This is a genomic window from Caldinitratiruptor microaerophilus, assembly GCF_025999835.1.
Classification (GTDB): Bacteria; Bacillota; Sulfobacillia; order Symbiobacteriales; family ZC4RG38; genus Caldinitratiruptor; species Caldinitratiruptor microaerophilus.
Genome location: NZ_AP025628.1, coordinates 2,517,662 through 2,575,332 on the forward strand (window position 1 = coordinate 2,517,662; position 57,671 = coordinate 2,575,332).

The 57,671-nt window shown below is 71.1% G+C and carries 53 protein-coding genes and 1 riboswitch (2 of these 54 running past the window's edge); of the genes, 5 read left to right on the forward strand and 48 right to left on the reverse strand.

Features of this window, described 5'->3' with window-relative positions; genetic code table 11:
* From caldi_RS12240 to caldi_RS12295, 12 genes are all read right to left on the reverse strand, one after another.
* Positions 1-294, reverse strand: partial view of a protein-glutamate methylesterase/protein-glutamine glutaminase gene (locus tag caldi_RS12240; RefSeq protein ID WP_264842037.1) — the beginning only. The gene continues 783 nt to the left of window position 1, outside the view; only the first 294 of its 1,077 coding nucleotides appear in the window; the start codon lies at positions 292-294; its stop codon lies off the left edge, out of view.
* A 2-nt stretch (positions 295-296) separates the two neighbouring features.
* Complete coding sequence (locus caldi_RS12245; protein ID WP_264842038.1) at positions 297-785, reverse strand: chemotaxis protein CheD; 489 nt, start codon at positions 783-785, stop codon at positions 297-299.
* A gap of 2 nt (positions 786-787) precedes the next feature.
* The gene (locus caldi_RS12250; RefSeq protein WP_264842039.1) at positions 788-1,324 is read right to left on the reverse strand and encodes a chemotaxis protein CheW; all 537 of its coding nucleotides are present in this window, start codon (positions 1,322-1,324) and stop codon (positions 788-790) included.
* Positions 1,325-1,342: 18 nt separating this feature from the next.
* On the reverse strand, positions 1,343-3,229 hold the full coding sequence (locus tag caldi_RS12255) for a methyl-accepting chemotaxis protein (protein ID WP_264842040.1): 1,887 nt from the start codon (positions 3,227-3,229) through the stop codon (positions 1,343-1,345).
* 1,321 nt (positions 3,230-4,550) lie between these two features.
* Complete coding sequence (locus tag caldi_RS12260; RefSeq protein WP_264842041.1) at positions 4,551-6,398, reverse strand: methyl-accepting chemotaxis protein; 1,848 nt, start codon at positions 6,396-6,398, stop codon at positions 4,551-4,553.
* A 209-nt stretch (positions 6,399-6,607) separates the two neighbouring features.
* A riboswitch (cyclic di-GMP riboswitch) is annotated at positions 6,608-6,696 on the reverse strand.
* 534 nt (positions 6,697-7,230) lie between these two features.
* Positions 7,231-8,310, reverse strand: a complete 1,080-nt coding sequence (locus caldi_RS12265; RefSeq protein WP_264842042.1) for a dipeptidase — start codon at positions 8,308-8,310, stop codon at positions 7,231-7,233.
* 70 nt (positions 8,311-8,380) lie between these two features.
* A complete protein-coding gene (locus caldi_RS12270; protein WP_264842043.1) occupies positions 8,381-8,593 on the reverse strand; it encodes a cation transporter in 213 nt (70 codons plus the stop codon).
* Positions 8,594-8,793: 200 nt separating this feature from the next.
* Entirely contained in the window at positions 8,794-10,905 is a 2,112-nt protein-coding gene (gene glyS / locus caldi_RS12275) for a glycine--tRNA ligase subunit beta (protein ID WP_264842044.1), read from the reverse strand.
* A complete protein-coding gene (glyQ, locus tag caldi_RS12280; protein ID WP_264842045.1) occupies positions 10,905-11,897 on the reverse strand; it encodes a glycine--tRNA ligase subunit alpha in 993 nt (330 codons plus the stop codon). Before glyQ ends, glyS begins: the two co-directional genes overlap by 1 nt.
* Positions 11,898-12,230: 333 nt before the next feature.
* Positions 12,231-14,312 carry a thioredoxin domain-containing protein gene (locus caldi_RS12285; protein WP_264842046.1) on the reverse strand — a complete coding sequence of 694 codons (2,082 nt, stop codon included), beginning with the start codon at positions 14,310-14,312 and terminating at the stop codon, positions 12,231-12,233.
* 297 nt (positions 14,313-14,609) lie between these two features.
* Entirely contained in the window at positions 14,610-15,890 is a 1,281-nt protein-coding gene (locus tag caldi_RS12290) for a DNA polymerase Y family protein (protein WP_264842047.1), read from the reverse strand.
* Between the two features lie 232 nt (positions 15,891-16,122).
* Positions 16,123-16,398, reverse strand: a complete 276-nt coding sequence (locus caldi_RS12295; RefSeq protein ID WP_264842048.1) for a hypothetical protein — start codon at positions 16,396-16,398, stop codon at positions 16,123-16,125.
* A 152-nt stretch (positions 16,399-16,550) separates the two neighbouring features.
* Between caldi_RS12295 and caldi_RS12300 the strand changes: the two genes are divergently transcribed.
* Positions 16,551-17,114, forward strand: a complete 564-nt coding sequence (locus caldi_RS12300; RefSeq protein ID WP_264842049.1) for a GerMN domain-containing protein — start codon at positions 16,551-16,553, stop codon at positions 17,112-17,114.
* On the opposite strand, the gene recO is transcribed toward caldi_RS12300, so the two are convergent.
* The 22 genes from recO to mtaB all read right to left on the reverse strand — a co-directional run bounded on the left by recO (position 17,111) and on the right by mtaB (position 38,293).
* Entirely contained in the window at positions 17,111-17,863 is a 753-nt protein-coding gene (gene recO, locus caldi_RS12305) for a DNA repair protein RecO (RefSeq protein WP_264842050.1), read from the reverse strand. The two genes, caldi_RS12300 and recO, sit on opposite strands and share 4 nt — an antisense overlap.
* Positions 17,864-17,879: 16 nt before the next feature.
* Positions 17,880-19,253 carry a magnesium transporter gene (gene mgtE / locus caldi_RS12310; protein WP_264842051.1) on the reverse strand — a complete coding sequence of 458 codons (1,374 nt, stop codon included), beginning with the start codon at positions 19,251-19,253 and terminating at the stop codon, positions 17,880-17,882.
* A 368-nt stretch (positions 19,254-19,621) separates the two neighbouring features.
* The gene (gene era, locus caldi_RS12315) at positions 19,622-20,539 is read right to left on the reverse strand and encodes a GTPase Era (protein ID WP_264842052.1); all 918 of its coding nucleotides are present in this window, start codon (positions 20,537-20,539) and stop codon (positions 19,622-19,624) included.
* The gene (locus caldi_RS12320) at positions 20,536-20,949 is read right to left on the reverse strand and encodes a cytidine deaminase (protein WP_264844797.1); all 414 of its coding nucleotides are present in this window, start codon (positions 20,947-20,949) and stop codon (positions 20,536-20,538) included. The genes era and caldi_RS12320 overlap by 4 nt, the downstream gene beginning before the upstream one ends.
* The gene (locus tag caldi_RS12325) at positions 20,949-21,626 is read right to left on the reverse strand and encodes a DUF502 domain-containing protein (protein ID WP_264842053.1); all 678 of its coding nucleotides are present in this window, start codon (positions 21,624-21,626) and stop codon (positions 20,949-20,951) included. The genes caldi_RS12320 and caldi_RS12325 overlap by 1 nt, the downstream gene beginning before the upstream one ends.
* Positions 21,627-21,643: 17 nt before the next feature.
* The gene (locus tag caldi_RS12330; protein WP_264842054.1) at positions 21,644-22,255 is read right to left on the reverse strand and encodes a diacylglycerol kinase family protein; all 612 of its coding nucleotides are present in this window, start codon (positions 22,253-22,255) and stop codon (positions 21,644-21,646) included.
* Between the two features lie 13 nt (positions 22,256-22,268).
* On the reverse strand, positions 22,269-22,736 hold the full coding sequence (gene ybeY / locus caldi_RS12335) for an rRNA maturation RNase YbeY (protein WP_264842055.1): 468 nt from the start codon (positions 22,734-22,736) through the stop codon (positions 22,269-22,271).
* On the reverse strand, positions 22,630-24,912 hold the full coding sequence (locus caldi_RS12340) for an HD family phosphohydrolase (protein WP_264842056.1): 2,283 nt from the start codon (positions 24,910-24,912) through the stop codon (positions 22,630-22,632). The genes ybeY and caldi_RS12340 overlap by 107 nt, the downstream gene beginning before the upstream one ends.
* Before the next feature lie 63 nt (positions 24,913-24,975).
* Entirely contained in the window at positions 24,976-25,986 is a 1,011-nt protein-coding gene (locus caldi_RS12345) for a PhoH family protein (protein WP_264842057.1), read from the reverse strand.
* A gap of 10 nt (positions 25,987-25,996) precedes the next feature.
* Entirely contained in the window at positions 25,997-27,289 is a 1,293-nt protein-coding gene (gene yqfD / locus caldi_RS12350; protein ID WP_264842058.1) for a sporulation protein YqfD, read from the reverse strand.
* A gap of 16 nt (positions 27,290-27,305) precedes the next feature.
* Entirely contained in the window at positions 27,306-27,581 is a 276-nt protein-coding gene (gene yqfC, locus caldi_RS12355) for a sporulation protein YqfC (RefSeq protein ID WP_264842059.1), read from the reverse strand.
* Between the two features lie 156 nt (positions 27,582-27,737).
* The gene (locus caldi_RS12360) at positions 27,738-28,142 is read right to left on the reverse strand and encodes a DUF4870 domain-containing protein (RefSeq protein WP_264842061.1); all 405 of its coding nucleotides are present in this window, start codon (positions 28,140-28,142) and stop codon (positions 27,738-27,740) included.
* Positions 28,132-28,758, reverse strand: a complete 627-nt coding sequence (locus tag caldi_RS12365) for a hypothetical protein (RefSeq protein WP_264842062.1) — start codon at positions 28,756-28,758, stop codon at positions 28,132-28,134. Before caldi_RS12365 ends, caldi_RS12360 begins: the two co-directional genes overlap by 11 nt.
* A gap of 42 nt (positions 28,759-28,800) precedes the next feature.
* Positions 28,801-29,793 (reverse strand): flotillin-like protein FloA, encoded by a 993-nt coding sequence (gene floA, locus caldi_RS12370; RefSeq protein ID WP_406568129.1) that lies wholly within the window; start codon positions 29,791-29,793, stop codon positions 28,801-28,803.
* A 64-nt stretch (positions 29,794-29,857) separates the two neighbouring features.
* A complete protein-coding gene (locus caldi_RS12375; RefSeq protein ID WP_264842063.1) occupies positions 29,858-31,174 on the reverse strand; it encodes an NfeD family protein in 1,317 nt (438 codons plus the stop codon).
* Between the two features lie 24 nt (positions 31,175-31,198).
* Complete coding sequence (locus tag caldi_RS12380; protein ID WP_264842064.1) at positions 31,199-33,391, reverse strand: molybdopterin-containing oxidoreductase family protein; 2,193 nt, start codon at positions 33,389-33,391, stop codon at positions 31,199-31,201.
* 28 nt (positions 33,392-33,419) lie between these two features.
* A complete protein-coding gene (locus tag caldi_RS12385; RefSeq protein ID WP_264842065.1) occupies positions 33,420-34,403 on the reverse strand; it encodes a molybdopterin-binding protein in 984 nt (327 codons plus the stop codon).
* Positions 34,404-34,519: 116 nt separating this feature from the next.
* Positions 34,520-34,972 (reverse strand): GatB/YqeY domain-containing protein, encoded by a 453-nt coding sequence (locus caldi_RS12390; protein ID WP_264842066.1) that lies wholly within the window; start codon positions 34,970-34,972, stop codon positions 34,520-34,522.
* Positions 34,969-35,148: a 30S ribosomal protein S21 gene (gene rpsU / locus caldi_RS12395; protein ID WP_264842067.1), complete on the reverse strand. Its 180-nt coding sequence runs from the start codon at positions 35,146-35,148 to the stop codon at positions 34,969-34,971. Before rpsU ends, caldi_RS12390 begins: the two co-directional genes overlap by 4 nt.
* Before the next feature lie 103 nt (positions 35,149-35,251).
* A complete protein-coding gene (locus caldi_RS12400) occupies positions 35,252-35,602 on the reverse strand; it encodes a histidine triad nucleotide-binding protein (RefSeq protein ID WP_406568086.1) in 351 nt (116 codons plus the stop codon).
* Between the two features lie 150 nt (positions 35,603-35,752).
* A complete protein-coding gene (locus tag caldi_RS12405; protein ID WP_264842068.1) occupies positions 35,753-36,871 on the reverse strand; it encodes a D-alanine--D-alanine ligase family protein in 1,119 nt (372 codons plus the stop codon).
* Positions 36,872-36,940: 69 nt separating this feature from the next.
* Entirely contained in the window at positions 36,941-38,293 is a 1,353-nt protein-coding gene (gene mtaB, locus caldi_RS12410; RefSeq protein WP_264842069.1) for a tRNA (N(6)-L-threonylcarbamoyladenosine(37)-C(2))-methylthiotransferase MtaB, read from the reverse strand.
* Positions 38,294-38,525: 232 nt separating this feature from the next.
* On the opposite strand from mtaB, the gene sdhC reads away from it, so the two are divergent.
* From sdhC to caldi_RS12430, 4 genes are read left to right on the forward strand one after another with little or no spacing between them, the layout of a single operon-like run.
* A complete protein-coding gene (gene sdhC / locus caldi_RS12415; protein ID WP_264842070.1) occupies positions 38,526-38,966 on the forward strand; it encodes a succinate dehydrogenase, cytochrome b556 subunit in 441 nt (146 codons plus the stop codon).
* 19 nt (positions 38,967-38,985) lie between these two features.
* Positions 38,986-39,318 carry a hypothetical protein gene (locus tag caldi_RS12420; protein ID WP_264842071.1) on the forward strand — a complete coding sequence of 111 codons (333 nt, stop codon included), beginning with the start codon at positions 38,986-38,988 and terminating at the stop codon, positions 39,316-39,318.
* A gap of 9 nt (positions 39,319-39,327) precedes the next feature.
* Complete coding sequence (locus caldi_RS12425) at positions 39,328-41,055, forward strand: FAD-binding protein (RefSeq protein WP_264842072.1); 1,728 nt, start codon at positions 39,328-39,330, stop codon at positions 41,053-41,055.
* 1 nt (position 41,056) lies between these two features.
* Positions 41,057-41,776: a succinate dehydrogenase/fumarate reductase iron-sulfur subunit gene (locus tag caldi_RS12430; RefSeq protein WP_264842073.1), complete on the forward strand. Its 720-nt coding sequence runs from the start codon at positions 41,057-41,059 to the stop codon at positions 41,774-41,776.
* Between the two features lie 95 nt (positions 41,777-41,871).
* Here the strand turns inward: caldi_RS12430 and caldi_RS12435 are convergent, their stop codons facing one another.
* The 14 genes from caldi_RS12435 to caldi_RS12500 form a co-directional block, all read right to left on the reverse strand.
* The gene (locus caldi_RS12435) at positions 41,872-42,297 is read right to left on the reverse strand and encodes a DUF4395 domain-containing protein (protein WP_264842074.1); all 426 of its coding nucleotides are present in this window, start codon (positions 42,295-42,297) and stop codon (positions 41,872-41,874) included.
* 49 nt (positions 42,298-42,346) lie between these two features.
* Positions 42,347-43,315 (reverse strand): 50S ribosomal protein L11 methyltransferase, encoded by a 969-nt coding sequence (locus tag caldi_RS12440; RefSeq protein WP_264842075.1) that lies wholly within the window; start codon positions 43,313-43,315, stop codon positions 42,347-42,349.
* A gap of 75 nt (positions 43,316-43,390) precedes the next feature.
* Positions 43,391-44,548: a molecular chaperone DnaJ gene (gene dnaJ / locus caldi_RS12445; protein WP_264842076.1), complete on the reverse strand. Its 1,158-nt coding sequence runs from the start codon at positions 44,546-44,548 to the stop codon at positions 43,391-43,393.
* A gap of 27 nt (positions 44,549-44,575) precedes the next feature.
* Positions 44,576-46,432 (reverse strand): molecular chaperone DnaK, encoded by a 1,857-nt coding sequence (gene dnaK / locus caldi_RS12450; protein ID WP_264842078.1) that lies wholly within the window; start codon positions 46,430-46,432, stop codon positions 44,576-44,578.
* A 40-nt stretch (positions 46,433-46,472) separates the two neighbouring features.
* Positions 46,473-47,141, reverse strand: coding sequence for a nucleotide exchange factor GrpE (grpE, locus tag caldi_RS12455; RefSeq protein ID WP_264842079.1), 669 nt, complete (start codon positions 47,139-47,141; stop codon positions 46,473-46,475).
* Between the two features lie 154 nt (positions 47,142-47,295).
* Complete coding sequence (hrcA, locus tag caldi_RS12460) at positions 47,296-48,327, reverse strand: heat-inducible transcriptional repressor HrcA (RefSeq protein WP_264842080.1); 1,032 nt, start codon at positions 48,325-48,327, stop codon at positions 47,296-47,298.
* A gap of 113 nt (positions 48,328-48,440) precedes the next feature.
* Positions 48,441-49,649: a phenylacetate--CoA ligase family protein gene (locus caldi_RS12465; RefSeq protein ID WP_264842081.1), complete on the reverse strand. Its 1,209-nt coding sequence runs from the start codon at positions 49,647-49,649 to the stop codon at positions 48,441-48,443.
* A complete protein-coding gene (locus tag caldi_RS12470) occupies positions 49,646-50,437 on the reverse strand; it encodes an ABC transporter ATP-binding protein (protein WP_264842082.1) in 792 nt (263 codons plus the stop codon). Before caldi_RS12470 ends, caldi_RS12465 begins: the two co-directional genes overlap by 4 nt.
* 106 nt (positions 50,438-50,543) lie before the next feature.
* Positions 50,544-51,812: an ABC transporter substrate-binding protein gene (locus caldi_RS12475; RefSeq protein ID WP_264842083.1), complete on the reverse strand. Its 1,269-nt coding sequence runs from the start codon at positions 51,810-51,812 to the stop codon at positions 50,544-50,546.
* A gap of 90 nt (positions 51,813-51,902) precedes the next feature.
* Complete coding sequence (locus caldi_RS12480; RefSeq protein WP_264842084.1) at positions 51,903-52,964, reverse strand: branched-chain amino acid ABC transporter permease; 1,062 nt, start codon at positions 52,962-52,964, stop codon at positions 51,903-51,905.
* A gap of 4 nt (positions 52,965-52,968) precedes the next feature.
* A complete protein-coding gene (locus caldi_RS12485; protein ID WP_264842085.1) occupies positions 52,969-53,868 on the reverse strand; it encodes a branched-chain amino acid ABC transporter permease in 900 nt (299 codons plus the stop codon).
* Positions 53,869-55,836: a long-chain fatty acid--CoA ligase gene (locus caldi_RS12490; protein ID WP_264842086.1), complete on the reverse strand. Its 1,968-nt coding sequence runs from the start codon at positions 55,834-55,836 to the stop codon at positions 53,869-53,871.
* A gap of 12 nt (positions 55,837-55,848) precedes the next feature.
* On the reverse strand, positions 55,849-56,640 hold the full coding sequence (locus caldi_RS12495) for an ABC transporter ATP-binding protein (RefSeq protein WP_264842087.1): 792 nt from the start codon (positions 56,638-56,640) through the stop codon (positions 55,849-55,851).
* Positions 56,641-56,653: 13 nt separating this feature from the next.
* Positions 56,654-57,671 carry the 3' portion of a phenylacetate--CoA ligase family protein gene (locus tag caldi_RS12500; RefSeq protein WP_264842088.1) on the reverse strand. It continues 332 nt past the right edge of the window, so the window shows 1,018 of its 1,350 coding nt (coding positions 333-1,350); its start codon lies beyond the right edge, outside the window; it ends in the stop codon at positions 56,654-56,656.

The window sequence follows — 57,671 nt, forward strand, 5'->3', positions numbered from 1 at the left end:
GCAGGCCAGGGTGATGGGGGCGGCCTCCTGGGTACGGGCACTCACCATCACGACCGGCGTCGGGCAGCGAGCCATGATGGTCTTGAGCGTGGTCAGCCCGTCCTGACGGGGCATGTCCACATCCAGGGTGACCACGTCTGGGCGCAGGCCCAGAACCATCTCCACGGCCTCTGCCCCGTCGCGGGCCATTCCCACCACTTCGCAGCCGTGGCGAACCAGTATGTCCCGCAAGATGCGCCGGGAGAAAGCCGAGTCATCCACGATCAGGACCCGAACCCGGCTCGGCCCGGTCACCCTCATGCCCCACCACGGCCCGCAGGGAAGTGGACCGATGTATGGCCAGTGGCCACCTCGATGCGCAAGCGCCTGGGGCTGGACCCCCCCACGTCCTCGGTCACCACCGGGATGCCGAGTGCTTCAAGAACCTCCTTAGCCGCAGCGACATTCCACGATCCGACATCATAGACCGGGTCGGTGACACCCCGGAACATGTTCCCTCCACCGGCCAGATGAGCCACGACGCGCTCGGGCGAGGCTCCCAGCGTTACCATCTCGGCCAAGGCGGCTGGGATCGCGAAATCGGCGCACCGTTCCGGCACCCCGCCAGGAAACCGGCTCTCGCGATCCAGGAGGATGTGGCACAGCCCCGCTACGCGCGCTTCTGGATCGTAGAGGGCCACGGCGACGCACGAGCCCAGACTGCTGGTTTCCAACGCCACTTCCGCATCCCGGCTGGCGCGGAATTGACCCATGCGCACCTCGACGGTGCGTAACCCGCTCGCCACCGTCACGCCTCCTGAACGGCGGCCTCAGCCATCCGACCGATGCCCGCGATCTCTTCTTCAGAGAAGATGCGGTCCAGGTCCAACAGAATGAGCAGTCGCTTGTCCACACGGCCGATCCCCTTGAGAAACCGGGCATCGATGCCCGCCACGATCCGGGGTGGCGGTTCGATCGCGCTGTTGGGCAGCCGCAGCACCTCGGTGATGGAGTCCACGATCAGCCCCAGGGTCATGTCGGCGAGGTTGATCACCACGATACGGCTCGTGGCGTCGTGCTCCCGAGACTCCAGGTGGAACCGGCGGCGTAGGTCCACGACCGGCAGCACCTTGCCCCGCAGATCCATGATGCCCTCGACGAAGGGGGGAGCACCCGGCACGCGGACGATGTTGCCCACGCGGATGATCTCCTGGACCTGCATGATGTCCACGCCATACTCCTCGTTGTCCACCTTGAAGGTCACCAACTGTACCTCGTCGGCAAGCAACTCGCCGTCTTCCTGGTCCACAACGGCCGCCTGAGCCCGGTTCCGGAGATCCGTCATGGTCCGCCAACCCCTTTCTCATCCCTGGTAAAGTTGCTCAGCGGTGTTACTGATCTCTTCCACAGCCCGAGCCAGCTCGGCCATTCCGCGGGCGTTTTCCTCCGCCGCCTTCGAAGCCTCGGACGTGTTCTGGGCGATGTTCTCCGCCGCCTTGGCGATCTGACCCACGGCTGCCAACGCCTCCTGCACGTTGGTCAGCGACGTTTCCGCCTGAGCGGTGATAGCCTGTACGCCCTCGTACACGACCTTCATGTCCCGTTCGATCGTCTGGAGGCTCGTGGTGGTCCGCTTGGCGTCCTCCACCTGGCGCCGGGCGGCAACACCCGCTTCCTCGATGTCGCGCGCCACTACCAGGATCTGGTCTTGAATGTCCCGCACCACTGTCTTGATCTTGTCCGCCGCCTCGGCCGATTCCCGGGCCAGGGAACGCACGTCCCCCGCGACGACGGCGAACCCCTTGCCGTGCTTGCCGGCACGCGCCGCCTCGATGGCGCCGTTGAGCGCCAGCAGGTTCGTCTGGATCGTCACGTTGACGATGGTGTCCACGATCTTGTCGATCTTGCGCGCCCGGTCCTGGAGCGTCTTGATATTGCCGGCCGCCTTGAGGTTTTCTTCAGCGGCTCGATTGATCGCGGCGATGAAGTTGTCCACGTCCACCTTGTTCTTCGCCAGGAGGTCCGACAGCTTGCGCACGTCTTCTTCGGAAGCCCGGGCGTTGTCGAGGATGACCCGGGCGTTCGCTTCGATCTGGCGGGCCCCGGCCAAGGCCTGCTGTGCCGCTGAGGACTGCTGCTGCGCCGCAGAGTTGATCTGCTGAAGGGACGCCATGATCTGCTGTGCGGCGCTGTTGGACTGCTGGATGGTGGCGCTCAGCTCGGCAGCGGCACTGGCCACCTCCTGGCCGGCCTTCCCGCCCTCGCTCGTGTGCTTGAGCTCGTCCGCCATCTGGGCCAGGTCATCGGCTGCCGAACTGATCTCCCCCAGCGCCTTGTTCTGTTCGGCCACCGCCTGCGCTGCCTGCCGGGTGGCGGTGCTGGCCTGTTCGGCGGCACCGCTGATTTGTTGCGCGCCTTGGCGCATCTCAGCAGCCGCCTTGGCCGCCTGCGCCGACTGGTCGTTGACCTGCTGGAAACCGTCCATGACATGGGCCATGCTGTTGGCGATCACGTCGAGGCTTTCGGCGATGGCCTTTCCCTTTTCCACCTCGGCAGCGGCTGCCCGGCCGATCTGGGTGACGTCTTCGGTCACCCGGCGCACGTCTTCCTGGATGGTGGCGATCAGTTCCTTGATCTCCTTGGCCGCCGAGGCCGACGTCTCAGCCAGGGTGCGGACCTCGTCAGCCACCACGGCGAACCCCAAACCGTGCTTGCCCGCGCGCGCCGCCTCGATGGCCGCGTTGAAGGCGAGGAGGTTCGTCTGGTCTGCGATGGCTTCCACCGTCTGCACGATCTGGCCGATCTCCGCGGACTGCCGTTCCAGCTCCGTGATGTTCTCCGCCGACTTCAGGTTGGTCTCCGCTGCGGCGTTGACGCCCTCGATGAGCTTCTGGATGTCGCGAGTCGTGTCTGCCACCACGTCACGTAGCGCTTCCATCCGGCGCAAGGAAGCTTCGGCGGCCCTGCCGGCCTCGACAGCGTTCGTCTCCACCACCTGGGCGTTCTTCAGGCTTTGGTGGGCCGCGCTCGCCGCTTCCTGTGCGGCAGAAGCGATGCCCTGCATGAGAGAGTCCAGGGATTCCGTGGCCGCCTTCGCCTGCTGGACACCGCTGGCCAGCTCGGCGGTGGCCGCCGCCAACCGCTGGGCGGCCGCCGCGCGACGGCGCTGATCGCGTTCCCTGCGCTGGTCCTGGCCCGCAGCCTGTTTGGCGCCTACCCCGTTCACGGTGCGTACTTGAACCGCCATCATCCAGACCTCCCTGGTTCACGATCTATTGATGAACGGTGAAACGGACAGGAAGTTACCCTAATGGTGCGCTTCCGTCAATTCAACGTACGCAACTGCCAACGCATGTACATGTGATTTCATGAGGGTAGAAGCTGATCACCCGGGGACACACCATGCCGGTGGTTGCATCATGCACCGGGAAGTTCTGGCGGGCCACACGAGCAGAACGAGCTCCTGCTGTGTGATCAGACAGGTCCGGCATCCTTATTGTCTTCCCTGATACTTACACAAAAGGTCATTACCATACGGGTGATACGGTCAACACCAGCCCCCACGAGCAATCGCCACAGGAGGAACGCTCAACGCCCTGCAACGATTCGGAATACACTACCCCCAGCGCCCTCCGGGTGATCTCGGGTCCGAAAGCCGACAAGGCGGGTGAGGCGCGCGGACATGTACGCCCGAAGCTTGCAACGCCGGGCTGGGTCTCGCCGGGCAGCAAGACGGACGCAAGAAAATCGAATAGGTGTTTTCCAATAGTTTCTGGTGGCCTTGTGCGATGACCTCGGAGTCAACGCGATCCCGGACCCGAAATCAAGGGCAGACGAAGTGGAGCAGCGGCGGACCACACGTTGGCAGCCAGACATCAGCGACACCCCTGTTGCCCCGCCTCCGGGAACGAGGAGCAAAGGACGAAGGATGTCGCCCCCTTTGAAGTTCCCTCACAAACGCGGATCTTTCTCTATTTCTAAAAGGTCATGGTAACGGGCCGGGAGCGTCCCCATAGCTCCCACATGGTTGTTGCCACCGAAGTTCCGTCCGACCTCCGGCGAGGAACAAGTACGTCGCGGAACGCACAGAAGACAGGACAGCCGTGGCTTCAGACCAGGAACCCCCTCTAGCGGTAATAGACAATACCAATGCCACATGCGTCAACCCATTGATATTATCAATAGGTAAAATCAATGACATCTCGGCTTAGCCATTGGCTATTTCTATTGCGCGCGGGCGTTTGACAAGGCGTCATAAAGACATCAACGCCACCCGCATGACAAGCCCCCAGACCCAGAGAACGAGCCCTGGACCCGGGGGAGGTGTAGAGCAACACGTATCCCGGTATCTTGTCAACGCCGGCCGATCACCCACATCCCGGACACTGGTGATTCCGTCGGAGAACTCGCCCGGCAGCCTCCCCCCGACCGGCCAACAGCGTCGAGAGGCCCATGACACGGCCATGGCGCTCGCGGTCCATCCAGAACACCACGACCTGCTTCGTCACGTCTACGCAACGCCTCCCGTTCCGCACCCGGGACAGCGGTTTCGCCACCCGCCGGACTCCTGCTCACACCTGGAACCGGGCCACCTGCTGCTGCAGCTCCTGCGCGATCTGCGCCAGGCTCTGCGCCGACGACGCCACCTCCTCCGCCGTCGCGTTCAGTTCCTCCACCGCCGACGACACCTCTTCCGCCGCAGCGGCGTTCTCCTGCGAGATCGACGCGATCTCCTCCACCGACTTCGTCACCTGCGCCGCCCCAGCCGCCATCTCCTCCGTCGCCGCCGTGTTCTCCTCCGTCACCGCCGCCACCGCCTCGAACGCCTTCACCACGCGCTGGGTCCCCGTCCGCACCTCGGCGGCTTTCTGCGCGATCGCCTGCACGTCCCGGGTCACGCGCTCGACCGTCTCCAGCAGGGTTTGCAGCGCCCGGCCGGCCTCCGCCGCCCGCTGGCTGCCTCCCTCTGCCTCGGCCGTCGCCGCCTCCATCGCCTTCACGGCCTCCGCCGTGCGGGCCTGGATGTTCTGGATCAGGTCCGCGATCTCTTTGGCCGAGGTCGCCGACCGCTCCGCCAGCCGCCGCACCTCGTCCGCCACCACCGCGAACCCCCGCCCGTGCTCCCCCGCCCGGGCCGCCTCGATGGCCGCATTCAGCGCCAGCAGGTTCGTCTGCTCCGCAATCTCCGAGATCACCCGGGTGATCTCCCCGATCTTGTTCGACAGTTCCTCCAGGTTCCGCATCCGGCTCGCGGACTCGTCGACGGCGCTACGGATCCGCCCGATCCCCTCGACCGTCTGGCCCACCACCCGGGCGCCGTCGCGGGCCACCGTGGCCGCATGAGCCGCCCCTTCGGCCACGCCGGTCGCGTCGGCGGCCATGGTCTCCAGAGCCCGCACCGCCTCTCCCAGCACCTGGGCCGCGTTCTGGACCTCGCCGGCCGTCTGCTGCGCCCCGGAGGCGATCTGCTGGATCGTCTGCTGGAGCTGCTCGACGGTCCGCCGCACCTCGTCCGACGCCCGGGCCTGCTCCGTGGCGCCGCTGGCCACCTGGCCCACCGCCTGCGCCGTACCCTGACTGGACTGAGCCGACTGCTCCGCAGCGGCGGACAGCTCCTCAGACGCGGCCAGGAGGGCCTGAGCCGATCCGGCGACACCCCCGATGAGCTGCCGCAAGCCTTGCACCATCCCGTTGAACGCCTGGGCCATCTCGCCGATCTCGTCCCGGGAACGCACGCGCAGCTGCTCGATGGTGAGATCGCCGTCTGCCATGCGGCGCGCGGCGCCAGCCACCGCGACCACGGGGCGCGAGATCGCCCGGGCCAGGAAGAGGGCCATCCCGGTACCGGCCGCCGCGGCCGCGATGGCCACGATGACGCTGATGCGGATCGACCGGGCTGCGACCGCCTTGGCCGAGGCGCGAACCTCGGCGACCCGGCTCTTGTAGTAGTTGATGAGATCCTCGGTAGCTGCATCGAGTGCGCTGCGCGGCTCACGGAACTCGACGACGACCTGTTGGGCCTCTTCCGCCGTGAAGCTCGTGCGGGCCATCACGCTTTCCGCCATCGCAAGCACGGAAGTGAGGCCCGCTTCGACTTGCCGGACTTTCTCCCTGGCGGTCTCCGACTCGGCAAGGGCCTGGATCTGCTGAAAGGCATCCGTGAGCTTGCCCCTTGCCTCCTCGTAGTCGTTCTTGTACTTCGGGTCCCCGGTGATGGCGTAGGCAGCGATCACGCGGCCGATTTCCGCCTGCCAGGCCTGAATCCGGCGCGTCTGGTTCATGGCCTCGTCAATCCGCTCGGTCAGCTCAGTGAACTCAGCCTCGACGTCCTTGAGGCCCACGTACCCGACGGCGGCCACAACGCCCAGGAGAATGACGATCGCCAGAAAGCCGCTCAGGATCTTGGTCCCGATCTTCACGCTCCAACTCCCCTTCTCCGCGATGGTTCGGGGTCCCGGATCAGGCCAGCCCCCGAGATCGGATTCGCCTTGCCGGCGAGCGCCCCACGCCGCTTCTGACCGCGGCAACGCGATCCTTTCCGTTCCCGGCGATCCGGCCGAACGACGACACGGCAGAAAACAACGAGCCCTCCCGGCGAGGGGAGAGCACCGTTCTAGCCCTCACCTCCCTCGGCAACCCGGCCGGCATGGGGGCGGTCACCCCTTTAGCCCCGTGGCTTTGCGGCCCCGCCTTTCGGCGGGTGTGCCCTGTTCGACGGGTAGAAGCGGGCGGATGCGTCTGTGTTTTGCAGGAGAACCCGGGAGGGCCCTTCTCTGTTCTTGGTCGTGGGGCCAGTGGCTCCTGGGCGATCCCGCCACTTCAAGGATGCATCGATCACTCGCTCCTTTCGGACATCCCGATCCACAGTCAGGCTTTCCCGCCGCCAGCGACGCGCTCCCGCATCTGCCGCATCGGCGGCCCCCAGCAGGTCTCAGGCACCGGCCAGGGACACGGCCTTAGGACACGGCGGCTTCGCCCCGCTGGAGACTGGCCGCGGCCCAGCGACATGCTGGAGCCGAATCCATTCATCAAGTATTAATAGACCATATCAACGATACACCGGACAATCCATCAATTTCATAGATAGAAAACATCAATTTCCTGTTCGCAACACCATTGGTTTTTCCTATTATTCCTCGCTGACGTCTTCGTCCCCCGCGACACGGACCCATGGCTCATGGCCCACCAAGTGACCCCCGTTCCGCCACGGGGGGATGGGCAGCGGCCCCGACCGACCCTGGCAAAGGCCATCTACCCTTGCGCAGTCCGCGGCGAGGTCTTCCCGCCGTGCCGGGAGGATCGCCGGCCCGGGGGGTGGACCCCACCGATGCGCTCGTCTTCCACCGGCGCCGGGTACGGGCCCTGGCCCGCCTGCCACACCTGGCGGAAGACCCGCAGGAAGTTGCCCCCGAGCACGAGGCGCAGGTGCGTCTCCTTCCAGTTCCGGCGCAGGAGCGCCTCCACCAGGGCCGGGAGCCGGCTGACGTCCTCCAGGCCCACCGGCGGCTCCTCGATGCCGTCGTAGTCCGAGCCGAGCCCCACGTGCTCCGGCCCCACCAGCCCGGCCACGTGCTCGATGTGGCCGACGACGTCCTCGACGGTCGCCGGCCCCTCGTCGCGCAGGAACCGGGCGTAGAAGTTGATGCCCATGACGCCGCCCTTCTGCGCCAGCGCCCGGATCTGGCCGTCGGTGAGGTTGCGGCGGTGGCCGCACAGCGCCCTCGCATTCGAGTGCGAGGCCACGACCGGCTGCGACGAGACCTCCAGGACGTCATAGAAGCCCGCTTCCGACAGGTGGCTCACGTCGACCACCATGCCCAGGCGGTTCATCTCCCGCACGACCCGGGCGCCGAGTTCGGACAGTCCGCCGCCGCTGCGGGCGTCGCCCACCCCGTCGGCCAGTTCGTTGCGGTCGTTCCAGGTGAGGCCGATCAGGCGCACGCCCAGGCGGTGCAGGAGCCGCAGCACGCCGATCCGCCCCTGCAGGACCTCGCCCCCCTCGATCCCGACCACGGCCGCCACCTTGCCTGCCGCCAGGGCAGCGTCGAGCTCGTCCGTCGAGGTCACCAGGCGCATGCGCTCCCCGCAGGCGGCCACCTCCCCCAGGAACACGTCGTAGAGCTCCATGAACCGGGCGAGGGCCGCGTGGGGCTTGTACTGGGGCTCGATGAAGTGCGCGAACACCTGCACCCCCACCCCGGCTTCCTCGAGCCGGGGCAGGTCGACGTGTCCACGATCCGCCCGCTCGCCCAGCCGCCGGTTGCCGGCGGCCACGTCCAGGATCGTGTCGGCGTGGGCATCCACGATGGGCCCGAAGGCGGAGTACGCCACCTGTCCATCCTCCTCTGCGCGGGACCGGGGCAGCGCCCCGGCTGCCCCGGCTCTTCCCGGCGCCCGGCTCTCAGGCCTGGGCCCCGACGACCTCGTAACCTTCCTCCGCGATGGCCTTCTTCATTTCCTCGATGCCGGCCTTCGCGGGGTCGTACGACACCACCGCCTTGCCGATCTCCACCGTCGCGCCGTCCACACCGGCGACAGACTTCAGGGCCCGCTTGACCGCCATGACGCAGTGCTGGCAGGTCATGCCCCGGATGGTCAGGGTGACGCTCGCCATGGGCCAACCTCCTCACGCCGTCAGGGGATGGGTACCCCGGATGGGTACTTACGTCCCTTGCCAGCATGCCACTCCACCGGGGCCAAGTCAAGACGGCGCCCTTCGGGGTTACCCCAAGCCGGCAGCCTCAGTCCGACACGCGCCCGGCACCCGGACTCGGACCCAAGGTCAGGGGGCGAGAGCCGGAATCGACAGCCCGCCTACCCCGTCGCCAGCCGGCCCAGAGCTGCCGGCCGGGTGAGAAGCCCGGCGATCTCCCGCAGCAGGGCGAGGCGGTTCGCCCGGATCGCCGGGTCGTCCGCCATGACGAGGACCCGGTCGAGGAAGGCGTCCACCGGCCCCTTGAGCTGGGTGGCGACCCGGTAGAACCCCTCGTAGTCGTGCCGGGCCAGGGCCGCCTCGGCGGCCTCCCTCAGGCCCCCGAAGGCCTCCCACAGGGCCCGCTCCGCCTCCTCCCGGAACAGCTCCGGCCGCACGGGGTCTTCCGGCCGCACGGCGCCTTCCTCGGCGCCCTTGGCTGCCAGGTTCGCCACCCGCTTGAAGGCTCCCGTGACGGCGGCGAAATCCGGCTCTTCCAGGCTCCGGCTGAGGGCGTCCGCGCGCCTCAGGGCGTCCGGGACGTTGCCGTAGCCGGCGTCGAGCACGGCCTGGGCCACGTCGTGCCGGTGCCCGCGCTCGCGCAGGAGGGCCTCCAGGCGGGTCCGGAGGAACTCGAGCAGGTCGCCCCGGGCCCGGGCCCGGGTCGGCCCGTCGAACTGCCCGTACCCGGCGAGGGCGGCGTCCACCGCGCGGACCAGGTCGATCGGCAGCGCCAGCCCGGCCAGGATGGCCACCACCCCCTGTGCCGCCCGGCGCAGGGCGTAGGGGTCCTGCGAGCCGGTGGGCATGAGGCCGAGGCAGAAGAACCCGGCCAGGGTGTCGAGGCGGTCCGCCACCCCCACCACGGCCCCCACGGCGGTGCCGGGCAGCGCGTCGCCGGCGCCGCGGGGCAGGTAGTGCTCGTAGAGCGCGGTCGCCACCGCCGGGTCGAGTGCCTCCAGGCGGGCATACTCCCGGCCCATCACGCCCTGGAGCTCGGGGAACTCGTACACCATGTGGGTGGCCAGGTCACACTTGGCCAGCCGGGCGGCGGTGACGGCCCGCTCCCGGTCGGCGGCGGGCAGGCCGGCTGCATCCGACAGGATCCCCGCAAGGCGGGCAAGGCGTTCGGCCTTGTCGTGGAGGGTCCCGAGGCCCTCCTGGAAGACCATCTTGCGCAGGTCGTCCAGGCGGCTCTCCAGGGTGCGGCGGCGGTCCTCCTCGAAGAAGAAGCGGGCGTCGGCCAGACGGGCCCGGAGCACCTTCTCGTTCCCCGCCCGCACGTTGTCGAGGAACTCCTCGCCGCCGTTCCGGACGGCGATGAAGTGCGGCAGCAGCTCACCCTCCCGCTTCCACACCGGGAAGTACCGCTGGTGGTGGCGCATGACGGTGACCAGTACCTCGGGAGGCAGCGCCAGGTACGCCGGGTCGAAGGAGCCGGCGAAGGCGGTCGGCTGCTCCACCAGCCAGTTCACTTCGTCGAGCAGGTCCGGATCCTCCGGGGTGAAGCCGCCGAGGTCGCGGGCCAGGCTCTGGACCTGATGCCAGATGTGACGCCGGCGGATGACCGGGTCGACCATCACGTACTGCTGCGCGACCTTGGCGAAGTAGTCCTGGACGCTGCCCACCGTGACGGGCTCGGCCTGGCCGAGCGTCCGGTGGCCCCGGGTGGTGGCGACGGACTCCAGCCCGTCCAGGCGCAGGGGCACCCGGGCGTTGCCGAGGAGCGCCAGCACCCAGCGGATCGGCCGGGCGAAGCGGATCGAGCGGTCCCCCCACCGCATCGACCGGGAGAACTCCAGGCTCAGGATGAGCCGCTCCAGAAGCGGCGGGAGCACGACCGCCACCGACTGGCCCTCTTCCCGCCGCACCGCGTACACGTACTCGCCGCCCTTCTCGTCCGGGCGCACCACCAGGTCGGCGACGGCGACGCCCTGGCTGCGGGCGAACCCCTCGGCGGCCTTCGTGGGCCGGCCCTCGGCGTCGAAGGCGGCCCGCGCGGAGGGTCCGCGGACGAGGGTCTGCCGGTCCTCCTGCCGGAGAGCCACGTCCCGGACCAGGAGCACGAGCCGGCGCGGGGTGCCGAACGTGTCGATCGACCCGTGGTGGAGGCGGGCCTCCTCGAGCATGGCCGCGGCCTTCGCGCCGAGCTGCTCCAGCGCCGGCGGGCACTCCCGCGCCGGCAGTTCCTCCACCCCGATCTCCAGGAGCAGGTCCCGGGTCTCCTCCGCCATCACGCCTCACCTCCCCGCCCAAGGGCGGCCGGCACGGCCTGCGGGTCCTGGGCGGTCTGGCCGGGGGCGGTGGCCGGGGACCGCAGGGAGCGCACGAGCTCCGCGCCGTAGCGGCGCTCGGTCACGGGCTTCAGGAGCGGGTGGCCGAGCCGCTCCCGCTGGGCCAGGTACGCCCGGGCGCAGGCGCGCGCGAGCGTCCGCACGCGCCCGATGTACCCCGCCCGCTCGCTCACCGAGATGACCCCGCGGGCCTCGAGCTGGTTGAACGTGTGCGAGCACTTCAGCACGTAGTCGAACGCCGGCAGCACGAGCCCCGCCTCCAGCACCCGCCGGGCCTCGGCCTCGTACCGGGCGAAGAGGTCGAACAGCAGGGCGGGGTCCGACCCCTCGAAGCTGTACGCGGAGTGCTCGAACTCGGCGACCCGGAACACGTCGGCGTAGGTGATGCCGGGGGCGTACAGGACGTCGAAGACGTTGTCCACGCCCTGGATGTACGAGGCCAGGCGCTCCAGCCCGTAGGTGATCTCGACGGACACCGGCCGGCAGTCGAAGCCGCCGAACTGCTGGAAGTAGGTGAACTGGGTGATCTCCATCCCGTCGAGCCACACTTCCCAGCCCAGGCCCCACGCGCCGAGCGTCGGGGCCTCCCAGTTGTCCTCGACGAAGCGGATGTCGTGCTCCTTCGGGTCGATCCCCAGCGCCTTCAGGCTGTCCAGGTACTGCTCCTGGATGTCGTCCGGCGAGGGCTTGATGAGCACCTGGTACTGGTGGTGCTGGTACAGCCGGTTCGGGTTCTCCCCGTAGCGGCCGTCGGCGGGGCGCCGGGACGGCTCGACGTACGCGGCCGCCCAGGGCTCGGGGCCCAGCGCCCGGAAGAAGGTGTGCGGGTTCATGGTGCCGGCACCCTTCTCCACGTCATAGGGCTCGGCGATCAGGCAGCCCCGGTCGGCCCAGAACCGGTGCAGGGCGAGGATGATCTCCTGCAAGGTCACGCGCTGACACCTCCCGTGCCTGGGTGGTCGTCCGTGCAGCCCGGGGACTCGGTCCGCATGCGAAAGGGCCCCCGCCCCCGGCCGATTCGCCCGGGGACGAGGGCCCTGCTGGTGACCCCCGCGGTTCCACCCCGATTGGCGGCGCCTTCCCTCCGTGCGCCGGCGCGCCGCCCACCTCGTTCGCCACTCGGCTCCGCTCCGGAGCGCCTTCCCCGGGCCGCACCTGCCGGGCTTGCACCGCCCCCGGCTCGCTGGGAGGCCCACCTCCCGGGTACTCCTCTCCTTCATCGCCACCTCGTGTCACCGCAAACCTAGCATGCGCCGGAAGGGCTGTCAAGGTCGCGCCAGGAGCCAGCGCTCGGCCTCGGCCCACGCGGTCGCCGGCGGCGAGCACGTGAAGTTGCGGCACACGTAGAGGGTGGCCCGCCCGCCCTTCGCCGACTTGCCCTGGCGCAACGGGCGATCGTCCGGCTCTCCGGGTGCCATGCGCTCGAGCACGAGGTCGGGCAGGTAGAGCTGCCCGATCCGGCGGAGCCACTCGGCGGCGGTCGGGTCGCCCGGCGGGGCGACGACCGTGACCTCGACGGCGCCGCTGAGGAAGAGGTCGAGAGCGGCAAGGAGCGAGGCCATGCCGGCCGGGATCCGTTCCATGGCGACCCGGTGCAGGCGCAGGTTCTGCTCCGCCACCTGCCGGAAGCGCTCGTCACCGGTGTACGGGTAGAGGCGGAGGAGCACGCGGGTCGCCACGCTGGCCGGCGAGGGCGTGGCGCCGTCCGTGAACTCCCGGGGCCGGTCGATGAGGTCGCCGGCACCCGGGCCGGTCAGGAAGAAGCCGGCGCCGGGCTCCCAGAACCGGTCGAGCATGGCGTGCGCCAGCCGGACGGCCGCCTCCAGGTACTCGTGCGCGAAGGTGGCCTGGTAGAGCTCCAGCAGCCCCTCGGCAAGGAAGGCGTGGTCCTCCAGGGTGCCGGGAATGTCGGCCCCGTGGCCGTCCCGGTAGCGGCGCAGGAGCGAGCCGTCGGGCGCCGTGAGGGTGCCGAGCACGAAGTCGGCGGCGCGGCGGGCGGCGCCGGCGTAAGACGGATCGCCCAGGGTGCGGGCCGCCTGCGCCAGCGCCCGGATCATGAGCCCGTTCCACCCGGTGAGGACCTTCTCGTCCCGGTGGGGTGGCACCCGGCGCTCCCGGGCGGCGAGGAGCCTGGCCTTGCCGCTCTCCAGGCGGCCGGTCACCTCCTCCGGGCTCAGCCCCACCTCGGCCGCCAGCGCGCCGGCCCCCTTCGCCACGTGCAGGACCGTACGGCCGTGCTCGAAGTTCCCCCCCGGCGTCACGCCCAGGTGACGGCAGAGGAGCTCGCCGTCGTCCTCCCCCAGCACCGCCTGGATCTCCTCCGGCGTCCAGACGTAGTAGCGGCCCTCCTCGCCCTCCGAGTCGGCGTCCTGGGTGCTGTAGAACCCGCCGCCGGGGTGGGTCATCTCCCGGGCGACGTAGGCCAGCGTCTCCCGGACGACGCGCGCGTGGAGGGGGTCCGCCGTCAGCTGCCACGCCGCCAGGTAGACCGGCACCAGGAGGGCGTTGTCGTAGAGCATCTTCTCGAAGTGGGGCACGGCCCAGCGGGCGTCCACCGAGTACCGGTGGAAGCCCCCGCCCAGCTGGTCGTAGATCCCCCCCTCGGCCATCTTGCGGAGGGTCAGGGTGACCAGATCCAGGTAGCCCTCGCCCCCGGGGCGCTGGCTCATCCGCAGGAGGAGCTCGAGGTTCGGCGTCTGGGGGAACTTCGGCGCGCCGCCAAAGCCGCCGTGGCGGCGGTCGACCTGGGCGGCGATCTCCCGGGCGCCCTTCTCGACCAGCGCGGCCCAGGGCGCGTCCGGAGCCCGGCCGTCCGGCGCCGGCGGGGCGTGCATCGTCCGGAGCGCCTCGGTCCACTCCCGGGCCACCTGCTCGACCTGGTCCCGCTGCTCCCGGTACGCGCGGGCGACCGCCCGGAGGATGCGGGGAAAACCCGGCCGGCCGTAGCGGTCCTCCGGGGGGAAGTACGTTCCGACGTAAAACGGTCTCAGGTCCGGCGTCAAGAATACGGTGAGGGGCCAGCCCCCCTGCCGGGTGACGAGCTGGCACACCGTCTGGTAGAGGTGGTCGAGGTCGGGGCGCTCCTCCCGATCCACCTTGATGTTGACGAAGTGCTCGTTCATGAGGCGGGCGATGTCCTCGTCCTCGAAGCTCTCCCGCTCCATGACGTGGCACCAGTGGCAGGCGCTGTAGCCGATGCTGAGGAGGATCGGCTTGTCCTCCGCCCTGGCCCTGGCCAGGGCCTCCTTTCCCCACGGATACCAGTCCACGGGGTTGTAGGCGTGCTGCTGGAGGTATGGAGAAGCCTCGTGGATGAGGCGGTTGGGCTTGCGGCCGGCAGTGCTCATGGGCATGACCCCCAAGAGGCAGTCGACACCGGATACGCCCGAGTTCGCGAGCTTCCTCTACCCTACCGCCGGCCTGCCCGGGTCATTCCCCCCACGATGCCATCGCACAGCCCTCTGAGGTTCGCCCCACCCGGGCCGCCGGGGCAGAGGGGATGGCCGGCGGTCAACATTCCGGCATCGGAGGTCCGCCGAGTCCCTGGACCGGCCGCATCGGGGACACGCGCCCCGAGGATCGCGTCGCGCTCGCTGTGCCGGCTGGGCGCCGGGCGCAGGGGCGTGACCTTGCGGTCGGGAGAATCAGCCGTCATCGTGCCGGCGCAGCGCATCCTTCTGCAGGCTGGTCCCGTGGGCTCGCTTGTCCAGCAGGCGCCGGCCCCGCCGGCTGAGGAGCTGACCGCCCCGCATGACGGCCTCCTCGCCGAAGCGGTCCCGCAGGGCGTCGGCCGCCAGGTCGGCCCGGCGGCGACGCACGACCCGGTCGGGCTCGTCGAAGAGGGTGAGCTGCCCGTACGCCTCCGCGGCCGGCACCAGCTGCGACACGCCCACCCCCAGCAGGCGGACCGGCCGCCCATCCGGCCAGTGCGCCTCCAGGAGCCGGGCGGCAGCGCCGTAGATCTCCTCGGTCAAGTCGGTGGGGCGCGGCAGCGTGCGGGCCCGCGTGATGGTCCGGAAGCGGCCGTCGCGGATCGTGAGGGTGACCGTGCGCCCCATGAGGCCGGACTTGCGGAGCCGGCGGCCGACCTGGTCCGCCAGGGAGAGCAGCACGGCCTTCTGCTCCACCCAGTCGCCCGCATCGGCGGGGAGGGTCAGCGAGTGACTGATGGACTTGACCTCGTCCCCCGCCTGGGGATCGACCCGTCCCCCGTCCTGCCCCAGGGCGGCCGCGCGCATGTACTCGCCGAAGGCGCCGAAGCGCCGGCGCAGCACCGCCGGGTCTGCCCCGGCCAGGTCGCCGATCGTCCGGATGCCCATCTGCTCCAGCTTGGGCACGGTGCGGGGCCCGACCCCGTACAGCTCTCCCACCGGCAGCGGCCAGACCCGGACCGGCCAGTCCGGAGGGGCGAGCACCGTGAGGCCGTCGGGCTTCTCGAGCTCCGCCGCCATCTTGGCCGTCACCCGGGACCAGGCCACTCCCACGGAGACGAGGATGCCCAGTTCCTTCCGGATGGCGGCCTTCAGGGCCAGCGCCATGCGCACCGGGTCGCCGCCGTGGAAGTGCAGGCAGCCGGTCCAGTCCATCCACCCTTCGTCGATGGAGGCCACCTCCACGACGGGGGTGAACCTGCGCATGATCGCGAACATGCGGCGGGAGTAGTCGGTGTAGAGCCGGTAGTCGGGCGGCACCACGACCACGTCCCGCGGCAGGAGCCGCAAGGCCTGAGCGAGGGGCATGCCCGCCCGGACCTTCCCCCGGGCGAGCCGGCGGGCCTCGTAGCTCGCGGACAGGACGATGCCGTGCCGGGTGTGCGGATCCCCCGCCACCACCACGGGTCGCCCGCGCAGGGAGGGCTCCACCGCCACGGCCACGCTGGCGTAAAAGGCGTTGGCGTCCAGGAGGGCGATGACGGGGTCGCTCATGCGCACTCACCTCCGGCAGTCCGGCAGCGTGGCCGGCCCCGGTGGCAGCATACAGCGTTTTCCCCGGGAAGGGAAGTCCGTCGAAGCTGACGGGTCCACCCGGGTCCGCAACCGCAGTTTCTGCAAATCGCCCGCGTGTGCGCAACCGGAGGCGGTGCATGGCAAGTCACAGGCCCGGCCGAAATAGGGATGTGGCGGAGGAGCCTCACAACAGCAGAGTGCGGCGGGGCTGTCACCCCACCGCTTCGATCTCGTCGACCACCCGGCGCAGCACGTCGAGGTAGCGCCTCCGCCCGAAGAGCCAGCCGCGGTGGTAAGCCGCGACCTTCCGCCACAGGCGGGTGCCGGGCAGCCGCGCGTAGAGGGCGAGCCGGACGATCCGCCCGGACCCCTTGTACAGGGTCGCTGTGTCGAGCCCGTAGCTGACGGGCGCCCGGGCCAGGAAGGCCTCCCAGCGGTAGCTGCCCAGGATCCCCTCCACGTGCCCGGCCCGCCGGGGTGTCGCCACGGGTGCCGCCTTCCACCAGGACACCACGGCCGTCACCTGCCAAGAACCGTCGTTCCTGGTAAGAAGTATGGGCAAAACGATCCGCTCATAACCGTCCGGATAGACAAAAAGCACGCCCGGGCGACGCTCCGGGCAGGGCGGGGGGATCACCCGTGTCCGCAGGGCGGAGCGGTGAGGGGTCTCCGGAGCCACGCGTGCGGGCAGCGCCGGCCGGCGCGCTCCTGCTCCTGGCCCTCGTGCTGGCCGCGGCCCCCGCGGGCGGTTGGTGGCTGGGCGGGCAGGTCCGGCTGGACCCGAAGCCGCTCGTCGCCTACTTCCTGAGCCCGGAGGGCCTGGTCGCCGTACCTCTCCGGGCCCCGACCCCGGCCGACGAGGGCGCCGCAGCGCGACTCGCCTTCCAGGCGCTGTGCAACGGACCTGCCGCTCTGGGCAGGCCCCGGCTCTTCTCCGCCGTTCCCCTCGGCTGCCGGGTCCACCGGGCCTGGCGGGAAGGAGACACCCTCCACGTGGCGTTCTCTCCGGGCTTCGACGTCGTGCCCGGCGTTCCCGCGGCGAACGCGTGGGACGGCCAGATGGAGATGACCGCCGCGCAGTTCCCGGGAATCCGCCACCTGCAGTTCTGGGTGGACGGGCGAAAGCTCGGCGGCACGGGCATGCCGATGCCGGTCGATGGCCGCCCGAACGGGTTGCGACTGGCGCCGGCCGGCCGGCGCTAGGACCGCCAGCCGGGATCGAGGAACGCCCGCGAGCGCAGCCGGCGTTCGAGGCGGAACTCGACGAACTCCTCGATCGCGCGGCGAACCTGCTCCCACAACCCTTCCTGCAGGCGCAGCACGCCGGCGCGGCCGACGCCGGCGCCCTGGAGGAAGCGCATGGCTTCCAGGGCCCCCCGTGCCACCCGGAGGACGGGGCCCGCCCCCGCGGCGCACCGCTCACAGAGGATGCCCCCCTCAGCGGGGCTCAGCCGGACATGGGCCCCGGTCACGGGGCTGCCGCAGGCGACGCACTGCCCGAGCTCCGGCCGGAAGCCGGACAGGGCGAGAAGCTGCAGCTGGAAGGCCGCCAGGGCAGGCCCGGGAACGCTGTCCGGGGAGGCGAGCGTGCGCAGCAGTTCGAGCAGGAGGGAGAACACCGCCTCCGCCGGCTGGCGCTCCAGCACCAGCTCGTCCGCCATCTCGCACGCGTACGTGGCGTGGGCCATGCGCTCCAGGTCCTCGCGCAGCGCCCGGAAGGACTCGAGGATCTGCACCTGCCGCACTCCGTCGAGGGTCCGGCCGCGATAGCACTGCACCTGGCAGTGGGTGAAGAGCTGCATGGCGGGGGTGAACCGGCTCTTGGGCCGGCGGGCCCCGCGGGCGACCACCCGGAGCTTGCCCGCCTCCCGGGTCAGGAGGTGGACCAGGCGGTCGGCCTCGCCGAACGCCTTCACCCGCACCACGATGGCCTCGACGTTGTACTCCGCCATGGCCGCTGCTGCGGGCTCACCCCAGCTGCGTGAGCAGCAGGGCGGCCACCGTGAAGTAGGTGAGCATCGAGGTGAAATCGGTCACCGTGGTGATGAAGGGACCGGAGGCGACGGCGGGGTCGATGCCGAGGCGGTGAATGACGATGGGGAAGAGCCCCCCGAGCATCTTGGCCACGGGCAGGTTCAGGGCGAGGGCCAGCCCCACCACCAGGCCCAGGCGGAGGTCGCCCTTCCACAGGGTCGTGACCCCGAAGAGAACGACCCCCGTGATCAGGCCGGCGAGGAGACCCACCCGGGCTTCTCGCCACACCACGGCCAGGACCTCCCGCTCTGCGATCTCCCCTGTCGCCAGCCCGCGCACCACCACCGCCAGGGCTTGGGTCGCCCCGTTGCCGGCCTCGCCGGCCATGATCGGGATGAACACGGACAGGAGCGCCAGCGTCACGCCGTCGAAGCCGCCCCGGAAGCGGTCGATCACCGAACCGGCCAGGAACTCCATGAAGAGGAGCGCCAGGAGCCAGGGGAGACGAGGCCGGGCCAGGCGCCAGACCCCGCCCCGCAGGTCGCCCCCCTCCTCACCGGGGCTCACGGCGGCCGCCCGCAGCGCGTCCTCGGTGGCCTCCTCCTCCAGGACGTCGATGACGTCGTCCACCGTCACGACCCCCAGGAGGCGCCGCTGGTGGTCGATCACGGGCACGGCCAGGAGGTCGTAGCGGGAGACGATGCGGGCCACCTCCTCCTGGTCCTGATCGTGAAAGACCGAGACCACCTTGGTCCGCATGATGTGCTTGAGGGGTGTCTCGGGCGGCGCCACGATCAGGTCGCGCAGGGAGAGGACGCCGAGCAGGTGCTCGTCGTCGTCCACCACGTAGACGTAGTACACCGTCTCGGCGTCGGGTGCCCGCTGGCGGAGGTGCTCGATGGCCTCCTGGGCGGTCATCCCCTGGTTCACGGCCACGTACTCCGTGGTCATGATGCCGCCGGCGGTGTCCGGTTCGTAGTGCAGGAGCTCCCGGACCTCGGCGGCCTCCTCCGCCTGCAGCTCGCCGAGGATCTGGCCCGCTTGCTCCGGGCTCAGTTCACCGAGGAGGTCGGCCGCGTCGTCGGTGTCCATCGCCTCGACGATGTCTCCGACGCGCTCCTTGCCCAGGAGCCGCACGATCCGGGCCCGTGCTTCCCGATCGAGCTCGCCCAGGACCAGCGCCGACTGCTCGGGCCCCAGCCGCTCGAACACGGCCACGAGCAGGTCGTCGGGAAGCTCCTCGACCATGTCCGCGAGGTCGACGGGGTGCTGCTCGCGCAGGAAGGCGGCCAGCTCCCCGTTCCCCCGCTCCAGGAGCATGCGCAGCTTCTCGGGCCCTTCCAGGACCCGGACGTCGCGGGTGCTCAACAAGATCGCCCCCTCCGCCGGTCCCCGAGACCGTCCCCGGAGCCGGCAGAGGGGGCGCCGCGCGCCAGGCGCGCGCCGTTTACCCTACCTCGGGCGCGGCGACCGGGGGCTCTCCGGGACGCGAGCCTCGGTGTAGTAGGATGTCCGAGCGGCATCGGGGACTCGGTCCGGCGTCCACGGCCACCACCGCCCTTTCACCTCCGGATGCGGTCGGGCCACGCCAGCAGCCGGCGCGTGGCCCGCGCGTGCCGCGCTTATTTTAGCGGACGCGATCGCCACTTGCCACCACCTGATGCCTTCCCGGGCGCGAAAAATTTCCGGCGTCGCTGGGCCGCGGGCCGGTGACCGGAGCCCGGGCCCGCCGGCACCTACCCGTCCAGCCGGTACCCCAGCTCGCGCAGGGCGGATTCCCGGCTTCGCCAGTCCTCCTTGACCTTGACGAAGAGCTCGAGGTAGATGCGCGAACCGAGCAACCGCTCGATCTCCAGCCGGGCCCGCTGGCCGATCTCCCGCACCATCGCCCCGCGGCGGCCTACCAGGATGCCCTTCTGGCTCTCCCGCTCGACCAGGATCACCGCCCGCACGTAGACGACCCCGCTGGGCCGCCGCGTGACTTCCTCCACCACGACGGCGACCGAGTGCGGCACCTCCTCCCGGGTGAGGTGCAGCACCTGCTCGCGGATCAGCTCGGCCATGACGAAACGCTCGGGCTGGTCGGTCACCATGTCGTCGGGGTAGTACTTGGGCCCGGGCGGCAGCAGCCGCTCGAGGATCTCCACCAGCTCGGCCAGGTGCGTGCCCTGCACGGCCGAGGTCGGAACCACGTCGACGTACTCCCCGAGCGCCTTGTACGCGTCCATCGCCGCGTACAGCTCACCCTTGGAGATGCGGTCGATCTTGTTGACCACGAGCACGGTGGGCTTCCCGGCCCGGCCGATCCGCTCGGCGACCTGCGCGTCCGCCGGACCGGCGGGGAGCGAGCCGTCGACGACGTGCATGAGCACGTCGACCTCCGGAAGCGTCGCCTCCGCCACGCGATTCAGGTACTCGCCCAGCTTGTGCAGGGGCTTGTGCAGGCCGGGGGTGTCCAGGAAGACGATCTGGGCCGCCGGCCGGTGCAGCACGCCCAGGATCCGGTTGCGCGTGGTCTGGGGCTTGTCGGACATGATGGCCAGCTTGTGCCCGACCAGGGCGTTGAGCAGGGTCGACTTGCCCACGTTCGGGCGCCCCACGATCCCCACGAAACCGGAGACGAAGGGGCGCTCCTCTCCCCCGGGTCCCGTCACGGGGTCTTCCCTCCCATGTCGCGGGCGGTGAAGAAGCCGGGCAGGAGGTCCCGCACGGTGGTGGCGCGCACGGCCCCGGCGCAGTTCGCCAGGATCACGCGGGCGTCCGGCCCGAACTCTGCCAGCACCTGCCGGCAGGCGCCGCAGGGGCTGACCGGCCCGGGCGTGTCCGCGGCGACCGCGATCGCGGCGATCTCCCGGACCCCCTCGGAGACCGCCCTGAACACGGCGACCCGCTCGGCGCAGCAGGACAGCCCGTACGAGGCGTTTTCCACGTTGCAGCCCGTGAACACGCGGCCGTCGGCCGCCAGCACGGCGGCACCCACCGGGAAGCGGGAGTACGGCACGTAGGCGTGGCGGCGCGCCTCCAGGGCGAGCCGTACCAGTTCGGCATCGGCCGGCAGTTCCATCACAGCGGGCGCCCGCCCGAAGGCACGGGCCGCCCTTCCTCCTCCTGTACACCGGGCATGCGGCGGCTGCGCAGCCGGGCGGCCGCCTCCTCCAGGGCGCGCTCGTGCGCCGGCTCGAGCGGGATCACCCCGCCCGAGACCACGAGCCGCACCGCCACCTCCACCGGGATGTCGGCCATGGCAACCTCGGACTCCGGCAAGATCACGTACCACCCGGAGGTCGGATTGGGGGTCGTCGCCACGAACAGGCTGACCAGCTCGCCCGCGCGCCCGGTCACGAAGGCGATCGTGTACATCCCCGCCCGGGGGTATTCAATCACGGCCACCCCGCGGAACGCTTTCTGGTTGGCGCCGAACAGGGCGTCGGTGATGCTCTTGGCGGTGCCGTAGATCGACTTCACGACGGGCAGCCGGAGCACCGCGGCCTCCGTAGCCCGGATGAGCTGGCGGCCGAAGAACTGGGTCGTCAGGGCGCCGACCAGGAGCACCAGGAGGATTCCCACCAGGGCGCCGATACCGGGGTAGCTGACGTGCCACCGCCAGCCGAGGAGCAGGGCGACCCACGGCCGCATGATGCCGTCGATCAGGCCGAAGAGCCACGTCAGGGCCAGGTAGGTGATGACGAGGGGGGTGACGACCATGAGTCCGGCGACGAAGTAACTGCGCAGGCGCCGCATGAAGTGTCCCATCTCCGTTATCCTTGCCCTTTCCCGGCGAGGAGCCCCACCGCGCCCGTGAGGGCGACCAGGGCGCCCAGGAAGGCTGCCGGGACCGGGTGCGCCGTGGAATAGCCGAGCACTAGGCGGAGGAGCCCCACGGGCCCGACCGGCTCCACGAAGACGAGCCAGCCCGCGGCCAGGGCGTGCACGGTGGCCACCAGCACGACCCCGGCCGCGACGTCCTTCGCGGCGCGGGCCACGGGGTCGGGCTGCTGGCGCGATGCGAGGTCCACGGCCCGCTCCACCGCCGTGTTGGCGAGCTCGGCGGCGAGCACCAGGCTGACGCTGGCCAGGAGATAGGCGAGCCGCCAGCCGCCGGTGGCGGTGACGTGGGCCAGGGCGAGGGCGGCGGTGGCCGCGAAGACATGGAAGCGCAGGTTCGGCTCGGTCCGGTAGGCCAGCCAGACGCCCCGCGCCGCGTTCACCACCCGGACCGGGAACGGACGCCCGGCCCACAGCCGGCGAGGCGGGGCGCCGCCAGGGGGAGAGGAGGGCGCCGCCTCCCGCGCTCCGGGCCGGCGCGCCGGCCTGCCGCCCACCGGAACCAGGTGGGCGCGGCGCCCGTCCGGACCCTTGCGTGTGGGCATCCCCTCCACCCCCTCAACGCCGCAGGCCAACCCGGCTCAGCGCCTCTTCGGTGAGCGCCAGCATCCGTGCCTCGGACTCGGGGTCCTGGTGGTCGTAGCCCAGGAGATGCAGGACCCCGTGGGCAGTCAGGAAACCGACCTCGCGCTCGAGGCTGTGCCCGTACTCGCGGGCCTGGGCCTCGGCGCGTTCGAGGGAGATGACGACGTCCCCGAGGAGCACCGGTCCGCCGGACGGAGGGCTCACCTCCGGTTCGCCGGCGCCCGGCTCCAGCTGCGGGAAGGAGAGGACGTCGGTGGGCCGGTCCACGCCCCGCCAGGTCCGGTTGAGCTCGTGGATGCGGCGGTCGTCCACGAAGGTGACGGAGACCTCCAGCTCACCCTCCGGCTTCTGCCCGGCGACGTCCAGCGTCTCCCGCACCACCCGCTCCACCAGCGTCTTGAGCGCCGGCTTGAGCGCCACCTGCTCCGATTCGCTCTCCACCCAGATCCTCACCTTGGTTCTCCTCTCCCGGTTCGCCCGCGCCTTGAACGCCCATCTCGCCGGCCAGCGCGGGGTACTCCACCCGCGCGTGGTGAACGCCCCCGAGCACCCGGGCGAAGGTCCGGGCCAGGGTGTCCAGGTCCCGCAGGGTCAGGTCGGACCGGTCCAGCTGCCCCTGCTCGAGGCGGTCCCGGATGATCCGCCGGACCTGCGCCTCGATCTGCTCCATGGTCAGCGGCCCACGCTGGCGCAGCGCCCGGACCGACGCCTCGCAGCCGTCGGCGAGCATGCAGATCGCCGTCTCCCGGCTCCGGGGCCGCGGGCCCTCGTAGCGGAAGTCCTCCTCGACGACCTGCTCCCCCACGCCGTTCTGCGCCGCCTTGTGGTAGAAGTACGAGATCAGCATGTCCCCGTGGTGTTCCCGGATGAAGTCGACGATCTCGGGAGGCAACCGGTGCTCCCGCGCCATCTCGACGCCGTCCTTGACGTGGCTGGCGATGATGAGGGCGCTCACGTGGGGCGGCAGGTGGTCGTGGGGGTTCTCCCCGGCGAACTGGTTCTCGGTGAAGAAGTACGGGCGGCGGGCCTTCCCCACGTCATGATAATACGCGCCGACCCGGGCGAGCATGGGATCCGCCCCGATGGCCTCCGCCCCCGCCTCGCACAGGTTGGCGACCAGGATGGTGTGGTGGTAGGTCCCCGGCGCCTCGACGAGGAGCTTCTTGAGGAGCGGGTGGTTCGGGTTGGCGAGCTCCAGGAGCTTGAACGGGGTGAGGATCCCGAAGGCGCCCTCCAGGATGGGCAGCGAGCCGGCCGCCAGCACGGCGGCGAGGAGTCCGCCCACCAGCGCCAAGAAGGCGCGCAGCCAGACCTGCACCTCCAGGATCGAGCTCTCGACCACCAGGTGCAGCGCCAGCACGGCGAGGAGCTGCATCGTGCCGACCAGGAGCCCGCCCAGGATGAGGTCGCTGCGGGTTGCTACCCGCCGGACGGCGTGCACCCCGGTCAGCGCGCCCACCGCGGCGGCGAGGGCCACGGGCGTTTCGGTCTGCGCCACCAGGCCGATCGCCAGGGTCATGAGCGCGGCGCCGACCAGCGACACCCGGGAGTCCAGCAGCACCGTGAGGAGCATGGACCCGGTGGCCAGCGGCATCAGGTACCCGCTCATGTTGCGCACGAGAAGGGAGATAGCCACCGTGACGAGGCCGATCAGGGCGATGAGGACCAGCCGGGACTCCCGCGCGACGATGTCGGGCCGGGCCCGCCAGAGATAGAGCGCCATGAGCGCCACGACGAGCGAGGCGAAGATGGCCACGCCCACGAGCTTGCGCGCGCCCCAGCCCGGCCCCACCAGGCCGGCGTTCTCCAGCATCACGTACTGCTCGTGGGTCACCACGTCCCCCTGGCGCACGATCAGCTGTCCCCGCCGGATCATCACCGGCTGCACGCTGGCACGGGCCCGGGCCCGCGCCTCGGCGGTGGCCGCCTCGTCCTTGACGAGGTTGGGCCGCACCTGGGCCTTCACCAGCTCGCGGGCCAGGAACACGAGGTTACGATCCTGGACGCCCGCCGGCGCCCACTCCCGGTCCGTCTCCCCCTTGATGCGCTCGAGGTCGGCGGGCCGGACGGGCACAGTGAGGATGCGCTCGAGCTCCAGGAGGACCTGATCCTCGACCGCGCGCAGGACCTCGTCGGAGGCCGCCAGGACGGCCCCGAGGACCGTCTCCGGCATGCCCGGCAGGACCTGGGCGAGATCCGCACGGGGGTCCCCGGCCGGAGCGGCCTCGGCCCGCGGCGCGGTCGGAGCCGTGCTGCCCGGGGCCCCGGGGCGCGCCCCCGCGCGGACGCGGCGGATCTCCGCAAAAAGGCCCCGCACGTCCGCACGGGCGCGCTCGACCACGCCGGGGTCGACCACCATGACGTCGCCCACCTGCTCCTCCGCCCGGCGCCTCAGCTCCTCGGTCCGAACGGTGTTCTCCACCTCGTACGGCGCCGGTACGTCCCTGGGAGCGATCTCGCCCTCGACGATGCGAAGGCGCTCCGGAAGCACGTGGGCGGAGAGGATCAGCGTGAGGAGCGCGGTCGACAGGGCGGCCAGCAGCAGGCGGCGCATCCAGCCGAGGCCGAACCACTTGCGAAACGGGTGCCCTAGATCGCTCCAGAACCGCATCGGCATGGGCGACCGTGCCTCCTGGCAGAACCCCCGCCGGCAAGGGCGCCGGCCGCCGGAAGCCGGGCGCTACCGCCGCGCCGTCCGCGGCGCCGGCTGACCCTCGTCCCTCCTGGGCTCCTGCCGCTCGTACCGTTCGTAGGCTGCGATGATGCGCTGAACCAGCTCGTGCCGGACCACGTCCTTCTCGGTCAGGTAGACGAAGGCGATGCCGGGCACGCCGGCGAGCACGTGCCGGACTTCCACGAGACCGCTGCGGGCGCCGGGAGGGAGATCCACCTGGGTGATGTCGCCGGTGACCACCGCCTTCGACCCGAAACCGAGCCGCGTGAGGAACATCTTCATCTGCTCGGGGGTCGTGTTCTGGGCTTCGTCCAGGATGATGAACGAGTCGTCCAGGGTGCGCCCGCGCATGTAGGCCAGGGGTGCGACCTCGATGTGGCCCCGGTCCCGGAGCTTCTCGTACGCTTCCATGCCCAAGATATCAAAGATCGCGTCGTAGAGGGGGCGCAGGTAGGGATTGACCTTCTCCTCCAGCGCCCCGGGGAGAAAGCCGAGCTTCTCGCCGGCCTCCACGGCCGGTCGGGTCAGGATGATCCGGTTGACTTCCCGGGCCTTGTACGCGGCGATCGCCATCGCCATGGCCAGGTACGTCTTGCCGGTGCCCGCGGGGCCGATGCCGAACGTGAGCCCGTGCCGGCGGATGGCCTCGACGTACTCCTTCTGCCCGGCGCTCTTCGGCCGCAGGGGCCGGCCCCGCTGGGTCACCACGATGACGTCCGAGAAGATCTCGGCGAGGGAGAGGTCGGAACCCTCCTTCAGCATCCGGATCGCGTAGCGGATCTCGCGCTCGGACAGGGGGGTCCCCCCCTGGACGATCCGGGCCAGCTCCTCGAGCAGCCCGGCCACGCGGTCGACGGCCTCTCCCGGCCCGGAGAGGTAGACCTCGTTGCCGCGCGCCACCAGCCGCACGGGGAAGCTGGCCTCGATGAGCTTCAGATGGGCGTCGTGACGACCGAAGACGGCCTGGGCCTCCTCGTTCGTCGCGCCCACCACCACCCGCCTCTCGGTGGCGTCCACTCGCGCCCCTTCATCCCCTTCTCGCCTGCTCTCCCCGGAGCCCCGGACCGGGCTGCGCCGGACCAGCCTGCGGGGCGGGGGCCGGCCGGCCGATCTCCTCCCGGGTCTCGATCAGCACCCGGAGCCCCAGGTAATCCGGCGTCCGGACCTTTTCCTGGATCTCCCTCCGCACCACCCGGTCGGTCCCGGGCTGGAGCTGCCAGCGCACCCGTTCCTCCAGGGACCGGATGGCCTCCTCCCGGGCGGCCTCCGGGCTCCTGGGCACCCGCATGAGACGGGTTTCCTCGTAAATCTCAGTCGTAAGTTCGACGGGGGGTCGCCAATTCCTCCACCCGGGCAGGCCCACCGACCGGCGCTGGAGGCGGTAGCGGGCGAAGGGCGGCGCCGGGCTCCCCTTCAGCAGGATTTCCCTCCGGCCCAGGCGCAAAACCACGCGCCCCTGGCGCCGGCCCGTCGCCTCCTCTCGCTCCTCGTACAGGGGCACCTCCACGTATTCCTCGTAGAAGCACCGGCCGAAGACCTGGCCGTCGGCCTGGATGGGCCCTACGGGCCGGTCCGGGACGGGGGGCCAGGGCGCGCCGCCGAACAGCGGCCGCTGCGGGGGAGCCGAGAAGTGGTAGAGGTAGCCCTCGATCAACACCTGGCCCGGGGTGACGACCTCCCCCTCCTGCACCCGCCGCCGGCCCCGGAACACCACTACGGAGTCGACGATGCACGGCTTGCGCGCGACGATGTCGACCTGCCCCCGGGGGGCGGGCGGGCGCACCGTCGTGCGCTCGACCACCTGCACGATGGCCCGGGTGCCGTCGAGTCGCACCGAGACCCAGCCCACCTCCGGCACGAGGCGGGGCAGTTCCCGCTCGACGGCCTCCGGCCGCACCGAGACCCGCCACACGCCGGGGTGCAGCCCGAGCCGCGCCAGGGCGGCCCGCACCGCGCGGGGATCCAGGAGCCGGGTGCCCTCCACCTCGACCGCCCAGACGTGGCCGACGGCCCAGAGGAGCACCAGGGCGGACAGGGCGGCTCCTGCCAGAAGCCCCCGCCGCCGGCGCAGACGCCGCCAGGCGAAGGGCAACCCGCTCCGGCTGCGGATCCGCACCCGGCAGCGCGCCCGGCGCGCCACGGGGCGGACGCAGAGGAAGTCGGGCGCCAGCATCCGCGCGCGCAGCCGGTCGGGCCGGCGGTGCACGTCCCACAGGTCGATGCCCGCGTCGACGGCGAGGTTGACGAACCGTTCGGGCTGCGGCCCCGTCACCTCCACCAGCACCGTCCCGGCCAGGTACCGCCAGATGCCCGGGAGCACGGCCCGCCCTCCCGGGTCACGGCACGAAGCGGAGGGAGGCGATCCTGCCCATCAGGATGATCTCCTCCGGCGTGATGCTGCCGATGCGGAGCTCCTCCCCCTCGACGGCGATCTGCCCCTTGGGGACCCCGATCACGACGCGGCCGGGCGAGTACTCGATGAGCCCGCGGTGGTTCTCGACCGCCATCTGCATGTCGCCGACGAGGATCACCCGGGCCACGTCCAGGACGACGTCCCCCGGCAGGTCGAAGATGCTCGTGATCCGGCTGCGAAGGTCCCTGCGACTTTCCACCGCACCGCCTCCCCGGACCGCCAGAGACCTCATGCTACTCTACGAGCGGCGGCGCCCCCCCATGTCCGGCACCGGACCGCACGCTCGCGCAGGTCTCGGCGGATCTGGGCGGAAAGGTCGGGCGGTTCCGCATCGCCTAAGCCCGGCGCAGAAGCGCTAGGAAACGAGCCGGCCCACCAGCGGGTAGCGGTGCCGGCGCCCGCCCCACGCCCGCACCAGACCCTGCAGGGCGAGGGCGAAGAACACCCACAGCAAAGCGGCGACGGCGGTGCGGCCGGGCGGCCCGTCCGGCTGGAAGAGCCACTTCAGCACGTCCCAGGACCAGCCGGTGGCCACCAGCGCGCCGGGGAGGCCACCCAGGGCCACGTACCCGTACGCGACCTTCACCGCCAGCGCCGTCCCCTGCCAGGCGAGGGCCTGGCGCACGTGCGCGCCGACGAAGCCGGAGCGGCGGGCGTAGAGGAAATGGATCACCCCGGTGGCCACCACGCCCATGAGGCCGAAGAGCACCCCCAGGTGGCCGACGGCCGCCATCACCCGTTCCTCGTAGCTAGGTCCCACGGCCATCGCCTCCTGCGGGACGCCCGGACCGGCGCGGCCCGCCGGGCACCGGCGGGCGCCGGGGCGGTTCGAGGGCCCTCGGCGGCCCGAGCACCTCCCGGAGCAACACGGCCCGGGCGAGGTCCTCGCGCCCGCCGAAGGTCCGCGCGCGGCGCGCCCGCGGCTCGGGCGGGCGGCGGGGCGGCCGCTCCCCAGGCCCGGCCGCCAGGGCGCCGATGGCCTCGGCCTCACGGGCGATTCGCTCGGCCTCCGCCCGAACGTCCCCGGCCTCCGCCTCGATCGCCGTCCCCAGCGCGTCCGCCGGGGCGACTGGTTCGAGGCTCCGGACGCCGCCCTCACCGCCCGGCGTACCCTCACCGGGGGCATCTCTGCGGGCGGCGGGCTCGGGTGCCGGCGGTTGACTCAGGTCCTCCGACTCCCGGAGGAGCTCCTCCAATCCCGGGATCGGGAAGGCGACGGGGCCCCGCGGGGTGCCGGGGACCGCCGGACGCCCGGGCTCGGGGGTACGGGCGGGCGGCCGGTCCCGCGGCGCGCGCGGCCCGGGCCGGGCCCGGCCGAGCAGCGGGAACACCACGAAGATCAGGAACAACAGCAAGGAGAAGAGGTCCAGGTCCAAGCCGCCTTCCCCTCCCCGGCGGGCGATCCCCCGTCCGGTCGCCTAGCGCCCGGACTCCTCCGTTCCCGGGGCGGGCGGCGGGGCGCCCTCCCCCGCGATCGACCGGCGCATGCCGGTGTCGGCCTGAATGTTCTGCATGTACATCCAGTCCATGACGCCGATCTTGCCCTCGCGCAGGGCCTGGGCCAGGGCATGGGGCACCTCGGCCTCCGCCTCCACCACCTTGGCCCGCATCTCCTGCACCCGGGCCTTCATCTCCTGCTCGGCGGCCACGGCCATCGCCCGGCGCTCCTCCGCCTTGGCCTGGGCGATGCGCTTCTCCGCCTCGGCCTGGTCGGCCAGGAGGCGGGCGCCGATGTTGTTGCCGACGTCCACGTCGGCGATGTCGATGGAGACGATCTCGAAGGCCGTGCCGGCGTCGAGCCCCTTGGCCAGCACCGTGCGCGAGATCGAGTCCGGGTTCTCCAGGACCTGCTTGTGGTTGTCCGCCGAGCCGATGGTGGTGACGATGCCCTCGCCCACGCGGGCGATGATGGTGTCCTCGCCGGCACCGCCGACCAGGCGGTCGATGTTCGCGCGCACCGTCACCCGGGCCTTGGCCTTCAGCTCGATGCCGTCCTTGGCCACCCCGGCCACCACCGGGGTCTCGATGACCCGGGGGTTCACGCTCATCTGCACGGCCTGGAGCACGTCACGGCCGGCGAGGTCGATGGCGGCCGCCCGCTCGAAGGAGAGGTCGATCCCCGCCCGGTGGGCGGCGATGAGGGCGTTCACGACCCGGTCGACGTTCCCGCCGGCCAGGTAGTGGGCCTCGAGCTTGTCGCTGCTCACGTCCAGGCCCGCCTTGAACGCCTTGATGAGGGGGTTGATCACCCGGGCGGCGGGCACCCGCCGCAGCCGCATGCCGATGAGCGTCCCCAGCCCCACCCGCACGCCCGCGGCGGCGGCCGCGATCCAGAGGCCCACCGGCACGAAGCTGAAGAAGACGGAGAGCACGAGCACCGCGACGAAGATGAGGAAAAGCGTGAACAGGATCTCCAAGCGAATCCCTCCTACGGCCCCGCCGGCACCGGCGTCCGGCGGGGTCACGCGCTGGATCTCAGGCGCTGCCGGCCGCGCGGACCACCACGCGGGTCCCCTCGACCAGGATCACCTCCACCGTCTGGCCCGGCGGCACGAACTCGCCCTGGGTCACGACGTCGACCCGGCGATCCCCGAAGACCGCCACCCCGGCCGGCCGCAGCGGGGTGACGGCGACCCCCCGGGCGCCGACCAGGGCGGCGAGCTCCACCCGCCCCGGCACGACCCCCTGCTCGCGGCCGAGCCGCTCCTCCAGGGTCAGCCAGCGGATCATCCCGTGCCGGGAGATGTACCGGGCGAGCGCGGCGAGCACGAGGACGGCCCCCACCGCGGTGATCGCCAGGTAGGTGGCGGCAAGCCCCGGGGTCGGCGCCGAGAGGAAGATGCCGGCCCCGACGGCGATCGCGCCGGCGACCCCGAACACCCCGAAGCCCGGCACGAACATCTCGATGACCAGGAGCGCCGCCCCCAGCAGGACCAGGGTGAGCTCCAGCCACCGGGCCGTCCCGATCAGGTAGTGGGAGGCGAAGAACGCCACCAGGCTCACCAGGCCGACGAGCCCCGGCAGGCCGAGCCCGGGTTTGGCCATCTCCAGGGCCAGCCCGCCCACGCCCAGGAGCAGCAGGAGGCTCGCCACCCAGGGCGAGGTGAGGTAGCGGGCCACCCGTTCCCCCCGGCCGGGCTCGTACCACGTCACCTCGGCGCCGCCCAGGCCGGCAGCCCGCAGGGCCGTGCCGAGGTCGGCCGCCTCGCCGTCGGCGATGCCGAGGGACACGGCCTGCCGCCACGTGAGGGTGAGCGGCTTGCCGGTGGTGACGCCGGGGATCGTGACCGACTTGTCCACCATGGCCGCCGCCACCCGGGGGTCGCGGCCCCGGGCCTCGGCGGTGGCCTGGAAGAGCCCCGCGACGTAGGACACGGCCTTGTCCGAGTACGGGATGGGCTCGGCCGCCCCGATGCTCGAACCGGGCCGCATGTACACCCGCTGCGCTGCCAGGGTGACCAGCGCCCCCGCCGACGCGGCCCGGCCCTCCACGAAGGCGACCGTCGCCAGCCGGGTGTTCAGGAGCGCATTCCGGATGCCCTCGGCGGCCTGGACGAGTCCCCCGGGCGTGTCCACCACGATCGCCAGCCCCCGGGCGGCCGGGTCGGCCTCAGCCCGCCGCACCGCCCCCTGCACGATCGCCGCCAGCCCCGGGTCGATCGTCTCCCGGACATGCACGGCGTACACCCGCCCGCCGGGCGGGGCCGGCCCGGACGCCGCGCGGGCGGACGGCGGGCCGGCCAGGACGAGAAGGACGCCCAGGGCGCCGATCGCCCACCGACCCGCACGCATGGACGGCACCTCCCGTGAGTGGACCTAGGGTGCGGCCACGGCCCCGGCAGCGGCCCGGCCAGGCGGCAGGCGGCCCCGGAGGCGCTCCGCCAGTTCCGCGTCCAGGGCGGCGGCCTTCTCCGGGGACACCGGTTCCACCTCCACCAGGTTCGTGTGGAAGGCGGCGCCTCCGGCCATGTCCGCCTCCCGGTCGGTCGTCAGGCTGTTCACATTCTGCCCGCCGGGACTCAGGAGCCCCCACCAGAGCCCGGGGCTGACCGCCACCCCCGGGTCTGACCGGTCGGCGATGCGCGCCTTCAGGTACGCCTCGCCCCGGTCGTTGTGCACCCGTACCCACTCGCCGTCGCCGATTCCCCGCACCCGGGCGTCGGCCGGGTTCAGGTACACGGTGGGGGCGGCCTCCGCCGCCAGCAGCGAGGGCAGGTTCGAGAACGTGCTGTTCAGGAAGTGGTGCGCGCCCGGGGTGATGAGGTGGAGCGGGTATCGCCGGTAGAGGTCCGGCGCGCCCTCCGCGGATTCGGCCGGGGGCACGTACTGCACCACGGGGTCGAGGCCCGCCGCCGCCATGGCCTCCGAGAAGAGCCGGATCTTCCCGTCCGGGAAGCGGGCTCCTTCGGCGAAGGGAACGGGGGTGCGGTCGAGCTTGACCCACCGGTGCTCCCGCAGGTAGCGGAGCGCCGCCTCTGCCTGGGCCCGGCCCTCGAGGTGCGGCGCCACCGTGCGCGCCGCCGCGCTGCCCTCCAGCGCCTGCAGCAGCAGCTCCTCGTCGGAGTCCCGGAAGCAGGGCTCCGTGAACCCCATGGCCGCCGCGAGGCGGCGGAAGAACTCCGTGTTGGGCACGGCCTCCCCGAGCGGCGCGATCGCCGGCTCGTTGAGCATCGCGTAGAGGTGCCAGTACGAGCTGTGCAGGTCCGTGTGCTCCATCTGGGTGGTGGCGGGAAAGATCACGTCGGCGTACCGGCACGTGTCCGTGAAGAGCTGCTCGTGCACCACCGTGAACAGGTCCTCACGCATAAGACCCTGGAGGACCCGGTTCTGGTTCGGCGCCACGGCGGCCGGGTTGGAGTTGTAGACCACGAGCGCCATCACCGGCGGATCGGCGAGGGTGGTGAGGGCCTCCCCGAGCCGGATCATGTTGATCTCTCGCGGCCGGGGGGTGGGCATGAGGTCGGGCCGCTCCAGCCTGGCGGCGTTCCAGCGGTACGAACCGCTGTTGGAGAGCAGGAGGCCGCCGCCCGGGTGGCGCCAGGCGCCGACCAGCGCCGGGAGGAGGGCGAGAGCCCGGATCGCCATGCCGCCGTTCGTGTGCCGGTGCATCCCGTACCCGGCGCGGATCACCGAGGGCTTGCGGGTCGCGTACAGCCGGGCGAGCCGCTCGATGTCGGCCGCCGGGATGCCGGTGACGGCCGCCGCCCGCTCCGGAGGCCACTCCCGGGCCCGCTCCCGGAGCGCCTCGATCCCCACCGTGTGGGCCTCGACGAACTCGCGGTCCTCGAGCCCCTCCGCGAGGATCACGTGCATCATGCCCAGCGCCAGGGCCGCGTCGGTGCCCGGCCGCGGAGAGAGGTGCCAGTCCGCGAGCTTCTCGGTGCCGTTGCGGTAGGGATCGATGTGGACCACGGTGGCCCCCCGCCGGCGCGCCTCCCGCAGGATCGGCGCCTGGTGCACGGCGGAGTGCACCACGTTCACGCCCCACACCAGGATGAGGCGGACGTTCACCATGTCCTCCGGGTCGGGCCCCAGGGTGTCCCCGTAGGTGTAGAGGAGGGCCGCCTTGCCGGCCGAGGAGCAAATGGTGCGCCCCAGGCGGGAGGCGCCGAGCCGGTGGAAGAAGCGGCGGTCCATGCTGCCGTAGTTCAGCACCCCCATGGTGCCGCAGTAGCTGTACGGCAGCACGGCCTCTCCCCCGTACCGGTCGACGATCTCCCGGAGCCGGCCGGCGGTGTAGCGCAGGGCCTCGTCCCAGGAGACACGCACGAACTGCCCCGAACCTTTCGGTCCGACCCGGCGCATCGGGTACAGGACCCGGTCGGGGCTGTGGACCCGCTCGTGGTAGTGCCCCACCTTCACGCAGACGAAGCCGCGGGTCGTCGGGTGGTCGGGGTCGCCGGTGACCCGGACGACGCGGCCGTCCTGCACGTGGACGCGCAGCGCGCACGTATCCCAGCAGTCGTGCGGGCAGACGGCGGATTTCACCTGAGTCCCGCTGTCACCCAACGTCAACAGCCCCCCTGGGGTCAGGCCCCTACCAGCGCTTGCTCAGCAGCCCTCCGTGGCCCATCTCGACGAAGTCCGCCTTGGTGAGCACCTCGCCGGCCATGAGCCGGGGCAGGACGTGGTCGAAGATGGTCACCGCCTCGTGCATCACCGCGCCGGGGAGGCCCATGACCGGCACCGTGCCGATGTACGCCAGCAGGAACATGCTCCCCGGCAGGACCGGGGCACCGTACGTGACCACCCGGGCCCCGGACTGGCGGATCGCGCCCGGAGTGGCGTCGTCGGGGTCCACCGACATGCCGCCGGTCACGCAGATGAGTTCGGCCCCCTGCTCGAGAGCCTCCCGGATCTTGCCCGCGGTCATGGCCGGCTGGTCGTCGCTGAGCGTCTTGTAGATCACCTGACCGCCCAGGGCGGACACCTTGGCCTCGACCACGGGCCCGAAGGCGTCCGCGATCCGCCCCTTGTACACCTCGCTGCCCGTGACCACGATGCCCACCTTGAGCGGCCGGTACGGCAGGACCCGGATCACGGGCCCCTCCCGGCCGATGGCCTCGGCGGCCAGGACCTGCGACTCCTCGATGACCAGGGGGGTCACCCGTGTCCCGGCCACGGTGTCGCCGGCCCGTACGGGCCGCCGGTCGAAGGCCGTGGCCACCTGGACCTCGCCGATGGCGTTGATCCGTCGCAGGCGATCGACGTCCACGCGGAGGAGCCCGTCGTGCTCCGCCTGCAGGTTCATCTTGCCCTCGTCCGGTCCGACGAGGCGGACGCCGGAGCCGGCGAGGGCGCGGGCCACGCGCAGGGCGGCCTCCTCCTCGTGGAGGTGGCCCGGCGGCACCTCAAGGATGTAGATGTGCTCCTTGCCCATGCTGAGCAGCACGGGCACGTCCTCGGGACGGATCACGTGGCCGCGGCGGAACGCGGGGCCCTTCGACTGGCCCGGGACGATGCGGGTGAGGTCGTGGCCGAGCACCAGCCCGACGGCCTCCTCCACGGGGACCTTCCTCAACGTCCTTTACCCCCCTGGGCGTTGTGGGTGCGGACCCTGCGGGCACACCTCCATCATAGCACGCACAGCGGGCCCGGCGGCCCTTAGAGCCGCCGGGCCCGCTATCCAGCCCCGGGTCAACCGCCCAGGAGCTCCCGGACGATCTGGTTCACCTCTCGGCCGTCCGCCCGGCCCCGGACCTGGGGCATGAGCACCTGCATGACCTTGCCCACGTCCTGGGGCCCCCGGGCGCCCGTCTTCTCGATGGCCTCCCGGGCGAGGCCCCGGACTTCGCCGGCTGTCAGCTGCTGGGGGAGGTACTCCTTCAGAACCGCGATCTCGGCCTGGGTCCGGTCCACCAGGTCCTGCCGGCCCCCCCGCTGGAACTCGGCCAGGGCTTCCTGCCGCTGCTTGAGTTCCCGGGCGATGACCGACAGGACTTCGTCGTCGGTGAGCTCGCGCCGCCGCTCGATCTCGGCGTTCTTCACCGCCGCCTGGACCATGCGGATCGTCTCGAGCCGGAGCCGGCCCTCCTCGCGGGCCCGCATGGCCGCCTTCATGTCCTCTGCAAGCCGCTGTTTGAGCGTCACGACGTCCACTTCCGCTTGCGCGCTGACTTCTCCTTCTTCTTGCGCTTCACGCTGGGGGGATCATACGCCTCGCGCCGGCGGATCTCCGCCAGCACCCCGGCCTTCTGAACGGAACGCTTGAAGCGGCGCAGCGCGCTGTCGAGCGACTCACCCTTCCCGACCCGGACCTCGGACATCCGAATTTTCCCTCCCCTCGTCGAAACTGAGGGAAACGTGACTCAACCATTCTACCGTCGGAAGTCACTTATGTCAACGCGAGGGGAGCCGCCGGATCGTGGCTCAGCCCATGGCGCCGAGGCGCCGCCCCCCCATGACGTGGAAGTGCAGGTGGAAGACCACCTGACCGCTGTCCGGGCCCGTGTTGGTGAGGAAGCGGAAGCCGGACTCCGCCACGCCCTCCTGCCGCGCCACCGCCCGCGCGGCGGCGAAGAGGCGTCCGGCCAGCGCCGCGTCCTCGTCCGTCAGGTCCATGAGGCTGGCGACGTGCTTCTTGGGGACCACGAGCACGTGAACCGGCGCCTGCGGGCGGATGTCCCGGAACGCCAGCACGGCGTCGTCCTCGTACACCTTGCTGGCAGGCAGCTCGCCGCGCACGATCTTGCAGAAGACGCAGTCCTCCAACCCGTTCACCTCGGTTTCCTGAGGCGCTGCAGCCCTCGTTCGGGTAGGCTCCCCCGGCGGGGCCGCGGGAACCCGTGTCACAAACCCCGTCAAGCCATTCGCCGGACGGCAGGCGTTCTCCTCCGGCATGAGGACGGACCCGGGGCCCGTGGGGCGCGATCAGCGGGTCACCGCGTTGCGTTGCCGGTCCCGCCAGCGCTCGATGGCCAGTTGGATCAGGCGGTCCACCAGCTCGGGGTACGGGATGCCCGACGCCTCCATGAGCTTGGGGAACATGCTGATGCGGGTGAAGCCGGGGATCGTGTTGACCTCGTTGACGTAGAACCGGCCGCTCCCGCGCTCCAGGAAGAGGTCGACCCGGGCCATCCCCGCCCCGTCGATGCACCGGTAGGCCGCCAGCGCCAGGCGCCGGGCCTCCTCGGCCTGCGCCGGCTCCAGGGGGGCGGGGATGAGGAGCCGCGCCCGGTCCTCGACGTACTTGTCCTCGTAATCGTAGAACTCCCGCCCCGGGACCACCTCGCCCGGAACCGACACCACCGGGTCGTCGTTGCCCAGGACGGCCACCTCGATCTCCCGGGCGTCGACGGCCGCCTCGACGAGGACCTTCCGGTCGAACCGGAAGGCCTCGGCCAGGGCGCCCTCGAGTTCGGACCGGCTCTTCGGCTTGGAGACGCCGACGCTCGAGCCGAGGTTGGCCGGCTTCACGAAGCAGGGGTACCCGAAGGCCGCCTCGGCCTCGGCGGCCACGAGTCCAGGCTCCCGCTCCCACCGCGGGCGCAGGAAGACCCGGTGCGGCACCACCGGCAGGCCGGCCTGCGCGAAGAGCGCCTTGGCCACCGCCTTGTCCATCCCCACGGCCGAAGCGAGCACCCCGCAGCCGACGTAGGGCACGCCCGCCATCTCGAGGAGCCCCTGGATGGTGCCGTCCTCGCCGTAGGTGCCGTGGAGGACGGGGAAGAAGACCGCCGGCGGGTCGCCGGACGGCCGCGCGGCGGAAACCCCCGGCGCCGCGTCGCCCGGGGACGCCAGCGGCACCAGGTCCCGCACGCCCGGGTCGGCCAGGAGGGCGACGGGGATCCCCCCGCCCCGCTCCACGCCCTCGAGGAGGGCCTTCAGCGGGTCGCCGCTCCGGATCCAGCGCCCCTCCCGGGTGATGCCGACGGGGATGACCTCGTAGCGGCTCTTGTCGATGGCCTCCAGGACGTTGCGCGCGGACATGAGCGAGACCTCGTGCTCGCCCGACCGTCCGCCGAAGATGAGGTACACGCGCGTTTTCACGTGGGTCTGCCCGCCCTTCCGGGAAGTTCCCGGTTCCTTATGCGCGCCGCTGCCGGCGTATGCCGCCGGTCAGCGCACAGCGCCCGCCAGACGGCGCGATCCGACGGGAAGACCCGCCATCTCGCCCACCATCCCGTCCTGGGTGAGGCCGGTGAGCCGCACCGGGATGAGGGTGCCCTTCAGCTCGTCGCCGCCAGGGAGGCGCACCCGGATGTAGTTGTCCGTGTACCCTTCCAGCCACCCGTCGTCCGTGGCCGCCTCCTCCTCGGCGAGCACCTCGAGCGTCTGCCCCAGGAACCGGCGGTGGAAGGCCTGCTGCAGTTCCTCCCCGAGGGCGATCATCTCGCGCGTCCGGGCCTCCTTGACCGCCCGGGGAACCGGGTCGGGCATCGCCGCGGCCGGGGTACCCGGACGGGGTGAGAACGGGAACACGTGGATGCGGCTGAATCCCATCTCGCGCACGAAGGCGAGGGACTCCCGGTGCTCCGCCTCCGTCTCGCCGGGGAAGCCCACGATCACGTCGGTGGTGAGCCCCACGTCGGGGATGAGGGAGCGGATGCGCTCGACCCGGGCGCGGTACTCCGCCGCCGTGTAGCGCCGCTTCATGCGGCGGAGGACGGTCTCGCTCCCGCTCTGCAGCGACAGGTGCAGGTGCTGGCACACCTTGGGGTTCGACGCCATGAGCTCAAGGAGCCGGTCCGAGACGTGGCGGGGCTCCAGCGACGAGAGGCGCACCCGGTCGATGCCGGGGATGGCCGCCACCCGCTCGACCACCTCTTCCAGGGTGAACCGGCCCTTCGCGTCCTGGCCGTAGGAACCGAGGTGGATGCCGGTCAGGACGACCTCCCGGTATCCCTTCTCCGCCAGCCGCTCCACCTCTTCGTAGACGCTCTCCGGGTCCCGGCTCCGGGGACGGCCCCGGGCGTACGGGATGATGCAGAACGTGCAGAAGACGTTGCAGCCGTCCTGGATCTTCACGACGGCCCGCGTGCCCTGGCTGAACGAGTCCAGGGGGATGTCGTCGAACTCGCGCGCCAGCCAGACGTCGTTCACGGCGCGGATGGGCTCCGGCCGGCGCATCGCCTCCTCGCAGAGCTCGACGATCCGCCCCCGGTCCCGGTGGCCCACGATGAGGTTCACGCCGGGGATGGCGGCGACCTCATCGGGGTTCGTCTGGGTGTAGCAACCGGTCACCGCGACCACGCTGAAGGGCGCGCGCCGGATGGCGCTGCGGATGAGCTGGCGGCTCTTGGCCGCCCCCCTCCCGGTGACCGTGCAGGTGTTGATGATGTACACGTCCGCCGGCTGGTCGAAGTCGACGACCTCGTACCCGGCGCGCCGGAAGAGCGTGAGCATCTGCTCGCTGTCGTACTGGTTGACCTTGCACCCGAGCGTGGCGCAGGCCACGCGGCGGCGCCCCATCGCGGCATCCACCTCGCTGCTTCCTCTAAATGATACTGGCCCCGGCAGGCCCCTGCAACCGGGCGTCCATGGCCGTCGTGGCACGAAATACCCACCGGGGCGCGGTACGAAGGGGGCAGAACGCAGGCATTTGGGTCGGTTGATAGTCGATGGGAAGACCCACTAGAACCGAAGTGACGGCCCCCGGAACGTCCGGACCGGGAGGACCGGCCGAGGAAGGAGTGGTGTCTCGGTGGCAGCCACAGAGCCCAGGGCCCTCGCGTCGCGGGCGGGCGCGAGGGAGGTCCGGGTGTACGCCGACCTGGCGCCACGGCGCTACCGCGCGGGGATGTGGGCGTTTGCCCTCCACCGGATCAGCGGCCTGGCGATCGCCCTGTTCCTCCTGCTCCACATCTGGGAGATCACCTCGGTCACCCGGGGAGGCGCCCAGGGCTTCGACCAGACCATGGCGCGCCTGGCCGTGCGCCCCTTCGTGATCGGGGAGTTCCTGCTCTTCCTCGCCGTCGTGTTCCACGGGATCAACGGGGTGCGGCTCGTCCTGATGGACATGGGCGCCGGCGTGCGGCGCCAGAAGGCCCTCTTCTGGTGGGTGCTGGGCATCTCGGCGGCCGTCATCGTGTACGGGGCGTTCTTCTTCGCCCGGCGCTTCGCCGCATACCCGTGGTCGCTGTAAGAGGAGGGAACGACGCGCCATGTCGGGCACGTGGGCCTGGCTGCTCCACCGCGTCTCGGCGGTGCTCCTGATCCCGCTCCTGGCCCTTCACTTCGCCATCATGCACTTCGTCGACCCCACGCAGACCATCACCTTCGCCGGCTCGTCGCTCCGGCTGCAGGGGGCGCTCTACCTGGTCGCCGATACCCTCCTGCTGGCCACCGCCCTGTACCACGGGCTGAATGGCGTTCGCAACGTGATCCTGGACTACTGGCCCCGGGCGGCCCGCGGCGCCGCCTGGGTGCTGTGGATTCTGGGCCTGCTGGCGCTCGGCTACGGGACCACGGCCCTCGCCGCGATCGCCCGGGGGTGAGGTGAAAGGATGCTCTCGCACGACATCGTCATCGTCGGCGGCGGACTGGCAGGCCTGCGCGCCGCCATCGCCGCGCACGACGCCGGCATCCGCGACGTGGTCGTCGTCTCGCAGGTGACGCCCGTGCGGGCCCACTCGGTCGCCGCGGCCGGCGGCATCAACGGCGCCCTGGGCAACGCCGAGGGGGGCCGGGACGACTCCTGGGAGCGCCACATGTATGACACCGTGAAGGGCTCGGACTTCCTGGCCGACCAGGACGCCGTCGAGGTCATGGTCAAGGAGGCCGTGCCCGTCATCCTCGAGATGGAGCACTGGGGCTGTCCCTTCTCCCGCAACCCCGACGGGACGATCGCCCAGCGGCCCTTCGGCGGGGCCGGCTTCCCCCGCACCGCCTACGCCGCGGACAAGACCGGCCACGCCCTCATCCACACCATGTTCCAGCAGGCCATCAAGCGCCAGATCAAGATGTACCAGGAGTTCATGGTCCTGCGCCTGGTCGTCGCCGAGGGCGAGGTGCGCGGGATCGTGGCCCTGGACATCCTGCGGGGCGAACTCGTCCCCATCCGGGCCCGGGCGGTGCTCTTCGCGACGGGCGGCGCCGGCAAGATCTACGCCCGGTCGACGAACAACCTCCTCAACACCGGCACCGGCATGGCGATGGCCTACGAGGCGGGCATCCCGCTCAAGGACATGGAGTTCATCCAGTTCCACCCCACCGGCCTCTGGGGCACGAACATCCTCATGACCGAGGGCGCCCGCGGCGAGGGCGGCTACCTCGTCAACAACCAGGGCGAGCGCTTCATGGCCCGCTACGCCCCCAAGGCGATGGAGCTGGCGCCCCGGGACATCGTCGCCCGCTCGATCCAGACCGAGATCAACGAGGGGCGCGGATTCAACGCGGACGGCCCCGGCGGCGGCTACGTGCACCTCGACCTCCGGCACCTCGGCAGGGCCAAGATCATGGAGCGACTGCCCGAGGTGCGGGAGATCTGCCTGAACTTCGCCGGCCTCGACCCGGTGGAGCAGCCGATTCCGGTACAGCCGAGCCAGCACTACACCATGGGCGGGATCGACGTCAACGTGAACGGCGAGAGCCGGGTGCGCGGGTTCTACGCGGCCGGCGAGTGCGCCTGCGTGAGCGTCCACGGCGCCAACCGCCTGGGCGGCAACTCGCTCCTGGACACGATCGTCTTCGGCAAGATCGCCGGAAAGCACATGAGCGAGTTCGTGCAGAGCGGCGGGCGAAGCCGCGACGCGGCCGCCGACGAGGCGGCCCTGCGGGAAGCGGTCCGGGCCGTGGAAGCGCGCATCCGGGCCCTGGAGGACGCCCCCGGTACCGAGAACGGCGGTGACATCCGGCAGGACCTGCGAGAGACCATGTTCCAGAAGGTCGGCATCTTCCGGGACGAGGCGACCCTGGCAGAGGCCATCCGGGACATCCGCCGGCTGAAGGAGCGCTACCGGAACGTCAAGATCCGCCACACCGGCAAGGTGTTCAACCTCGACCTCATCCAGCAGTACGAGCTCGGCGGGATGCTCGAGGTCGCCGAGGTCATCGCCGCCGGCGCGCTGGCCCGCCGGGAGAGCCGCGGCTCGCACTACCGGCTGGACTACCGCGAGCGCGACGACGCGAACTTCCTCAAGCACACCCTGGCCTTCCGGACGCCCGAGGGGCCGCGGCTCGAGTACTCCCCCGTGACGATCACCCGCTTCCAGCCCGAGGCGAGGAGGTACTAGGATGGAAGCGTTCAACCTCAAGATCTTCCGCTACGACCCGGAGAAGGACGCGGGCCCACACTGGGACACCTTCCGAATCCCGTACCGGGAAGGCATGACGGTGCTGGAAGCCCTCTTGCGGGTGGTCGAGCACGACGACCCCAGCCTCGCCATGCGCTACTCGTGCCGCGAGGCCATCTGCGGCTCCTGCGCCATGTACATCAGCGGCTGGTACCGCCTGGCCTGCAAGACCCAGGTGAAGGACGCGCTGGAGGACGGTACGGTCACGGTGTCGCCGCTCCCCCACCTGCGCGTGATCAAGGACCTGGTGGTCGACATGGAGCCGTTCTGGCGGAACTACGAGCGGATCAAGCCGTACCTCATCGAGGACGGCCCGCCGCCGGAAAGGGAGCGCCTGCAGACGCCGGCGGAGCGCGCCCAGTACGCGGAGATGGTCGACTGCATCCTGTGCGGAGCCTGCTACACGTCCTGCCCGTCCGGCGTGAACAACGAGGAGTACCTGGGCCCCCACGCCCTCCTCTGGGCGGCCCGGTTCTACTTCGACTCCCGCGACGCCGGCAAGGACGAGCGCCTGAATCGGGTCGCCAACGAGAACGGCATCTTCCGCTGCCACACGGCGTTCAACTGCGTCGAGACCTGCCCGAAGCACCTCAACCAGACGGAGGCCATCCAGCGCCTGAAGGCCGAGGCGGTGAAGAAGGCGCTGGCCCTCAGGCGGTAGCGCGGCTCTGCGAGTCCCGCGCCGGTACCGCCGGCGGCCCGCCGAAGAGGCGGGCCGCCGCTTGCCATCCGGAGCCGCGGTCGTGACCGCAGGGCTCACGCCTGGGTCGTGCGGCGGTGGCGGAGCATCCGGAGCTGGTAGTAGAGGAAGCAGCCGACGCAGTGCCCGGTGAGCGCCAGCCCCGCCGCCAGGGCGACCGCCAGCGAGAGCACCCACCCGGCGACCGGACTGCCCAGGGCGAAGAACGCCAGCTGGGCCAGGGCCAGGAGGCCGGCGGCGATGCTCTGGTTGAAGCGCAGCAGCTCTGCCGCCTCCGTGGGGGCTCCGGCCAGGCGGCGCACGAGGAGCGGGCGGGCAACGCGGAAGAACAGGTTGGCCTGCGGGCCGAACGCCAGGCCCAGCAGCAGGATGACGAGCACGGCCGACGTGAAGAGGGGCTGGCGGAGGAGGATCCCGATGAGGATGAAGACCACCATCGCAGCCTGGCTGAACCGCACGAGCGGAAGCGGCACCTCACGCATGGGGGCTCACCCGCCTAATCCCTTTATCGAAATCGGATTACCAAGGATTTTACCCCTGCCGCGCCGGCTGCGCAAGTGGCCGCACCCGCACGGCCAGCCAGCCGTCCTGCTCCCGCTCCTCCTCCACCGCCAGGCCCGCCGCGGCCAGGCCGCGCACCGCCTCCTCCCGCCGCTCCCGGACGATCCCGGACGCGACCAGCACCCCGTCCGGCGCCAGGAACCCGGCGATCGCCGGGGCCAGCCCGGCGAGCAGGCCGGCGGTGAGGTTGGCGGCGACCAGGTCCACCGGCCCCCCCTCGCGCCACGTCCGGGCCGGGGCGCTGTCCAGGCTGCCATGGACCACCTGCACGTGCGCCCCGACCCCGTTTCGCGCCACGTTCTCCCGCGCCACCCGGACGGCCACGGGGTCGACGTCCAGCGCCAGGATGTCCGGCACCCCCAGCCGGGCCAAGGCGATGGCGAGGATCCCCGAGCCCGTGCCCAGGTCCACCGCGCGGCGGACCCGTCCGGTCGCCGGCACGACCTCGGCCAGCCAGCGCAGGCACAGCGCGGTGGTGGCGTGCTGGCCGGTCCCGAACGCCATGCCGGGATCCAGGTAGAGGGGCAGGGCGCCGGCCGGCACGTCCACCGGATCCCAGGACGGGACGATGAGGAAGGGGCCGACGGAGAGCGGCCGGAAGTGCGCCTTCCAGGCCTCCGCCCAGTCCTCCTCGGCAACCGGGCGGACCGCCAGGCGCCCGATCCAGCCGGGACCGAGCCGCCGCAGCCGGGACAGGCCACGGGCCAGGCGCCGGCGCTGGCTCGCCTGCTGCGCCAGGGCGGGCAGGTACCCGCGGACGGTCACGAGGCCCGACGGGTCCGGTTCCAGGTCGGTCGCTTCCCACCGCCCTTCTTGCAGGGCCGCCGCCACGTCCCGGGGGTCGTGGATCTCCGCCCCGCCGGTCAGGCGGATGAAGAGGTCGGCCACGGCCTCGGCGGCGGCGGGTTCGCACCGGACGGTGAGCTGCAGGTAGCGCATGGGGAACCTCCGCTGGGGTCATGGGTGCTGCACGTGGCGGAGCGGGCCCGGCCGGAGCCGGGCCCGCTTCGCCACTCACATCCCGAAGGCGTCGCGCATCTTGCCCAGGAAGGTCTTCGAGTCCTCGACCCGCTCGCCCCGGAGCCGGGCCAGCTCCCGCAGGAGCTCTCGCTCGCGCGGACTCAGCCGGGACGGGATCTCGACGCGGATGGTGACGATCTGATCGCCCCGCCCCCGGGCCTTCAGCCTCGGCATCCCCTTGCCCTTGAGGGTGAAGGTAGCGCCAGGCTGGGTGCCCTCCGGCACCCGCAGGGGCACGGGACCGTCCAGCGTGGGGATCTCGATCTCGGCGCCCAGAGCGGCCTGCGTGAAGGAGATCGGTACCTCCAGCAGGATGTCGTCGCCCTCGCGCCGGAACTGCGGGTGCGGGCGCACGTGCACGACGATGTAGAGGTCGCCCGGCGGGCCGCCACGGGCCCCGCCCTCCCCGTACCCGGACATCCGCAGGCGGGTGCCGGTGTCGACGCCGGCCGGCACCTGGACCTGCACGGTCTGGTCGCGCCGCACGCGGCCCCGGCCATGGCATTCCGGGCATGGATCCTGCACGACCCGCCCCTCGCCGTGGCACACGTCGCAGGTGGTGGCGCGGACGAAGCGGCCGAACGCCGTGGTCGTCACGTGCTGTACCTGGCCGGAGCCTCCGCAGCGGGGGCACCGCACCGGCTGGGTGCCGGGGCGGGCGCCGCTGCCGCCGCAGATCGGACAGGTCATCACGCGGGGCACCCGGATCTCCTTCTGGACTCCGGTGGCCGCCTCCTCGAACTCGATCTCCAGGTGGTACTCGAGGTCGCGCCCCCGCTCGGGGCCGTGGCGACGGCGCCCGCCCATGGCCTCGCCGAAGAACATCTCGAAGATGTCCCCGAACGGGCCGAAGTCCCCGGTCCCGAAGCCGCCGAAGTCGAAGGGGCCGCCGGCCCCGGGCCCCGGGCCGGCGCCCGCGCCGGCGAACTGCTCGGCGGCGTGCCCGAACTGGTCGTAGAGCTTGCGCTTTTCCGGGTTGGAGAGAACCTGGTACGCCTCGTTGATCTCCTTGAACTTCTCCGCGGCGGTCGGGTCGTCCTTGTTGGCGTCCGGGTGGTACTGCCGGGCAAGCTTCCGGAACGCCTTGCGGATCTCGTCCTCCGTGGCGTTCCGGCTGACGCCCAGCACCTCGTAGTAGTCCCGCTTGCTCACGCTCACACCGCCTTGTGCACGGGGGCGCTACGGGTTCTCCTCCTTGACCCGGTACTCGGCCTCCACGGTGGGCCCTCCGGCCGCCGCGCCGCCCGCCGCGGCCCCGCCGGGCTGGGCGCTCGCGCCGCCGTTGGAGGTGCCGGTGGTCCCCACCTTCTCGTACAGCGCGGCCGACAACTTGTAGAGTGCCTCGGACAGCTGCTCGTTGGCCTGCTTGATGGCGGCCGTGTCCTCGCCCTTGAGCGCCTCGCGGACGCGCTCGATCGCCTTCTGGACGTTCTCCTTCAGTGAAGCATCCACCTTGTCCCCGGCGTCCTTGAGGAGCTTCTCGGCGTTGTAGACGTTGGCGTCGGCCTGGTTGCGGGTCTCGGCCGCCTCCCGGCGCTTGCGATCTTCGGCCGCGAAGCGTTCGGCGTCCTTGATCGCCTTCTCGATCTCCTCCTTGGACATGCCGACGTTGTTCTGGATGGTCGTCTTGACCTCCTTGCCCGTGCCCAGGTCCTTGGCGCGGACGTGGAGGATGCCGTTCACGTCGATGTCGAAGGTGACCTCGATCTTGGGCACGCCCCGCGGCGCCGGCGGGATGCCGCTCAGCTCCATGTCGCCCAGGAACTTGTTGTCCCGGAACATCTCCCGCTCGCCCTGGGCCACCCGGACCAGCACCGAGGTCTGCCCGTCGGCGGCGGTGGAGAAGATCTGGCTCTTCGTCGTCGGGATCGTCGTGTTGCGCTCGATGATCTTCGTGAAGATGCCGCCCAGCGTCTCGATGCCCAGCGACAGCGGGGTCACGTCCAGGAGCAGGACGTCCTTCACCTCGCCGGTGATCACCGCCGCCTGCACCGCGGCGCCGAGCGCCACGACCTCGTCGGGGTTGATCCCCTTGTACGGCTCCATCCCGAGGTAGCGCCGCACCGCCTCCTGCACGGCGGGGATGCGCGTGGAGCCGCCCACGAGGATGACCTTGTCGATCTTCTTGTAGCCCTTGTTCGCCGCGTCCTCCATCGCCTGGCGAACCGGACCCATCGTGGCCTCGACCAGGTCCCGGGTCAGCTCGTCGAACTTCGCCCGGGTGAGGGTCAGGTCGAGGTGCTTGGGCCCGGAGGCGTCCATGGCAATGAAGGGCAGGTTGATGTTCGTGGTGAGCGTGCTGCTGAGTTCGATCTTCGCCCGCTCCGCGGCCTCGCGCAGGCGCTGGTGGGCCTGCGGGTCCTTGCGCAGGTCGATCCCGTGCTCGCGCTGGAACTGGTCGGCTGCCCAGTCGACGATCCGCTGGTCGAAGTCGTCCCCGCCGAGCCGGTTGTTCCCGGCGGTGGCGATGACCTCGAACGTGCCGCCGCCCAGGGCGAGGATCGAGACGTCGAAGGTGCCGCCGCCAAGGTCGAAGACCATGATGGTCTGGTCGTCTTCCTTGTCCAGGCCGTAGGCCAGGGACGCCGCGGTCGGCTCGTTGATGATGCGCAGCACCTCGAGCCCGGCGATCGTGCCGGCGTCCTTGGTCGCCTGCCGCTGCGCGTCCGTGAAGTAGGCCGGCACCGTGATAACGGCCTGCTTCACCGGCTCCCCCAGGAACGCCTCCGCATCCTGCTTCAGTTTCTGCAGGATCATCGCCGAGATCTCCGGCGGGCTGTACTCCCGGTCGTCGATCCGGACCTTGTAATTCGTCCCCATGTGTCGCTTGATCGAGATGATCGTGCGGTCGGGGTTCGTGATGGCCTGGCGCTTGGCCACCTTCCCCACGAGCCGCTCTCCCGTCTTCGTGAACGCCACGACCGAGGGGGTGAGCCGGTCGCCCTCCGCGTTGGGGATGACCTTGGGCTCACCGCCCTCCATGTATGCCACGACCGAGTTCGTGGTGCCAAGGTCGATGCCGATGACCTTCGCCATCGCTGCGCCTCCCTCGCCGATCTGCCCCGGGTCCGCCTCCCTAGGGCCGGCGTGCCACCTTCACCAGTGCCGGCCGCACGAGCCGCTCGCCCAGACGATAGCCCTTCTGCAGCTCCTCCACCACCGTGGCGACCTCCGACTCGCCCTCGACCTGCAGGACCGCCTCGTGGACGTGCGGGTCGAAGGCCGTTCCTGGCTCGGCCGCCACGGCAACCAGACCCGCCCGCTCGAGGACCTCCCGGAACTGGCGCGCGATCATCTCGACCCCGGCCCGCAGGGACTCGAGGGTCGCGCCCTCGGCATTCGCGGCGGTCAGGGCCCGCTCCAGGTTGTCGAGCACGGGGAGGAGTTCCCGGAGCAAGTTCAGGTTGGCGTACTGTACCGTCTCCTCGCGCTCGCGCTGCGCGCGGCGGCGGTAGTTCTCGTAGTCCGCCTGGACGCGTGCCAGCCGCTCCAGGTACGCGCGGGCCTCTTCCCGGGCGGCCTCGAGCTCGGCCCGGAGGACCTCCGCACCGGGCCCGTCCGCCGCCGGTTCGCCTCCGGGCTCCGCCGGGCCTGCCACCTCCACTGCGCCCGGCGGCGGGGCTTCTCCCGACGCCGGGCCGTCAGCAGGCCCCCCCTCCGCCTGCCCGGCGCCCCGCCCTTCGAGGCGGGCCTCCTCCGCGCCGGGTCGACCGTCCTGTGGCCCGCTGCGCTCCCACTCGGCCATGACTGGCCTCCTCCGCCCCGGTGGAGTCCGACCGAAGAGCGGGCGCGGAGAACCCGCGCCCGTTCGCCGTCGACCCGTTAGCACTCCTACCGGCAGAGTGCTAACGCTCACCCATGAACATAGCACCGGTCCCAGCCAGTGTCAAGCAAAGCGGCTACTGCGGGATGAGGCCCCGGGAGGCCGCTTCGGACAGGTGGCGGGTGAGGTCCTCCACCAGCCCGATCACCCTCCCGTACTCCATCCGCCGGGGACCGATGACCCCGAGCCGGCCCACGACGCGACCCCCGATCCGGTACGTCGCGGAGATCACGCTGCAGTCGTGCAACTCGCGGAGCCGGATCTCCTCGCCGATCTGCACCGACAGGTCGCCGCTCTCGGGACTCCCGAGGACCTCTTGCACCATGTCCGGCTGCTCGAGGAAGCTCAGCAGGGCCCGCGCCTTCTCGACGTTCCGGAACTCGGGCTGCTCGAGCACGTGCGTGGTGCCGCCAAGATACAGCCGCCGGTGTTCACCGGGCTCCATGGACTCCGCGAGGAAGGCGAGGGCCTGCTCGAGCAGCGCCCCGTACCGCCGCAGCTCGCGCTGGAGCTCCTCCAGGGCACCCCGGCCCAGGGAGGACACCCGCCGCCCCCGCAGGTGGTCGCTCAGGAGCTGGGACACCTCCTGGAGCTCCACCAGGGTGACCTCGGGCGGCACGTCGACGATGGACTTCTCGATGAAGCCCGCGTCGGTGATGTAGACGAGAAGGGCCCGTTCCCCGGTGAGCGGGACGAGCCGGATCTCCTGGATCACGGTCTCGCCCACCTGCGGCCCCGCCGCGACCCCGGTCAGCCGGGTCATCTCGGAGAGGAGACGCGCCGCCTCCCGGATCAGGCTGTCCAGCTCCCGGAACTTGCGTTCGAAGGTCCGCCGGATGCGCTCTTCCTCCTCCGCCGACACCTCGCGGACCTCCATCAGGCAGTCGACGTAGTAGCGGTAGCCGCGGTCGGAAGGGACGCGGCCCGCGGACGTGTGCGGCTGCTCCAGGTACCCCAGTTCCTCCAGGTCGGCCATCTCGTTGCGGATGGTGGCCGGGCTCACCCCGAGGCGGTACTTGCGGGCGATGGTGCGCGAGCCGACAGGCTCCGCGGTGGCCACGTAGTCGTCGATGACCGCTTGCAGTACACGGTTCTTGCGCTCGTCCATCGGCACCGGCTACCACCCCCGGCCTGGTTAGCACTCGTTCAACTAGAGTGCTAACCGGCTCAGCATGAACGTAACATCGCCCCGCGAGGGGTGTCAAGCCAGGACCGCCGCCGCTATTCCCAGCGGCGGCGGTCCTCGATGCGCGGGGTTTTGTCGGGCAGCGTGCCGGGCTCGACCAGTTCGACCTCCGCTGTCACCCGGGTGGTCGCCTTGATGGCTTGGGAGAGCGCCGCCGGGTCGACCACGCCAGCCGCCTCCACCCGGACGGTCAGCCGGTCCCGGTGCCCCCCGTCTCGATCCACGACAGCGTGCCACCGGCCTGCGCCGGGGATGCGGGACACGGCTTCCTGGATCTGGTCCGGGTAGACGAACATCCCCCGCACCTTCACGGCCTCCCCGGCCCGGCCGAGCCAGCCCCGGATCCGGGGCTCCGGCCGGCCACAGGGGCAGGGCTCCGGCACGAGCGCCGTGAGGTCCCCCGTACCGAAGCGCAGGAGGGGGTACGTCTCGTCCAGGAGGGTGACCACCAGTTCACCCACCTCGCCGGCGGGGACCGGCCGGCCCTCGGGGTCGCACACCTCGACCATCACGCCGGGGTCGAGGTGCTGGCCCTCCCGCACCTCGCACTCGTAGGCCACGGAGCCCAGGTCGGCCGTGCCGAACCCCTGGAAGACCTCCACGCCGTAGCCCTGCAGGCGGGCCCGAAGGGAAGGCGGTAGCGGCTCCGCCGTCACGTAGGCCTTGCGCAGGGCGGTGCGCAGGCCCAGCGCCTCCGCGCGCTCCAGGAGGGACAGGAGGTAGCTCGGCAGCCCCACGTACCCCGTGGCGCCGGTGTCGGACAGGACCCGGACCTGCAGGTCCTGCTGGCCGACCCCGCCGGGGATCACGACGCACCCGGCCGCCCGCAGCCCCGTGTCCAGCATGAACCCGGCGGGGCTGAGGTGGTAGGAGAAGCAGTTCAGGACCACGTCGCCGGGGGCGAAGCCGGCCGCCCGCAGCGCCCGGGAAAAGCGCCAGAAGTCCTCCCGCGCGCCCTGCGGATCGTACACCGGCCCCGGCGAGACGAAGATGCGGGCCAGGTCAGAGACCGGCACGCCCAGGAGGCCGCCGAAGGGCAGGGAGGCCGCCTGGTGCCGTCCCAGCGCTTCCTTGCGGAGGACCGGCAGGGGAAGGAGGTCCTCCGGTCCCCGCACGTCCTCCGGCCGGATCCCCGCGGCCTCGAGGCGCGCCCGCCAGGCCGGGCTGTGGTCCCACGCGTGCCGCACGACGCGGCGCAGGGCCTCCCCGGCCCCCGCAGCCAGCCAGACGCTGCCCCCCGTCATGCGAGCCACCTCTTCCGGCGCCGGTACGCCTTCACGTCCCGGTAGCTCTTGCGCCCGACCTCGGTCAGCCCCAGGTAGAACTCCTTCACGTCCTCGTTCTCCAGGAGCCGCTCGGTGGGGCCCTCGAGCACGATGCGCCCGTTCTCCATCACATAGCCGTAATGGCTGATGCGGAGGGCCACCCGGGCGTTCTGTTCCACCAGGAGGAAGGTCGTGCCGACTTCCTGGTTGAGCTTTTGCACGATGCCGAAGATCTCCTGCACCAGGAGCGGCGCCAGGCCAAGGGAGGGCTCGTCCAGCAGCACGAGCTTGGGACGAGCCATGAGGGCCCGGCCGATGGCCACCATCTGCTGCTCCCCGCCGGAGAGGTACCCGGCCTTGCGGTGCCGCAGGCTCACGAGCCGGGGGAAATAGTGGTAGACGAGGTCGAGGTCGGCCCGGACGCCCCGGCGGTCGCGACGGGTGTACGAGCCGGCGAGCAGGTTCTCCTCGACGGTGAGGTGCTCGAAGACGTGCCGGCCCTCCATGACCTGGAAGATCCCGCGGCGGACGATGGTCTCCGCATCCAGGCCGTTCAACCGCTCGCCCTCGAACTCGATCACCCCGTCGGTGACCTCGCCGTTTTCCGACTTCAGGAGCCCCGAGATGGCCTTGAGCGTCGTGGTCTTTCCCGCGCCGTTGGCGCCGAGGAGGGCCACGATCTTCCCCTGCGGCACCTGGAGGGACATCCCCTTCAGCACCAGGATGACCTTCTCGTAGACGACCTCCACGTTGTTGAGCCGGAGCAACCCCGATCCCCCCTCCGAAGCGGCAGGGTGAAGCGGCCGCGGCGAGGCGGGCACGGGGGGCCGGCGGGACCCGGGCGCGCCCCGGGGGCGCCGGCCCCCGGCGCCGTCAGTCGAGGCTCATCTCGGCGAGCGGCTCGAACCGGCCGTTCTTGACCTGGTACAGGCGGGTCGTCTTGGCGCCGGCGTGGTCCTTGTCGGTGAAGGTCACGGGGGCTGCCAGACCGCCCAGGTCGTGGTTGCGGAAGCTCTCCAGCGCCGCCTTGATCGACTCGCCCGTGACCTCGCCCTTCACCTGGGCGATCGCGTCGACGATCACCTTGGCCGAGACCCAGCCCTGGACGTACTTCTGGGTCTTCTCCTCGAGCTTCTTGCCCTTGGCGGAGAGGTACTCCTGGATCTCCTTCATCCCCGGGCGGTCGGTCTCGTACGGGAAGGCGAACGGGATCACGCCGATGTAGCCCTCGGCGGCCTCGCCCGCGTTCTTGACGACGCCCTCGTCCGCCGCCCAGTTGAGGCCGATGAACTGGGTCTTGAGCCCCAGCTTCTTGGCCTCCTTGAGGGTCACCACGGTGGCGTTCGTGGTCTCCTGGATGAGGGCGTACTCGGCGCCCTTCTTCTGGAGCTCGAGCATCTGGGTGGCGGCCTCCGTCGCGTTCAGGGCCACCACCACCTCGCCCACCCAGTTGAGGCCGAGCTTCTGGGCATACTCCCTGGCGTCGCCCAGGGGCGACTTGCCGAACGGGGTGTCGTTGTAAACGAATCCGACCTTGGCGCCGGGTTTCTGCTGGGCGATCCACTTCAGGGCCATGCGGGCCTGGTCAGAGTACGTGGCGGCCACGAGGAAGTTGTACGGCGTCTTGGACGGGTCGCGCAGGTTCTCACTGAGCGAGCCGGAGACGTACGGGATCTTGTCCTTGGCGATGAGTTCCTTCATCGCCTCGGTGTCGCCGGTGCCCCAGCCGTAGATCGCGACCACCTTGTCCTGGGTCACCAGCTTCTTGTACAGGTCGACGGCCTGCGGCACCTTGTACGCGTAGTCCTGCCACACCAGGTCGATCTTGCGCCCGTTCACGCCGCCCTTCGTGTTCACGAAGTCGACGTAGTCGCGGACCCCCTCCGAGTACGGGGTGCCGACGTCGCCGGTCCCGCCGGTGAGGTCGAAGATGCCGCCGAGCTTGATCGTCGCGCCGGCAGCGGCGGGGGCTGCCGCCTGCCCTCCGGACGGCTGGGCGGGGGCGGCCTTCTGCTGGGCACCCGACTGCCCCGCCTGCGCCGGGGTCTCCTGCTTGGCGGCCGGCTTCCCGCCGCAGCCAAAGGCGGCGGTGGCCAGCGCCAGGACGGCCAGCAAGCCCAGGACACGCACCTTGCGCACCATCTCTCTTCCTCCCCTTCCCACGGATCTCTGCGCTTCCGAACGTTCCGGCACCAACGGTGACCCGTTCCCGAAGCCGCGCCTCACCCCCTGTCAGTAGCTGAAGGGCCAGAGCCGGAAGTAGTCCTTCACGTTTCGCCAGAGCCTGGCCAGGCCTTCCGGCTCGAGGACCAGGAACAGGATGATCGCCGTCCCGAACACGAACTCGCGCAGGAGCATCAGGCGGTCGCCGACCCCGGGCACGTACTGGGAGGCGAAGGTCGCCAGGCGGGACACGGCGATCGGCAGCACCACCATGAAGGCGGCGCCGTACACGGAACCCATGACGGAGCCCAGGCCGCCGATGATGATCATCGCCAGCAGCTCGATCGACAGGAGGATCGTGAAGTGCTCCGGGTTGATGATGAGGACGTAGGGCCCCCACAAAGCCCCCGCCACGCCGGCATAGAAGGCGGACAGGGCGAAGGCGAGCACCTTGTACCGGAAGAGGTCGACCCCCATGACCTCCGCGGCCAGATCCCGGTCCCGGATCGCCACCAGGGCCCGCCCCACCCGGGTCCGGAAGAGGTTCACCGCGAAGGCGCCGTGCAGCAGCGCGAGGGTGAGGGCGAGGTAGTAGAAGGTCTCCTCGCTGTCCAGCGCGTGGCCCAGGATGGTGGGTCGGGGGACGCTCATGCTGTTGACCCCGCCCGTCACCGACTCCCAGCGGATGAACACGAAGTCCAGCACCACCTGCGCCGCCAGCGAGGCGATCGCCAGGTACAGGCCCTTGAGGCGGGCGGAGGGGAGGCCGAAGATCGCCCCCACCAGGGCGGCGATCAGGCCGCCGGCGGGTGCCGCCACCCAGAAGGGCACGCCGTGCTTCGTCATGAGGTAGCCGCTGGCGAAGGCGCCCACGCCCATGAAGGCGCCGTGGCCAATGGAGATCTGCCCGGCGAACCCCGTCAGGATGTTGAGCCCGATGGCGGCGATGGAGAAGATGGCGACCTGGTTGAGGATGCTGGTGACGTAGGAGCCGAGGAGCGAGGGCAGGAGGTAGAGGACCGCGATCAGGAGCCACAGGCGGGCCTTGGCGATCGGGGTGTGGTGCAGGGCGAGGTCCTCGCGGTACGTGGTCCGGAACACCCCGCACTCCATGGCGAACGGATAGCGCACGGGCTCACACCCTCTCGATGATCTCCTTGCCGAAGAGGCCGTAAGGGCGGATGAGGAGCACGAGGAGGAGGAAGGCGAAGGGGGCGACCTCCTTCACCCCGCCGCCGGGGACGAGCGGGTCGAGGTAGCCGCCGGCCAGGTTCTCCAGGATGCCGATCACGAACCCGCCGGCGATCGCCCCCGGGATGCTGTCCAGGCCGCCGAGGATGGCGACGGGCAGCACCTTGAGCCCGTAACTGGACAGGATCGGCGTGATCCCGTTCATGTTGCCGAGCATGACCCCGCCCAGGCCGGAGACCATCGCCGCCACGCCCCAGGTCACGGCCAGCACCCGCTTCACGCTGATCCCCATGCTGAGGGCCGCCTGCTGGTCGTCGGCGCTCGCCCGCATGGCGATGCCCGTGATGCTGTACCGGAAGAACGCCGTGAGCGCCACGAGGAGGATCACGGCCGCGGCCAGGGTCCAGAGGTGCGCCTCGGACACCAGCACCCGGTAGGGGCCGGCCGCCAGCTGGATGGGCTCCTGGGAGAACACGGGCGGGTAGGAGCGCGGTGCGGTCCCCCAGATCATGTGGATGAGCGACCGGATGATCATCGAGAGCCCGAGGGTCGCCATGATCACCGAGATCGCGGGCTCGCCGATGAAGGGCCGCAGGACGAGCCGCTCGACCAGGAGGCCGGTGCCGAAGGCCGCCGCCAGGCTGAGGAGAACCGCCAGGAGGAACGGCACCTGGAGCGACCCGGCGAAGACGAGCCCGATGTAGGCGCCCAGCAGGAGGAACTCGCCCTGGGCCAGGTTGATCACGTCGGAGGACTTGTAGATGAGGACGAAGCCCAGGGCCACCAGCGCGTAGAGCGACCCCACCACGATCCCCTGGACGACGAGCTGAAGGAGCAGCTCCACCTAGACCGCCTCCCCTGCCGCCCGGCCGGGCGGGACCTGGCTGGCCGGCTGCCCCGGCAGGCTCGCCGGGGGCGCCAGGTCCTGGACCTTGAGGATCGTCTCGATCAGCGCCTCGCGCCCGTCCCGGTAGCGGACCCGGCTCTGCACCGGGATGTGCGTCCGCCCCTCGTAGAGCCCCTCGATGACCGGGGCGTACTTCTCGTGGATGAAGCCCCGGCGCAGCTTGCGGGTGCGGGTCAGCTCCTCGTCGTCGGCGTCCAGCTCCTTGTGCAGGATCACGAAGCGGCGCACCCGGGCGCTCGGGGGGAGCTCCTGGTTGATGCGCTCGACCTCGCTCCGGATGAGGGCCAGCACCTCGTCCTTCTGGGAGAGGTCCTGGTACGTCGTGTAGGCGATCCCCCGGGTCTCGGCCCAGTGGCCGACCGATTGCAGGTCGATGTTGATCATCGCCGTCACGAAGCTGCGCCCCTGGCCGAGCGCCACCGCCTCCTTGATGTAGGGCGAGAACTTCAGCTTGTTCTCCAGGAACTGCGGCGAGAACACGGAGCCGTCCGCCAGGCGCATCACGTCCTTGAGGCGGTCGATGACCACGAGGTGGCCCGAGTCCTCCTCGATGTACCCGGCGTCGCCGGTGTGCAGCCACCCGCCCTCGAGCGCCTTTTCGGTGGCTTCCGGGTTCTTGTAGTAGCCCTGGAAGACGGCGGGGCTCCGGAGCAGGATCTCGCCCTCGGGGCTGATCGCCATCTCGCCGCCGGGCAGGGGCTTGCCGACCGTGTGGAAACGGATGTCGTCGTCCCGGTGCAGGACGGCGATGCCGACGATCTCCGTCTGGCCGTAGATCTGCTTCAGGTTCACGCCGAGGGCGTGGTAGAAGCGGAACACGTCCGGGCCCAGCGCCGCCCCGCCCGTGTAGGCCCGCTTCAGGCGCAGGAGGCCGAGGTGATCCTTGATGGCGGAGAAGACCAGGAACTCCCCGAGGGCACGGAGCACCCGGTCCTTCAGCGGAACCGCCCGGTGCTGGAAGCGGGCGTCGGCCACCCGGTACGCCACCGGCATGAAGCGGTGGAAGAGCCAGCGCTTGAGCGGGGAGGAGTCGGCGATCCGGACCTGCACCCGGGTGACGAGATCCTCCCAGATCCGGGGCGGGGAGAACATCACGTGGGGCCCGATCTCCCGCAGGTTCTCCTGCACCGTGTCCGGCTCCTCGGGGAAGTTCACCGTGAAGCCCACGGCGAGGTGCATGGCCACCGCCGTCATCTGCTCGCCGATCCAGGCGAGGGGCAGGAAGGAGAGGAACTGGTCCTCCGGCTCCAGGGGGTCGACCTCCTGGATCCGGTCCCCCATGCTGATCAGGTTGCGGTGGCTGAGCATCGCCCCCTTCGGCGCGCCGGTGGTGCCGGAGGTGTAGCAGACGATGGCCGTGTCCTCGCCCCGGGTGGCGGCCACGAGTTCCTCGAAGAGCCCGGGGTGGCGGCGGCCGTACTGGCGCCCCGCCTCCTCTACGTCCGGGAAGTAGGCGAGCCACGGGTCGCGGTACCCCCTCAGGCCCTTCGGGTCGTAGTAGATCACCCGCTTGACCTTCGGGAGCCGGTCCCGGACCTCGAGGATCTTGTCGACCTGCTCCTGGTCCTCCACCACGACGATGGTCGCGTCGGCGTGGTCCACCACGTAGGCGACCTCGTGGGCGAGGGAGTCCTGGTACACCCCCACCGACGCCCCCCCGGCGGACTGGGCGGCCAGCTCGGCGATGACCCACTCGGGCCGGTTGTCGCCGACGATGGCCACCCGCTCGCCCCGCTCGAAGCCCAGCGAGAGAAGGCCGAGGCAGAAGTCGCGCACCCGGTCCCGGTACCCGGCCCACGTGATCTCCTGCCAGATCCCGTAGTCCTTCTCCCGCAGCGCCACCCGGCGGTCGCCGTGGCGGGCCGCCATGGCCACCAGGCGCTTCGGAAGCGTGTCCAGGTCCATCCGGCTCCCCCCTCACACCACCGCCAGGGATTCGTCTCCCAGGTACGCCCGGATGACGTCGGGATTGCGTCGGACCTCCTCGGGCGAGCCGCTGGCGATGAGCCGGCCGAAGTCGAGCACCGACACCCGGTCCGAGATGTCCATCACGACCCCCATGTCGTGCTCGACCAGCACGCAGGTCACGCCCCGCTCCTGGTTGATCTCGAGGATGAAGCGGACCATGTCTTCCTTCTCTTCCGTGTTCATCCCGGCCATCGGCTCGTCGAGCAGCAGCAGCCGGGGCTCGAGGGCCAGGGCCCGGCCCAGCTCGACCCGCTTCTGCAGCCCGTAGGGCAGCATCCCGACGGGCTTCTTGCGGATGTGGGCGATCTCCAGGAAGTCGATGATCTCCTCGACCGCCCGCCGGTGCTCGATCTCCTCCCGCAGGGCCGGGCCCCAGAAGAGGCCGCAGGCCAGGAGCCCCGACCGCATCCGGACGTGCCGGCCGAGCATGAGGTTGTCGAGCACCGTCATGTGCTTGAACAGGGCGATGTTCTGGAAGGTCCGGGCGATGCCGAGCTCGGCCCGGCGGGGCGGCGGCAGCCGGGTGATGTCCTCCCCCGCCAGCGTGATGCGCCCCGACGTGGGGACGTAGCGGCCGCTGATGCAGTTGATCAGCGTGGTCTTCCCGGCCCCGTTCGGGCCGATCACGGCGTGGATCTCGCCCGCCCGGACGTCGAGGCTCACCCCGCCGAGCGCGACCACGCCGCCGAAGCGGATGCCGACGTCCTCCACGCCGAGGAGGCGCCCTGCCCCGTCCGCCACCTCGCTTCCCTCCTCACCACCCGGGGATCGCCCCGGGGACCGTCTGGGCCGCACCCGGCCCGACCGCCCGCAGGTCCTGGACCCGCCGGCTCTGGCGCATCGTCCGCTCGAGCGACCCGTACCGCACCACCCGCACCTCGGCCACCAGCCGCAGCTCGTCCCGGAGGTGGCGCTGCAGCCGCTCGGCCAGCTGCGGACCCTCCCACAGGGCCTGCGGGGCGGTCTCGACCACGAGCGTGCAGCGGTCGACCAGGGTCGCGGGGTCGCGCTCCAGGACGAGGCGGTACTCCTCGCCCAGCTCCGGGTACTCGTGCAGGATCCGCTCGAGCTCCGCCGGGTAGAACTTGGCCCCGCGGAAGATGACCAGCTGGTCGCTGCGCCCCAGCACCCCGCCCGGGGACCGCAGCAGGGTGCGCCCGCAGGCGCACGGCTCGTCGGTCCAGGTGGCGTAGTCGTTGGTCCAGTACCGCAGGAGGGGCAGGGCATCCCGGGTCAGGTCGGTGAAGACCAGGATGCCGACCTCCCCGGGCCGCACCGGCTCGAGTGTCCGGGGGTGGATGATCTCGACCAGGTGGTGGTCCTCCGGCCAGTGCAGACCCGCCTTGGCCTCGCACTCGGCCGCCATGATCGGGGTCACCTCGGACAGGCCGTACAGATCGTACGCATCGAGCCCCAGCGCCCGCTCCAGGCGCTGGCGGGTGCTCGGATGCTCCACCCCGGGCTCGGCGGCGAAGATGCCGACCTCGAGGCCCAGGTCGGCCGGCCCGAGCCCCCGCTCCCGGATCTGCTCGGCCAGGTACAGGCCCTGGGAGGGCGTCGTCAGGAGGACCCGGGGCGCCCAGTTCACCAGGTACTCGATCTGGCGCCGGAGGGAGTCGGTGCCGATCGGGATGACCACCATGCCCGCGGCCGTCGCGCCGTAGTGAGCGGCCAGTCCGCCCACCCACAGGCCGTAACCGAGCGCGTTGTGGATGAGGTCCCCCGGGCGAGCGCCGGCGCTGTACAGGGCCCGGGCGGCCATGTCCGTGATC

What these genes read in the sequence shown, in the direction of transcription:
- caldi_RS12465 (WP_264842081.1), bottom strand. Translation starts at nt 49,649, where the DNA reads ATGACGGGGGGCAGCGTCTGGCTGGCTGCGGGGGCCGGGGAGGCCCTG.
- mtaB (WP_264842069.1), bottom strand. Translation starts at nt 38,293, where the DNA reads ATGGGGCGCCGCCGCGTGGCCTGCGCCACGCTCGGGTGCAAGGTCAAC.
- caldi_RS12250 (WP_264842039.1), bottom strand. Translation starts at nt 1,324, where the DNA reads ATGACGGATCTCCGGAACCGGGCTCAGGCGGCCGTTGTGGACCAGGAA.
- caldi_RS12255 (WP_264842040.1), bottom strand. Translation starts at nt 3,229, where the DNA reads ATGATGGCGGTTCAAGTACGCACCGTGAACGGGGTAGGCGCCAAACAG.
- caldi_RS12425 (WP_264842072.1), top strand. Translation starts at nt 39,328, where the DNA reads ATGCTCTCGCACGACATCGTCATCGTCGGCGGCGGACTGGCAGGCCTG.
- caldi_RS12440 (WP_264842075.1), bottom strand. Translation starts at nt 43,315, where the DNA reads ATGCGCTACCTGCAGCTCACCGTCCGGTGCGAACCCGCCGCCGCCGAG.
- dnaK (WP_264842078.1), bottom strand. Translation starts at nt 46,432, where the DNA reads ATGGCGAAGGTCATCGGCATCGACCTTGGCACCACGAACTCGGTCGTG.
- caldi_RS12320 (WP_264844797.1), bottom strand. Translation starts at nt 20,949, where the DNA reads ATGGAACTGCCGGCCGATGCCGAACTGGTACGGCTCGCCCTGGAGGCG.
- caldi_RS12270 (WP_264842043.1), bottom strand. Translation starts at nt 8,593, where the DNA reads ATGGCGAGCGTCACCCTGACCATCCGGGGCATGACCTGCCAGCACTGC.
- glyS (WP_264842044.1), bottom strand. Translation starts at nt 10,905, where the DNA reads ATGGCGGAGGAGACCCGGGACCTGCTCCTGGAGATCGGGGTGGAGGAA.
- caldi_RS12325 (WP_264842053.1), bottom strand. Translation starts at nt 21,626, where the DNA reads ATGCGGCGCCTGCGCAGTTACTTCGTCGCCGGACTCATGGTCGTCACC.
- caldi_RS12340 (WP_264842056.1), bottom strand. Translation starts at nt 24,912, where the DNA reads ATGCCGATGCGGTTCTGGAGCGATCTAGGGCACCCGTTTCGCAAGTGG.
- grpE (WP_264842079.1), bottom strand. Translation starts at nt 47,141, where the DNA reads ATGGCCGAGTGGGAGCGCAGCGGGCCACAGGACGGTCGACCCGGCGCG.
- caldi_RS12435 (WP_264842074.1), bottom strand. Translation starts at nt 42,297, where the DNA reads ATGCGTGAGGTGCCGCTTCCGCTCGTGCGGTTCAGCCAGGCTGCGATG.
- caldi_RS12490 (WP_264842086.1), bottom strand. Translation starts at nt 55,836, where the DNA reads ATGGACCTGGACACGCTTCCGAAGCGCCTGGTGGCCATGGCGGCCCGC.
- caldi_RS12475 (WP_264842083.1), bottom strand. Translation starts at nt 51,812, where the DNA reads ATGGTGCGCAAGGTGCGTGTCCTGGGCTTGCTGGCCGTCCTGGCGCTG.
- caldi_RS12330 (WP_264842054.1), bottom strand. Translation starts at nt 22,255, where the DNA reads ATGCCCACACGCAAGGGTCCGGACGGGCGCCGCGCCCACCTGGTTCCG.
- caldi_RS12290 (WP_264842047.1), bottom strand. Translation starts at nt 15,890, where the DNA reads ATGAGCGACCCCGTCATCGCCCTCCTGGACGCCAACGCCTTTTACGCC.
- rpsU (WP_264842067.1), bottom strand. Translation starts at nt 35,148, where the DNA reads ATGTCCGAGGTCCGGGTCGGGAAGGGTGAGTCGCTCGACAGCGCGCTG.
- caldi_RS12375 (WP_264842063.1), bottom strand. Translation starts at nt 31,174, where the DNA reads ATGCGTGCGGGTCGGTGGGCGATCGGCGCCCTGGGCGTCCTTCTCGTC.
- caldi_RS12420 (WP_264842071.1), top strand. Translation starts at nt 38,986, where the DNA reads ATGTCGGGCACGTGGGCCTGGCTGCTCCACCGCGTCTCGGCGGTGCTC.
- hrcA (WP_264842080.1), bottom strand. Translation starts at nt 48,327, where the DNA reads ATGGACGAGCGCAAGAACCGTGTACTGCAAGCGGTCATCGACGACTAC.
- caldi_RS12430 (WP_264842073.1), top strand. Translation starts at nt 41,057, where the DNA reads ATGGAAGCGTTCAACCTCAAGATCTTCCGCTACGACCCGGAGAAGGAC.
- recO (WP_264842050.1), bottom strand. Translation starts at nt 17,863, where the DNA reads ATGGCGGAGTACAACGTCGAGGCCATCGTGGTGCGGGTGAAGGCGTTC.
- caldi_RS12285 (WP_264842046.1), bottom strand. Translation starts at nt 14,312, where the DNA reads ATGAGCACTGCCGGCCGCAAGCCCAACCGCCTCATCCACGAGGCTTCT.